This is a genomic window from Streptomyces sp. NPDC002730, from assembly GCF_042888805.1.
Classification (GTDB): domain Bacteria; phylum Actinomycetota; class Actinomycetes; order Streptomycetales; family Streptomycetaceae; genus Streptomyces.
This window is the reverse complement of record NZ_JBIAQG010000015.1, coordinates 226892-283031: the sequence shown is the minus strand read 5'-3', so window position 1 is coordinate 283031 and position 56140 is coordinate 226892. Positions and strand designations below refer to the sequence as shown.

The 56140-nt window shown below is 70.0% G+C and carries 52 protein-coding genes (2 of these 52 cut by a window edge); 20 read left to right on the top strand and 32 right to left on the bottom strand.

The annotated features are described in order from the left end of the window. The 5 genes from ACFYXH_RS34160 to ACFYXH_RS34140 form a co-directional block, all read right to left on the bottom strand. Positions 1–681, bottom strand: the 5' portion of a protein-coding gene (locus tag ACFYXH_RS34160; RefSeq protein WP_389571425.1) for a sensor histidine kinase. Its footprint begins 540 nt before the window's first position; the window shows 681 of its 1221 coding nt (coding positions 1–681); its start codon is at positions 679–681; the stop codon falls past the left edge of the window. After that, positions 678–2414, bottom strand: coding sequence for a cation acetate symporter (locus tag ACFYXH_RS34155; RefSeq protein WP_389571422.1), 1737 nt, complete (start codon positions 2412–2414; stop codon positions 678–680). Before ACFYXH_RS34155 ends, ACFYXH_RS34160 begins: the two co-directional genes overlap by 4 nt. Positions 2415–2437: 23 nt before the next feature. Continuing rightward, positions 2438–2818, bottom strand: coding sequence for a hypothetical protein (locus ACFYXH_RS34150; RefSeq protein ID WP_389571419.1), 381 nt, complete (start codon positions 2816–2818; stop codon positions 2438–2440). A gap of 109 nt (positions 2819–2927) precedes the next feature. Then, entirely contained in the window at positions 2928–3176 is a 249-nt protein-coding gene (locus ACFYXH_RS34145) for a hypothetical protein (protein ID WP_389571417.1), read from the bottom strand. 198 nt (positions 3177–3374) lie between these two features. Beyond that, complete coding sequence (locus ACFYXH_RS34140; RefSeq protein WP_389571414.1) at positions 3375–4211, bottom strand: LytR/AlgR family response regulator transcription factor; 837 nt, start codon at positions 4209–4211, stop codon at positions 3375–3377. Between the two features lie 298 nt (positions 4212–4509). On the opposite strand from ACFYXH_RS34140, the gene ACFYXH_RS34135 reads away from it, so the two are divergent. Continuing rightward, the gene (locus tag ACFYXH_RS34135; protein WP_389571411.1) at positions 4510–5184 is read left to right on the top strand and encodes an anti-sigma factor family protein; all 675 of its coding nucleotides are present in this window, start codon (positions 4510–4512) and stop codon (positions 5182–5184) included. 71 nt (positions 5185–5255) lie between these two features. Here the strand turns inward: ACFYXH_RS34135 and ACFYXH_RS34130 are convergent, their stop codons facing one another. The 7 genes from ACFYXH_RS34130 to ACFYXH_RS34100 form a co-directional block, all read right to left on the bottom strand. Further along, positions 5256–6116, bottom strand: coding sequence for an Fpg/Nei family DNA glycosylase (locus tag ACFYXH_RS34130; protein WP_389571408.1), 861 nt, complete (start codon positions 6114–6116; stop codon positions 5256–5258). Positions 6117–6153: 37 nt separating this feature from the next. Next, the gene (locus ACFYXH_RS34125) at positions 6154–7005 is read right to left on the bottom strand and encodes an amidohydrolase family protein (RefSeq protein ID WP_389571405.1); all 852 of its coding nucleotides are present in this window, start codon (positions 7003–7005) and stop codon (positions 6154–6156) included. A 3-nt stretch (positions 7006–7008) separates the two neighbouring features. Then, on the bottom strand, positions 7009–7320 hold the full coding sequence (locus tag ACFYXH_RS34120; RefSeq protein ID WP_389571402.1) for an L-rhamnose mutarotase: 312 nt from the start codon (positions 7318–7320) through the stop codon (positions 7009–7011). Beyond that, a complete protein-coding gene (locus ACFYXH_RS34115; RefSeq protein ID WP_389571399.1) occupies positions 7317–8294 on the bottom strand; it encodes an aldo/keto reductase in 978 nt (325 codons plus the stop codon). The genes ACFYXH_RS34120 and ACFYXH_RS34115 overlap by 4 nt, the downstream gene beginning before the upstream one ends. A gap of 234 nt (positions 8295–8528) precedes the next feature. Further along, positions 8529–9908 (bottom strand): wax ester/triacylglycerol synthase family O-acyltransferase, encoded by a 1380-nt coding sequence (locus tag ACFYXH_RS34110; RefSeq protein ID WP_389571396.1) that lies wholly within the window; start codon positions 9906–9908, stop codon positions 8529–8531. A gap of 102 nt (positions 9909–10010) precedes the next feature. Further along, entirely contained in the window at positions 10011–12086 is a 2076-nt protein-coding gene (locus tag ACFYXH_RS34105) for a SpoIIE family protein phosphatase (protein ID WP_389571393.1), read from the bottom strand. Positions 12087–12139: 53 nt separating this feature from the next. After that, positions 12140–13483 (bottom strand): DUF6777 domain-containing protein, encoded by a 1344-nt coding sequence (locus ACFYXH_RS34100; protein ID WP_389571390.1) that lies wholly within the window; start codon positions 13481–13483, stop codon positions 12140–12142. Positions 13484–13626: 143 nt separating this feature from the next. Here ACFYXH_RS34100 and ACFYXH_RS34095 point away from each other — a divergent pair, with 143 nt between their 5' ends. Genes ACFYXH_RS34095 through ACFYXH_RS34085 form a run of 3 tightly spaced genes read left to right on the top strand, consistent with a single transcriptional unit; the run spans position 13627 to position 16390 of the window. Further along, positions 13627–14445 (top strand): YndJ family protein, encoded by an 819-nt coding sequence (locus tag ACFYXH_RS34095; RefSeq protein ID WP_389571387.1) that lies wholly within the window; start codon positions 13627–13629, stop codon positions 14443–14445. Further along, positions 14442–14972 (top strand): DUF1990 family protein, encoded by a 531-nt coding sequence (locus tag ACFYXH_RS34090; protein WP_389571384.1) that lies wholly within the window; start codon positions 14442–14444, stop codon positions 14970–14972. The genes ACFYXH_RS34095 and ACFYXH_RS34090 overlap by 4 nt, the downstream gene beginning before the upstream one ends. 11 nt (positions 14973–14983) lie before the next feature. Then, entirely contained in the window at positions 14984–16390 is a 1407-nt protein-coding gene (locus ACFYXH_RS34085; RefSeq protein WP_389571381.1) for a lipase maturation factor family protein, read from the top strand. Here the strand turns inward: ACFYXH_RS34085 and ACFYXH_RS34080 are convergent. After that, positions 16368–18722 carry an alpha-L-fucosidase gene (locus tag ACFYXH_RS34080; RefSeq protein WP_389571377.1) on the bottom strand — a complete coding sequence of 785 codons (2355 nt, stop codon included), beginning with the start codon at positions 18720–18722 and terminating at the stop codon, positions 16368–16370. The genes ACFYXH_RS34085 and ACFYXH_RS34080 overlap by 23 nt on opposite strands. A gap of 254 nt (positions 18723–18976) precedes the next feature. Beyond that, entirely contained in the window at positions 18977–19150 is a 174-nt protein-coding gene (locus tag ACFYXH_RS34075) for a hypothetical protein (protein WP_385307609.1), read from the bottom strand. Between the two features lie 251 nt (positions 19151–19401). Here ACFYXH_RS34075 and ACFYXH_RS34070 point away from each other — a divergent pair, with 251 nt between their 5' ends. Then, positions 19402–20238, top strand: a complete 837-nt coding sequence (locus tag ACFYXH_RS34070; RefSeq protein WP_389571373.1) for an SDR family oxidoreductase — start codon at positions 19402–19404, stop codon at positions 20236–20238. Here ACFYXH_RS34070 and ACFYXH_RS34065 read toward each other — a convergent pair. The 4 genes from ACFYXH_RS34065 to ACFYXH_RS34050 all read right to left on the bottom strand — a co-directional run bounded on the left by ACFYXH_RS34065 (position 20210) and on the right by ACFYXH_RS34050 (position 23365). After that, on the bottom strand, positions 20210–21664 hold the full coding sequence (locus ACFYXH_RS34065) for an SDR family NAD(P)-dependent oxidoreductase (protein ID WP_389571370.1): 1455 nt from the start codon (positions 21662–21664) through the stop codon (positions 20210–20212). The genes ACFYXH_RS34070 and ACFYXH_RS34065 overlap by 29 nt on opposite strands. A gap of 190 nt (positions 21665–21854) precedes the next feature. Further along, positions 21855–22583: an SRPBCC domain-containing protein gene (locus tag ACFYXH_RS34060; RefSeq protein ID WP_389571367.1), complete on the bottom strand. Its 729-nt coding sequence runs from the start codon at positions 22581–22583 to the stop codon at positions 21855–21857. Between the two features lie 15 nt (positions 22584–22598). Beyond that, a complete protein-coding gene (locus ACFYXH_RS34055) occupies positions 22599–22748 on the bottom strand; it encodes a hypothetical protein (protein ID WP_389571364.1) in 150 nt (49 codons plus the stop codon). Next, on the bottom strand, positions 22745–23365 hold the full coding sequence (locus ACFYXH_RS34050; RefSeq protein WP_389571361.1) for an ArsR/SmtB family transcription factor: 621 nt from the start codon (positions 23363–23365) through the stop codon (positions 22745–22747). The genes ACFYXH_RS34055 and ACFYXH_RS34050 overlap by 4 nt, the downstream gene beginning before the upstream one ends. A 539-nt stretch (positions 23366–23904) precedes the next feature. Between ACFYXH_RS34050 and ACFYXH_RS34045 the strand changes: the two genes are divergently transcribed. The 8 genes from ACFYXH_RS34045 (at position 23905) to ACFYXH_RS34010 (ending at position 33412) form a co-directional block, all read left to right on the top strand. Further along, entirely contained in the window at positions 23905–26058 is a 2154-nt protein-coding gene (locus tag ACFYXH_RS34045) for a hypothetical protein (RefSeq protein WP_389571357.1), read from the top strand. A gap of 141 nt (positions 26059–26199) precedes the next feature. Further along, positions 26200–27699 carry a GT4 family glycosyltransferase PelF gene (gene pelF, locus ACFYXH_RS34040; RefSeq protein ID WP_389571355.1) on the top strand — a complete coding sequence of 500 codons (1500 nt, stop codon included), beginning with the start codon at positions 26200–26202 and terminating at the stop codon, positions 27697–27699. After that, positions 27696–29057: a hypothetical protein gene (locus tag ACFYXH_RS34035; RefSeq protein WP_389571352.1), complete on the top strand. Its 1362-nt coding sequence runs from the start codon at positions 27696–27698 to the stop codon at positions 29055–29057. The genes pelF and ACFYXH_RS34035 overlap by 4 nt, the downstream gene beginning before the upstream one ends. A 51-nt stretch (positions 29058–29108) precedes the next feature. Further along, positions 29109–30110, top strand: a complete 1002-nt coding sequence (locus tag ACFYXH_RS34030; RefSeq protein ID WP_389571350.1) for an SDR family NAD(P)-dependent oxidoreductase — start codon at positions 29109–29111, stop codon at positions 30108–30110. 69 nt (positions 30111–30179) lie between these two features. Then, a complete protein-coding gene (locus tag ACFYXH_RS34025; RefSeq protein WP_327327385.1) occupies positions 30180–30893 on the top strand; it encodes a sugar phosphate nucleotidyltransferase in 714 nt (237 codons plus the stop codon). An 8-nt stretch (positions 30894–30901) separates the two neighbouring features. Continuing rightward, complete coding sequence (locus ACFYXH_RS34020; protein WP_389571346.1) at positions 30902–31798, top strand: NAD-dependent epimerase/dehydratase family protein; 897 nt, start codon at positions 30902–30904, stop codon at positions 31796–31798. A gap of 148 nt (positions 31799–31946) precedes the next feature. Beyond that, entirely contained in the window at positions 31947–32606 is a 660-nt protein-coding gene (locus ACFYXH_RS34015; protein WP_389571343.1) for a spherulation-specific family 4 protein, read from the top strand. Then, complete coding sequence (locus ACFYXH_RS34010; RefSeq protein WP_389571340.1) at positions 32603–33412, top strand: endo alpha-1,4 polygalactosaminidase; 810 nt, start codon at positions 32603–32605, stop codon at positions 33410–33412. The genes ACFYXH_RS34015 and ACFYXH_RS34010 overlap by 4 nt, the downstream gene beginning before the upstream one ends. A gap of 29 nt (positions 33413–33441) precedes the next feature. Here the strand turns inward: ACFYXH_RS34010 and ACFYXH_RS34005 are convergent, their stop codons facing one another. The 4 genes from ACFYXH_RS34005 to ACFYXH_RS33990 all read right to left on the bottom strand — a co-directional run bounded on the left by ACFYXH_RS34005 (position 33442) and on the right by ACFYXH_RS33990 (position 37330). Continuing rightward, positions 33442–33858, bottom strand: a complete 417-nt coding sequence (locus ACFYXH_RS34005; protein ID WP_389571338.1) for an ATP-binding protein — start codon at positions 33856–33858, stop codon at positions 33442–33444. 174 nt (positions 33859–34032) lie between these two features. Continuing rightward, positions 34033–35250 (bottom strand): glucose-1-phosphate adenylyltransferase, encoded by a 1218-nt coding sequence (glgC, locus tag ACFYXH_RS34000; RefSeq protein WP_389571335.1) that lies wholly within the window; start codon positions 35248–35250, stop codon positions 34033–34035. Between the two features lie 37 nt (positions 35251–35287). Further along, positions 35288–36451: a glycogen synthase gene (gene glgA, locus ACFYXH_RS33995; protein ID WP_389571333.1), complete on the bottom strand. Its 1164-nt coding sequence runs from the start codon at positions 36449–36451 to the stop codon at positions 35288–35290. A gap of 159 nt (positions 36452–36610) precedes the next feature. Further along, entirely contained in the window at positions 36611–37330 is a 720-nt protein-coding gene (locus ACFYXH_RS33990) for a (2Fe-2S)-binding protein (RefSeq protein WP_389571330.1), read from the bottom strand. Between the two features lie 284 nt (positions 37331–37614). On the opposite strand from ACFYXH_RS33990, the gene ACFYXH_RS33985 reads away from it, so the two are divergent. Continuing rightward, complete coding sequence (locus tag ACFYXH_RS33985) at positions 37615–38673, top strand: DMT family transporter (RefSeq protein ID WP_389571327.1); 1059 nt, start codon at positions 37615–37617, stop codon at positions 38671–38673. On the opposite strand, the gene ACFYXH_RS33980 is transcribed toward ACFYXH_RS33985, so the two are convergent. Further along, a complete protein-coding gene (locus ACFYXH_RS33980) occupies positions 38575–39819 on the bottom strand; it encodes a transglycosylase family protein (RefSeq protein WP_389571324.1) in 1245 nt (414 codons plus the stop codon). The genes ACFYXH_RS33985 and ACFYXH_RS33980 overlap by 99 nt on opposite strands. 78 nt (positions 39820–39897) lie before the next feature. Next, complete coding sequence (locus tag ACFYXH_RS33975; RefSeq protein ID WP_389571321.1) at positions 39898–41172, bottom strand: ROK family protein; 1275 nt, start codon at positions 41170–41172, stop codon at positions 39898–39900. Positions 41173–41314: 142 nt separating this feature from the next. Here ACFYXH_RS33975 and ACFYXH_RS33970 point away from each other — a divergent pair, with 142 nt between their 5' ends. The 4 genes from ACFYXH_RS33970 to ACFYXH_RS33955 are packed head-to-tail and all read left to right on the top strand — an operon-like array spanning position 41315 to position 45884. Continuing rightward, complete coding sequence (locus ACFYXH_RS33970) at positions 41315–42628, top strand: ABC transporter substrate-binding protein (RefSeq protein ID WP_389571318.1); 1314 nt, start codon at positions 41315–41317, stop codon at positions 42626–42628. Between the two features lie 10 nt (positions 42629–42638). Then, a complete protein-coding gene (locus ACFYXH_RS33965; protein WP_389571316.1) occupies positions 42639–43643 on the top strand; it encodes a carbohydrate ABC transporter permease in 1005 nt (334 codons plus the stop codon). After that, positions 43636–44499 carry a carbohydrate ABC transporter permease gene (locus ACFYXH_RS33960; protein ID WP_362683294.1) on the top strand — a complete coding sequence of 288 codons (864 nt, stop codon included), beginning with the start codon at positions 43636–43638 and terminating at the stop codon, positions 44497–44499. The genes ACFYXH_RS33965 and ACFYXH_RS33960 overlap by 8 nt, the downstream gene beginning before the upstream one ends. A gap of 32 nt (positions 44500–44531) precedes the next feature. After that, complete coding sequence (locus ACFYXH_RS33955) at positions 44532–45884, top strand: GH1 family beta-glucosidase (RefSeq protein WP_389571312.1); 1353 nt, start codon at positions 44532–44534, stop codon at positions 45882–45884. A 200-nt stretch (positions 45885–46084) separates the two neighbouring features. Here the strand turns inward: ACFYXH_RS33955 and ACFYXH_RS33950 are convergent, their stop codons facing one another. From ACFYXH_RS33950 to ACFYXH_RS33935, 4 genes are all read right to left on the bottom strand, one after another. Continuing rightward, positions 46085–47374 (bottom strand): MFS transporter, encoded by a 1290-nt coding sequence (locus ACFYXH_RS33950; protein ID WP_389571309.1) that lies wholly within the window; start codon positions 47372–47374, stop codon positions 46085–46087. A gap of 352 nt (positions 47375–47726) precedes the next feature. Next, positions 47727–48164 carry a hotdog domain-containing protein gene (locus ACFYXH_RS33945; protein WP_327327370.1) on the bottom strand — a complete coding sequence of 146 codons (438 nt, stop codon included), beginning with the start codon at positions 48162–48164 and terminating at the stop codon, positions 47727–47729. 89 nt (positions 48165–48253) lie between these two features. Next, a complete protein-coding gene (locus ACFYXH_RS33940) occupies positions 48254–49285 on the bottom strand; it encodes a methyltransferase (RefSeq protein ID WP_389571304.1) in 1032 nt (343 codons plus the stop codon). 48 nt (positions 49286–49333) lie between these two features. Beyond that, on the bottom strand, positions 49334–50365 hold the full coding sequence (locus ACFYXH_RS33935; RefSeq protein WP_389571301.1) for a methyltransferase: 1032 nt from the start codon (positions 50363–50365) through the stop codon (positions 49334–49336). Positions 50366–50625: 260 nt separating this feature from the next. Between ACFYXH_RS33935 and ACFYXH_RS33930 the strand changes: the two genes are divergently transcribed. Continuing rightward, the gene (locus ACFYXH_RS33930; RefSeq protein WP_389571297.1) at positions 50626–51591 is read left to right on the top strand and encodes a proline iminopeptidase-family hydrolase; all 966 of its coding nucleotides are present in this window, start codon (positions 50626–50628) and stop codon (positions 51589–51591) included. A 10-nt stretch (positions 51592–51601) separates the two neighbouring features. Further along, positions 51602–52465, top strand: a complete 864-nt coding sequence (locus ACFYXH_RS33925; protein WP_389571294.1) for a TIGR03619 family F420-dependent LLM class oxidoreductase — start codon at positions 51602–51604, stop codon at positions 52463–52465. A 167-nt stretch (positions 52466–52632) separates the two neighbouring features. On the opposite strand, the gene ACFYXH_RS33920 is transcribed toward ACFYXH_RS33925, so the two are convergent. The 4 genes from ACFYXH_RS33920 to ACFYXH_RS33905 form a co-directional block, all read right to left on the bottom strand. Further along, the gene (locus ACFYXH_RS33920; protein WP_389571291.1) at positions 52633–54207 is read right to left on the bottom strand and encodes a GMC family oxidoreductase; all 1575 of its coding nucleotides are present in this window, start codon (positions 54205–54207) and stop codon (positions 52633–52635) included. A 46-nt stretch (positions 54208–54253) separates the two neighbouring features. Continuing rightward, positions 54254–55477, bottom strand: coding sequence for a beta-ketoacyl-[acyl-carrier-protein] synthase family protein (locus tag ACFYXH_RS33915; protein ID WP_389571288.1), 1224 nt, complete (start codon positions 55475–55477; stop codon positions 54254–54256). Continuing rightward, the gene (locus ACFYXH_RS33910) at positions 55474–55722 is read right to left on the bottom strand and encodes a phosphopantetheine-binding protein (RefSeq protein WP_389571284.1); all 249 of its coding nucleotides are present in this window, start codon (positions 55720–55722) and stop codon (positions 55474–55476) included. Before ACFYXH_RS33910 ends, ACFYXH_RS33915 begins: the two co-directional genes overlap by 4 nt. Before the next feature lie 91 nt (positions 55723–55813). Continuing rightward, positions 55814–56140 carry the final stretch of a beta-ketoacyl-ACP synthase III gene (locus tag ACFYXH_RS33905; RefSeq protein WP_389571280.1) on the bottom strand. It continues 675 nt past the right edge of the window, so the window shows 327 of its 1002 coding nt (coding positions 676–1002); its start codon lies beyond the right edge, outside the window — the gene reads right to left on this strand; the stop codon is at positions 55814–55816.

The window sequence follows — 56140 nt, the reverse complement described above, 5'->3', positions numbered from 1 at the left end:
GCGGGCGCGCTCGGGGTCGGTGCGGACGAACGAGGCGATCGCGGCGAGTGAGTTGAAGATGAAGTGCGGCGATATCTGGGCACGCAGGGCACGGATCTCTGCCTCGATCAGCCGGGTACGGGAGCGGTCGAGCTCGGCCAGTTCCAGCTGTACGGAGACCCAGCGGGCCACCTCCGTCGCGGCCCGCACCAGGACGGCCGACTCCCGCGATCCGTAGGCGACGAGCGCGCCGAGCACTCCTTCCTCGCCGGTCAATGGGGCGATCACGGCCCAGCGCAGCGGGCACTCCAGGTCCTCGCACTCGGTGTGCACACTCTGGCTGCGCCCGGAGTCCAGCATGTCGGCGACACGCACCATCACCCGCTGTTCATGGTGGTCGGCGCCGCGGCCGTCCCAGGCGAGCACGGATTCGCGGTCGGTGAGGCAGAGTGCCTCGGTGCCGAGCAGTGAGCGCAGCCTGCGGGCGGCCTTGCGCGCGGTGTCCTCGGTGAGGCCGGCGCGCAGCGGGGGCGCGGCGAGCGAGGCGGTGTGCAGAGTCTGGAAGGTGGCCCGTTCGACGGGCGTGCCGAGGTCGAGGTCGGGTTTGCCGCCCCGTTGTGCGGTCAGGCGGCCGATCGCGATGCCGGCCGCGAGCAGTACCGCCCCCGCCGCGGCGAGTGCGGCCATGCCGATCCCGGTCATCGTTCGGCTCCTTCGGGCTGCGGCCTGCCGGCGAGGTCTTCCGGCAGATGCAGCCGCGCGAGGATGGCGGCGGCGCCGGGCGGTATGTGACGCGGGGTGGCCAGTGACACCAGCACCATGGTCAGGAAGCCGAGAGGCACCGACCACACGGCGGGCCAGGCCATCAAGGTGTGCGGCCAGCCCGCCGGCGCGAGGCCCGCGCGGGTGGCCATCACGGCGGTCAGCGCGGCGCCGCCACCGATCACCAGTCCGGCGGCGGCACCGGGTGGAGTGAGCCCGCGCCACCAGATGCCGAGCACCAGCAGCGGGCAGAACGAGGACGCCGAGACGGCGAAGGCCAGCCCCACCGCGTCGGCGACCGGCACATTGGTGGCCACGACGCTCGCTCCGAGCGGCACCGCCATGGCGAGGAGGGTGGCGAGGCGGAAGCTCCGTACGCCACGTGCGGGCAGCACATCCTGCGTGATCACACCGGCGACGGACATGGTCAGTCCGGAGGCGGTGGACAGGAATGCCGCGAAGGCGCCGCCCGCGAGCAGCGCGCCGAGCAGATCCCCCGCGATGCCGCCGATGATCCGTTCGGGCAGCACCAGCACGGCGGCATCCGCGTCACCGGTGAGGGCGAGTTCGGGTGCGTAGATCCGCCCGAGGGCTCCGTAGACCGGCGGCAGCAGATAGAACGCGCCGATCAGCCCGAGGACGACCAGGGTCGTACGACGCGCGGCGCGTCCGTTGGGGCTGGTGTAGAAGCGGACGGCGACATGCGGGAGTCCCATCGTGCCGAGGAAGGTGGCGAGGATGAGGCCGTACGTCGCATAGAGGTGGTAGCCGTCGCGGCCGCCGGACAGCGGCTGGGACCAGCTGGCCGGGTCGGCCCCGGAGGTGGCCCGCGCGGGCACTTCGGAACCCTGCGGGAAGCGCAGCGTGGTGCCCGCCTCGATGCGGTGGGTGCCTCTGCCGAGGGTGATCTGCCGCTCCTCCTCGTACGGTGTGCCGTCGATACCGCCGGAGACGGCGAGGGTGAGCGGTCCCTCGAGATCGATCCGGACGGTGTCGTCGACGCGTACGACGGTGTGTTCGCGGAAGAGCGTGGGCGCGTCGAAGCGGGCGCGGGGCGCGTCGTCGCCGAGCCAGGCAGCAACGAGAAAGAGCGCGGGCACCAGCAGCGCGGTGAGCTTGAGCCAGTACTGGAGGGCCTGGACGAAGGTGATGCTGCGCATGCCGCCCGCGGCGACGGCCCCGGTGACGACGAAGGCGACGACAAGGCCGCCGACCCAGTTCGGCGCGCCGGTGAGGATCTCCAGGGTCAGTCCCGCGCCCTGGAGTTGGGGCAGCAGATAGAGCCAGCCGATGCCGACGACGAAGAGGCTGGCGAGCCGGCGTACGGCGGCGGACTCGAGCCGGACCTCTGCGAAGTCGGAGAGGGTGTACGCCCCCGAGCGGCGCAGCGGTGCGGCGACCAGCACCAGCAGAACGAGATAGCCGGCGGTGTACCCGACCGGGTACCAGAGCATGTCGGGGCCCTGGAGGAGCACCAGGCCCGCGATGCCGAGGAAGGAGGCGGCGGAGAGGTACTCGCCGCTGATGGCGGCGGCGTTGAGGCCGGGCTTCACCGTGCGGGACGCGACGTAGAAGTCGGAGGTGGTGCGGGATATTCGCAGGCCGAGCGCGCCGATGAGCACGGTGGCGAGCACCACGGCGGTGACGGCGGTCACCGCGTAGGTCTGGTTCACGTCGAGTCCTCCGGGAGCACCCGTCAGCGCCCTTCCACGAGCCTGGTGAAGTCCTGTTCGTTGCGTTCGGCCCGGCGTACGTACCAGCGCGCGGTCAGCCACATCACGGGGTAGACCGCCACGCCGAGCGCCGCCCAGACAAAGGGCTCCGGCGAGGAGAGGGTGCCGCCGAACGCGGCAGGGAGCGCGAAGAGCAGGGGCAGGGAGCCGACAAGCAGCGCGAGCGTCCCCAGCGCGCAGAGCGCGGCCCGCAGCTGGCTGCGCATCAAGGAGCGTACGTACGTGGCGCCGAGAGTGGTCTGCTCGGTGATCTCGGACCGGGCGGGGGCGTGTCCGGGCGGTCGTTTGGCGCTGCGTGGCACGCCGGTGACGACCTCGCGGCGGGGTTGTTGCTCTGCAGACATCGTCGTCCGCTCCAGCGTCTCTCGGCGAACCTCGGGGGCTGTGGAGTCTACGCAGGAGCGATTACCGACGGTAGACGCCGGTCTCTCAGTGGCCCGTCCGCTGGGCGGCTCAGTCGCTGAGGGCGATCTCGAGCTCGACGTACGATTCCTCGGCCCTGCGGAAGGCGACTTCGAGGGCGGCTTCGGCGCGGGGGCCGACGCGTCCTTGGGCCGATTCCTGGATCTCGTAGAGCACATCCGCCCAGCGGCCGGCCGCGCTCTTCAGCGTCGCAAGGAGTGCCTCGAGGTCACGAGCGCTGGACACCCGGGTCGCCGGCAGGCTCCTGAGCTCCTCGAGCAGTGCTTCGATATCGGACATCAGGCCCCTTCTCCGCTTGCCCGATCAAGGTTAGGCGGCGGACAGAGGCGGCTGCCGCCGAATCCGGGGGCGGCTCTGTCAGCGGATGACGCCCGTCGCCGTACGGCCGTGCCGGGACGACGAGCAGCTCTACAGGACCGTCGAACGGTCGGTCGCGCGCGGTCGGGTCCGGGGCGCGGCGGTCGGGTCGGTCGCGGATCAGCCCCTGGCGTGCCGCATCAGCAGATCGCGCAGCTGACGCGCGTGGCGGCGGCTGACGGCGAGTTCGGCGGCGCCCACGCGGACAGTGGTCGCCCCGGCGTCGAGGCGCAGTTCGTCGATGCGGGCGAGTGCGACGAGGTGGCTGCGGTGTATCCGTACGAAACCGCGGGAGGCCCAGCGCTCCTCCAGAGTGGAGAGCGGGATGCGCACCAGGTGGCTGCCGTCCTTGGTGTGCAGGCGTGCGTAGTCACCCTGGGCCTCTACGTAGGCGATGTCGTCGATCGGTACGAAGCGAGTGACGCCGCCCAGCTCGACCGGGATCTGTTCCGCGCCGGCGACCATGCCCGGCAGGTCGTTCTGTGCCACGGCGGGTGGGGTGTTCGGTATGTGGGCGGGTACGGCAGGGTGGCCCACCGGGCCGGGCTGCCGCGCCTCGCGCGCCGAGACGACCAGGTCACGGACGCGCCGTACCGCTTCGGCCAGCCGCTCCCTGCGCACCGGCTTGAGCACATAGTCGACGGCCTTGAGGTCGAAGGCCTGTACGGCGAAGCCCTCGTGCGCGGTGACGAAGACAATCAGCGGCGGCCTGGCGAAGCCGGCCAGCAGTCTGGCGACGTCGAGTCCGGTGAGCCCTGCCATGTGGATGTCGAGAAAGACGACATCGATGCCGTCATCACCGTCCGGGCCCGCGTCCAGGGCGCGGCCGATGCGTCGCAGCGCCTCGGTGGCGTCCGTGGCCCCTTCCGCGCTCCTGATGCGTGCGTCGGAGCGGAGGAGGTAGAGCAGTTCTTCCAGTGCCGGTTTCTCGTCGTCGACAGCCAGTACGCGCAGCATGCTGCGGAGTGTATGCGGGGCTCGAATCCGGGACTACGGGCTGTCGTCGCCATGGCGGTCGAGCAGGTCCTGTTCCGAGAACATCGCCGGCAGCGCGGGTGCGTCGGCGATGCCGAGGAACCCTGGCCTGAGGGGAGTTGGGCGATCGAGCCCTGTCCCACTCCCGCACGGGTCTCCCGAACCCACAGGGGCAGTTGCGCTCATCGTGCACAAAGTTGAGCAGAGCGGCGGCCTGATGCGTACTCCTGGGCGACAGACCGCGTCAGACGCAGCACCGCAAGTGACGAATCGAGGACCCATGAGCATGCAGCAGCGGCACCGGGACGTGGCCGCCTATGCGCTGGGCGTCCTGGAGCCCGCGGACGCTTTCCGTTTCGAGGAGCATCTGTCCGAATGCGTCACCTGCACGGTACAGCTCTCCGACTTCGCCTCCCTTGCCGCGTCGCTTTCCGAACTGGGCGGTCCCGGCCGGGTCGAGCCGCTGCCCTCCGGGCAGCTGCTCGAGCGGCTCACCGACGAGGTCACGATGGTGCGGCGGCGGAGCTCCGGGCGCAGGCTGCGGCTGGTCGCTGCGGCCGCCGCGCTGATCGTCGGGGCGCCCGCTGCGGTGGTGGCACTCCAGGACCAGGCCGGCGGGCCAGCTGCGGGGCAGCGGGTGGTGGCCAAGGACGCCAGGACCGGAGTCACCGCGTCCGCCGCGATCGAGAAGCGGGCGTGGGGCACCGCCGTCGCGCTGCGGCTTGCGGGCCTGACCGGACCGACCAAATGCCGGCTGGTCGCCATCGGCAAGGACGGCATTGAACATCCTGTCCTCAGCTGGTCGGTTCCGGCGGGCGGTTACGGGAATCCGGACTCGCCGGGGCATGAGGAGCCGCTGGACATCGAGGGAGGTACGGACGTGCCGAGCGGCGAGATCGGCCGCTGGGAGGTCCGTACCCTCGACGGACAGCCTGTCGTCACGCTCAAGGGATAGCTCCCGGAACACCCGGACCTCCCGGAACTCCTAATCCCCGGCTGAAAAGGGCGCTTTCCGGCCGGGCGGTGCTACTTCAGCAGCCGCGAGAGTCTGCGGTCGGCAAGCGGCTTGCCGCCGGTCTGGCAGGTGGCGCAGTACTGCAGCGAGGAGTCGCTGAAGGAGACCTCGCGGATGGTGTCGCCGCAGACGGGGCACGGCTGTCCGGTACGCCCATGGACCCGCAGGCCGCTCTTCTTCTCGGCCTTGAGCCGGCCCGCCGCTACTCCGCGCGAGCGCTCGACGGCTTCGCGCAGCGTGGAGCGCAGCGCCTCGTACAGCACGGTGGTCGCGTTCTCGTCGAGGTTCTGCACGGGCTTGAACGGCGACATCCTGGCGACGTGCAGGATCTCGTCGCTGTACGCGTTGCCGATGCCGGCGATGAGGCTCTGGTCGCGCAGAGCGCCCTTGATCTGCCGTCGTTCCCCGGCGAGCAGCGCGGCGAAGGCGTCGCGGTCGAAGTCGTCGGCGAGCGGGTCGGGGCCGAGGCGGGCGATGCCGGGCACCTCGGCCGGGTCGTGTACGAGATGGACGGCGAGGCGTTTGGTGGTGCCGGCCTCGGTGAGGTCGAAGCCGCCGCCGGCGGCGAGGACGGTGCGCAGGGCGAGCGGGCCCTTGCCCGGGCGTGGCGGCGCGGCCGGGAACTCGTCCTTCCACTGGAGCCAGCCCGCCCGGGCGAGATGGGTGACGAGATGGAGTCCGCCCGCGCTGATGTCGAGCCATTTCCCGTGCCGGTCCACGGCGGTGACGGTGGCGCCTTCGACGGCGGTGAGCGGCGGGTCGTACGTCTTGAGGACGCTGATCGCCAGCGGCAGGACGCGGGCGATCTCCTGTCCCACCAGGTGGCTGTCGAGGAACTCTCTCAGCGCTTCGACTTCGGGCAGTTCAGGCATGCATCCAGGGTGCCGCAGGGGCACGGCGGCCGCAGGTTCACTGCGCCCGCAGACCGTAGACGCGGCTCGCCGTTGTCTCGAACACCGCGCGGCGTTCTCCGTCACCCAGCCGGTGCGTGAGCGCGCGGGCCGCGGCGACCACCTCTCCGTAGTCGGCGGCCAGCCGGCACACCGGCCAGTCGGATCCGAACATCAGCCGGCCGGGGCCGAAGGCGTCGAGGACCGTGTCGGCGTACGGACTCAGATCCGGCGTGGTCCAGCTGGACCACGCCGCTTCGGTCACCAGGCCGGAGAGTTTGCAGACGGTGTTCGGCCGGGCCGCGAGTGCGCGCACATCGCTCGACCAGGGCTCCAGTTCCTTCGAGGCGATGGGTGGCTTGCCCAGATGGTCGAGTACAAAGGTGAGCGCGGGCAGCCGGGCCGCCGCCTCGGACGCCGCGGGCAGCTGCTTCGGCAGCACCACAAGGTCGTAGACGAGTCCGGCACAGGCGACGGCGGCGAGACCACGCAGTACGTCGGGGCGGAGCAGCCACTCGGGGTCGCTCTCGCCCTGGACCTGGTGGCGGATGCCGACCAGCCGGTCACCGCCCGGGAGTTCACGCAGGGCCGCCAGGGTGTCGGCGACATCGGGCGCGGTGAGGTCGGTCCAGCCGACGACGCCCGCGACGAGGTCGCTGCCGTCGGCGAGGGCGAGGAACTCCGGGGTCTCATCGGCGACGGTGACCGTCTGGACAAGGACGGTGGCGCGTACGCCTGCGGCGCGCGCCTCGGGTGCGAGGTCGTCGAGGGTGAAGTTGCGGCGGATGGGGGCCAGGTCGGGACCGGTGATCCAGTCCTGGTCACGTACGGAGAGGTCCCAGACATGGTGGTGGGCGTCGATGATCGCCATGGCTCACAGCTCCCAGACGACGGGCAGTCCGGCCGCGGCGCCGTCCGCGGAGTAGTCGTGTACGACATCGAGGAGTTCGGCCATCCGCGCCTGCCAGGCGATATTGACGGGGAGCTCTTCCAGTTCGGCCAGCAGCCGGGCGTAGTCGGCGCAGTCGAGGAGGTGGAAGAGGTCGGTGCCGCTGCGCCAGATCGTCCAGGAGGTGACTCCGGCGGCACGGATCGCGGCGGTCAGCTCCTCGGGGACCTCACGGTGCGCCGCCTCGTACTCGGCGACGCGGTCGGCGCGGACCGTGGTGTGCAGGGCGACTCTCATCGGGCATCCCCGTCCTTCGGCAGCAGTCCTTCGGCCCGCAGTTCGTCCCAGAGCTCGGTCGGGACGGAGTGGCCGAGCAGCTCGGCGGCGTCCCTTACTTCGTCGGCGGACCGGGCGCCGACCAGTACACCGGCGACGGCCGGATGGCCGAAGGGGTAGTGGAGCGCGGCGGCGCGCAGCGGTACGCCGTGCCGTTCGGCGACGGCCTTGAGCCGCAGGGCCCGCTGCAGGATGCCGTCGGGCGCGGCCGTGTAGTCGTACCGGGCGCCGGGGCGCGGATCGGCGAGCAGCCCGGAGTTGAAGACCCCGCCGACGACGACGCTCTTGCCGCGGGCGGCTGCTTCGGGCAGCAGTTCTTCCAGCGCGCTCTGATCGAGCAGGCTGTAGCGGCCGGCGCACAGGACGGCGTCGACGTCGGTGTCGCGGAGGAAGCGGGTGAGCATCGCGGTCTGGTTCATCCCGGCGCCGATCGCGCCGACGACGCCTTCGGCGCGCAGCTGTTCCAGTGCCGGATAGCCGTGGCGGAAGGCGGCTTCCTCGTGGTCGTCCGGGTCGTGCAGATAGACGATGTCGATCCGGTCGAGGCCGAGCCTGACGAGGCTCTCCTCGATGCTGCGGCGCACGCCGTCGGCGCTGAAGTCCCATACGCGGCGGTGATCGGCGGTCACGGCGAAGCCGTGCGCGAGGTCGTCGCCGCGGGTCTCGCAGGCTTCGAGCAGCCGCCCGACCTTGGTGGAGAGGGTGTACGCGTCGCGGGGCCGGGTGCGCAGTGCCTTGCCGAGCCTGCGTTCGGAGAGGCCGAGCCCGTAGTGCGGCGCGGTGTCGAAGCTGCGGATTCCCGTGTCCCATGCGGCGTCGATCGCGGCCGCGGCCGCCTCCGGTTCGACAGGGGTGTACAGATTGCCGACTCCGGCCGCACCGAAGGACAGTTCAGTGATGTCGACCGCGCTGCGTCCGAGCGTGCTCCATCGCATCCCGCTGCTGCCCCTTCGCTGGCATTCATCGATCACGACGAATATTCATCGGATCACTTAAGGGCGTCAACACCCTTGAAGCAGCTGGATGTGGGGCTGGGCGTCCGACCTGTCCGATCTATCGGATCCATCAGGACCGGTGAGACTCGAGCCCAGTGAGGATCGGGCTCGGTGAGGATCGGGCTCGGTGAGGATCGGGACTGGTGAGATCCAGGCCCGGCGAGACTTCCGCGTCTACCCGGCGACGGTGACGCTGAGCAGTTCTGCGAGCTCCTCACTCAGACTCTCCGTGAGCCGGTCCAGATCGGGCACGGCCTTTCCGTCGGCGACCAGGCCCACATGCACATGACCGCCGTAGGTCGACATGGCGATCGCCAGGGACTGTCCGCGGGCCAGCGGCGCCATCGGGTAGACCTCGCGCAGCGGGCAGCCGCCGAGCGAAAGGGCCGAGCGCGGCAGCGGCACGTTGGTGACCAGGACGTCGAAGAGCATCCGGGCCGCGCCTCCGGCCAGTGGCGCACCGAACCGGTGGGCCAGCGGCGGCAGTTGATCGGCGACTACGGCCAGCGCACCGGCGCCGCGCGAAGGGCCCGCCGCCTTGTTGCGGTCCATGGCGGTGCGAACGGCGTCGAGCCGCGAGCGCGGGTCGGGGTCGGACACGGGGAGCGGAAGCAGATACGCGGAGAACTTGTTGCCCGAGCCGGACGGGCTACCGGGCCTGCGCCGGGAGACCGGCACCAGGGCGCGCGGATCGGCGGCGGGCAGCCGCTCGTCCCGGTCTCCCATCCAGCGCCGCAGTGCGCCCGCCACGGTGGCGAGAAGTACGTCGTTGGCCGTGCCGCCCACCGCCCTGCGTACTTGCTGCACATCCGCCAGGTCGAGCACGGCGGTGCCGAGCCGTCGTGTGCCGCTGGAGCCTGCGGAAAGCGCGGGCACACCCCGGGGGTCGAGCCTGCTGGCCCGTACGACGGAGGCTCCGACGCCGACGGCGCGGCCCAGCTCCTCGATACGGGCCCGGGCGAAACCGGCCACCTGCCAGGGACCCACGGTCCACGGCCGGGGCGGTACGGTGCGCGTCCGCCGTACGCCGACGGTGCGCGCGTCGGCGATCTGGTCGAAGATGCCTGCCCCGATGGCGACCGCGCGCATACCGTCGGCCAGCGCGTGGTGGAGCTTGACCAGTACCGCGAACGGTCCTTCGTCGCCGCCGTCGGCGCCCGTGAGGAGATACATCTCCCAGGGCGGCAGGCCGCGCTCGAGGGGCCGCTCCATCAGCTCGGCGGCGATGGCGGTGGCCTCGGCGGCGAAGTCACCGTCGGAGAGGCGGACGTGGTGCACATGCCGTCGTACGTCGAAGTCCTTGGCCATGGCCCAGGCGGCGCCGCCGACGGGAAGCAGCACGTCACGCACCCGCATCCGCAGCCGGGGGATCGCCGCGGCACGACCGGCGAGCAGGTCGAGGAGGCGGTCGCCGCCCCGTGCGCCCGGCCCGGCGGCCGCCGTGGCCACGGCAGCGGGAGCGAAGAATGCCAGGGCGCCGAGATGCATCGGATGACCGGCGGACTCAAGGTGCCAGAACGCCAGGTCGAGAGGTGCGAGGAGCTCGCTGCTCAATGGTTCCTCATGTCCTAGAAGGCCAGGTGTGCGAAGTCAATCGCCTGCGGTCGGTTACGGTCAAGTACGATCAGTTCACGGACAGTTAACAACTGGTAATAATCAAGATTTCGGCCTCTCCGGAATCATGAACTCGCACCACACGCATTTGCCGCTTCCTCGCGATTCCACGCCCCACGCCTCAGCCAGCCGGTCCACCAGCATCAGACCGCGCCCGGACACACCCGACTCCCCCGCGTCGCGCCGGCGCGGCAGCGCACTGGAGCGGTCCTCGACCTCCACCCGCAGCCGCCGCTCCACCCCGGACAGCACGCGGATGGTGACGATCGCCCCGCCGTCGGTGTGCATCAGCGCATTGGTGATCATCTCGTCGGCGGCCAGCTCGATCTCGTCCGACCGCTCGCGCGCCCCCCAGGCCCCGGTAGCCGCCCGGATCATGTGCCGGGCCGAGCGCAGCGCCTCGGGGTCGTTCTGCGCGACATGCTGCTGCAGCCGGCCCCCGGCCTGCGGGGTGTACGCGCCCTTGCGGCGGAGCAGCAGGATCGCCACATCGTCGTCGCCGCTCCGCTCGTCGACCACATCGCACAGCTGGTCGCCCAGCAGCTGCAGATCGCGCGGGCCGCCGCGCACCAGCGCGGTCAGCATCTGCATTCCGTCGTCGAGGTCGGCGCCGGGCACCTCGACCAGCCCGTCAGTGTAGAAGAGCAGGGTCTGTCCAGGGTCCAACTCGACAGTGGTGACCGGGTATTCGAGACGGCCGAACTCCGCGGAGAGCCCCAGCGGCAGCCCGCCCTCCACCGGCAGCCGACGGGTGCCGCCGTCGTTGTCCCGGACCAACGGGTCCACATGCCCCGCGCGCACCACCTGCATCACACCGGTCGACAGATCGACCTCCGCGTACATACAGGTCGCGAACCGCTCGGTGTCGAGTTCATGGAGGAAGACGGAGGCGCGCGCCATCACGGTGGCCGGAGTGTGCCCCTCGGCGGCGTACGCCCGCAGCACGATGCGCAGCTGCCCCATCACCGCGGCCGCGTGTGTGTCATGGCCCTGCACGTCGCCGATGACCGCGCCGACCCGCCCGCCGGGCAGCGCAATGACGTCGTACCAGTCGCCGCCGATGTCCCGGCCCAGCCGCGCGGAGCGGTAGCGCACGGCGATCTGCGCCCCGGGCACGGCGGGGATCCGGCGCGGCAGCATGGCCTGCTGCAACCCCTGGGCGAGATCGTGCTCCTGGTCGTAGAGCACGGCGCGCTGCAGGCTCTGCGCGATGCTGCTGCCGAGCGCGACCAGCACATTGCGCTCCTCGGAGCTGAAGCCGGTCCTGTCGCCGTAGAGGAGGCCGAGGGCTCCGATGGGGCGTCCCTGCGCGATCAGCGGCAGATAGACGGCGGAGTTGATGCCGAGCCCCTCGATATGCGGCCACAGCCGCGGATAGGAGTCGGCGAAGTCCCGTTTGGACTCGATGAAGCGGGGCGTGAGCGTACGTACGACCTCGCTCATCGGGTACTCGTCGTCGACCCGTGTATAGCGGGTGCCTGGCACGAAGGAGCCCTCGGGACCGTCGGCGACCAGATGGATCCGCCCGCCCGACTCCAGCAGCCCCATGACCAGGCTGGTCGCGCCGAAGTGCTCCAGACCGTGCGAGTCCCTGAGTACGTCGATGACTTCCTGCACGGTCCTGGCATGAGCGAGGGCGGCCGTGGTGCTCTCGACGACGCTGGTCTGCCGACGGCGCTCCGCATCCACTTCGAGGCGGGCGGAAGAGTCGGCGAGCTCTTCGGTGGCGTCGCGGACGATGCCGATGATCCGCAGCGGCCGGCCCGCGCCGTCGCGCCGGATGAAGCCCTGGGCGTGGGTCCAGCGCAGGCTGCCGTCACGGCAGCGGATGCGGAAGTACGCGCCGTAGTGCTGACTGCCGCTCTTGAGCGCCCGCGACACCAGGGCGTCGAGCCGACTGGCCTCGTCCGTCGGCACCCGGAGCTTCAGGCTCCCCGGGTGGCCGTCGAACTCGCCGGGGCGCAGGTCGAACACTTCGTGTCCGGCCGGGTCCAGGTTCATCAGCCCGCTGGCCAGGTCCCAATCGAAGCTGCCCATGCGGTTGAGGTTCAAGCTCAGTTCCGGTTGGGCCGGCCAGTCGTCGGGAAGCGACAGGGCACCCGCTGCCCGATCAACCATGGGGCCACTCTGCCATCATTTGTCGGATTCTTCGACCGGTTCGGACGATCAGCTCAGCCCTGGAACGTGTCCGGCTCCGTCGACTCCGCGGAGGAGGTGAGGAGCGCCGGCGGGGCGGGCGGGAGCTCGTCCGTCACGGGCACATCCGGGGCTACATCCGGGTCGACGGCGGGGTCAATGGCCGGGTCAATGGCCGGGTCGAGGAACGGGTCGAGGAACGGGTCGATGGACGGGTCCACCGGCGGCTGCCCGGGCCCCGTCAGGGTCGGCGTGGGGCAGCCGGGCTCGAGCGGACTGGATACCGACTCCTCCCCCGGCTCGAGGGTGGCCGGTGCCGGGCAGTCCGGGGTCGAAGGGTCGCCGCTGCCCTGCGTGTCATCGCCCGGCCCGGCCGGGTCGCCCGGCTGGGCTTGGCCACTCGGTTCCACCGGCGCGCTCGGCCCGGCCGGGTTGACCGGCTGGGCCTGGTCACTCGGTGCCGCCGGCGCGCTCGGGCCGGTCGGGTTGACCGGCTGAGCCTGGCCACTCGGTGCCGCCGGATCACTGGGCCCGGTCAGTTGGGTGGACTGCGGGTTCGCGAAGACATCGTCCGGATGTACGGGCGGGAGCACAGCGGGCTTCCTGTCCTCTTCGCCGTCGGTCCCCACCCTCCGCTCGATCCACGAGTTGTTGCGGACGCTGACGATCACAAGGTTGTTGATCACCGTGGCGGTCGGCTTGATGACGATGACCTGCTCGGGCCGGTAGCCCGCCCAGGCCCGGCCCTTGTGCACGAGGGCTCCCTTGACGGCGACCGGTGGCTTCAGCGGGTTTCCGCCGACGCACCGGACGCGCGGCGCGCCGTACTGGTCCACCAGAACGGCCGTGCCCGCCTGCAGCACGGACTGATAGGCGGTGGTGGAGCCGTCACGGAACCCATGGCCGGTCACCCGGGTGTCGGCGCGCAGGATGACGGAGGTCAGGCCGCGCAGGAAGTTCGGGACGTCCGCCTGAGCGACCCCCATGCCCTGCGCGAACGCACGCGTCTTGACCCGGTCGCGGCTGAGGAGGGTGATCTGCTGCCCCACGTCGCAACTGCCGATGGCCTCGGTGCCGCCGTAGAGACCGGGCGTCGAACCCAGGAACGTGCTCATCGCCGGGCCGGTGCCGGCCTGGCTGCCCGGCACGCTCGACCGGGGCGGCGGAGGCGGCAGAGGCGGCGTCATATTTCTGGCTGTCGATGCCGTGTACGGGTCCGGACCCTGGGCTGCGACCGGCTGGAGGAGGACCTCCCGCGAGTCGGCACCCGAGCCCGCGCCCGAAGAAGCCGCATCGCCGACGCCGCCGCAACCGGCAACGAGAAGCGCGACGGACAGCGCGGCGACGGCCGCGTACCAACGACGAATTGGTGAACGCACTAAAGTCTCCCGCCTCTTCACCCTGAGATGTCCCTCAAGTTCTGCCGGATTCCCGCCACCCCCGCGACTTGAACGCGTTCAAGTAAGGGCATAGTCTCGGCCGCAAGAAACTGAACACGTTCAAGTCCAGGGTGGGGTACGTGATGTCCGTACTGGTCAACCTGATCGTGATGCTCGGGATGCTGGTGGTGGTGCCCGCTGGAGTCCGCCTCATCGACGGCGCCGAGCTCACGTCCATTCGGCGGACATGGCTCCTGTTCGCTGTTCCGGGAGGGGTCGCTCTGTGGCTGCCGCGCTCGACTGCAGCCACGGCACTCGCGGCCGTGTACGCGCTCGGCACACTGGCCCTCGCTCTGCACGCACCGCGACGGCTGATCCGTACGCGCTCGCTCGCACCCGCCGAGATCGCGGTGCTCACCGCGCTGGTGACACCAGCAGTTGCCGGCCTGGCACTGGTCGCCGAGCGCTCGGGACACTCGCTCTTCGGCTTCAGCCTGCCGATCCTGGCGCTGACCGTGCCTCACTTCCACTTCGCCGGGTTCGCCGCCGCGCTGGTCGCGGGCCTGGTCTGCCGGGCTGCAGCGGGGCCGGCCGGACGCTTCGCGGCACTGAGTGTGCCGCTGGGCACCCTGCTGGTCCTCGGCGGCTACTTCCTCGACGACTGGGCCGAGCTGCTGGGGGCACTCGTGCTGACCGCCGGTATGTGGGCCGTGGCTCTGCTGACCTGGCGGGATGTCCGGACCGGCGGTCGGGACCGTTTCACCCGCACCCTGCTGGCCGTCTCGGCCGCCGTACTGGTGGCGACGATGCTGCTCGCCCTGAGCTGGGCGCTCGGCGAGGCCACCGGACTGCCCCACCCCACTCTGACCTGGATGGCCGCCACCCACGGCCTCGGCAACGCCCTGGGCTTCGCACTCTGCTCGGTGCTGGCCTGGCGACGACTCAAGGAGACACCCGTATGAAAAGCGTCCGCAGGCAGACCGGCCGCACGCTCAACTACCCGGAGACCGGCGCCACCCGGCTCGGCCCGCTGCCCGACGGCTACCACCACCTCCACCACACCACCCGGATCGGCCGGGGCCGCGCCGCCTTCGAGGCCGCCGGCACAGCGGTCACCACCTGGCGGATGCACCGCGGGTCAAGCGCCCAGGTGCGCACCAACGCGGTACAGGCGGAGCCGGGTGCCCGCCTCGAGGTCTTGGCCGGTGTCGGACAGCTGCGGTTCACCGCGCCGTGCGAGGTGATCTGGACGGCGTACGAAAGGAACCGGACGGGCTTCGCGTACGGGACGCTGACCGGGCACCCGGAGTGCGGCGAGGAGTCGTTCATCGTCGACATCCGGGACGACGGCTCGGTGTGGTTCACGGTGACGGCGTTCAGCCGTCCGGCGACCTGGTACACCCGGCTCGCGGGTCCGCTGGTGCCTGTACTGCAGAAGGCTTACGCCAGGCGGCTCAGTCACACACTGCGGCGGATCGCCGCTCCCTGATACTGGAGGTAATGGAGTGGTTCAGCGACAGTGACTACTGGCTGAGCCGGCTGGTCTTCCAGCGGGCTCTGGCCGGCGTGTATCTGATCGCCTTTCTCACTGCCGCCCTGCAGTTCCGGGCGCTGATCGGCGAGCGGGGCATGCTGCCGGTGCCCGAGTACGTACGAGGGATACCGTTGCGCCGCGCGCCGAGCCTCTTCCAACTGCACTACTCCGACCGTTTCTTCGCCTTCTGCGCCTGGGCCGGCTGTCTGCTCTCCGCGGCCCTGGTCGCGGGCGCCGCCGACCGGATCCCGCTGGGGGCCGCGATGGTGTGGTGGGCGCTGCTGTGGGTGCTGTATCTGTCCATCGTCAATGTCGGACAGACCTGGTACAGCTTCGGCTGGGAGTCACTGCTGCTCGAGACGGGCTTCCTCGCCGTCTTCCTCGGCAACGACCGCACAGCCCCGCCCGTGCTGGTGCTGTGGCTGCTTCGCTGGGTGCTGTTCCGAGTGGAATTCGGCGCGGGGCTGATCAAAATCCGCGGCGACGAGTGCTGGCGCAACCTCACCTGCCTCTACTACCACCACGAGACCCAGCCGATGCCGGGGCCGCTGAGCTGGTTCTTCCACCATCTGCCGAAACCCTTCCACCGGGTCGAGGTGGCCGCCAACCATGTGACCCAGCTCGTGGTCCCCATCCTGCTGTTCACGCCGCAGCCGGTCGCGAGCGTCGCGGCGGGCCTGATTGTGCTGACCCAGCTGTGGCTGGTGCTCTCCGGCAACTTCGCCTGGCTGAACTGGATAACGATCACTCTCGCGCTGTCCGCCGTGGACGGTTCGTTGCTCGCGGATCCGCCCGCGCTGGCCGCGCCGCCGCTCTGGTACGAGATCGTCGTGATCGCCGTAACCGCCCTGCTCCTTGGCCTCAGTTACCGCCCGGCGCGCAATCTGCTCTCCAAGCGACAGTCGATGAACCGCTCCTACGACCCGCTCCATCTGGTCAACGCCTACGGCGCGTTCGGCACGGTCGGCCGGGTGCGCCATGAGGTGGTGATCGAAGGTACCGACGAGACGGTGCTCCACCAGGGCACGGTGTGGCGGGAGTACGGCTTCAAGGGCAAGCCGGGTGACGTACGCCGGATGCCGCGCCAGTTCGCCCCGTACCATCTGCGGCTCGACTGGCTGATGTGGTTCGCAGCGCTCTCCCCCGCCTATGCGCGCTCCTGGTTCGGGCCCTTCGTGGAACGGCTGCTGGACGGCGACCGGGACACGCTGCGGCTGCTGAGGAACAATCCGTTCCCGGACGCCCCGCCCGCGTACGTCCGCGCCAGGGTGTACCGCTACCGGTACACGACCTGGCGCGAACTGCGGGCCACCGGCGCCTGGTGGCACCGGAGCTATGTACGCGAGTACCTCAGACCGACCAGGCTATTTTGAACACCCAGGCGTGCTTGCCGGCCCGGCGGGCCGCGGCGGGCACGTCGATCACCAACTTTCCGCCGGTCGTACGCCAGCTCAGCGGCCGGCCGTGGCCGAGCATCGTCACCTTGTCGCCGGGCCGGACAGGCACCGGCGCCTCGACGGTGAGCGTGCCGCCCGGCGCGGCGAGCGAGTGGATGTAGAAGGCCTTGTTCGGGCGGACGGTGAAGCGCAGATCCTCGCCGAGCTGCGGCATCCGCGCCCAGTACGTACTGCCGTAGATCGCCTCGCCGTTGACGTTCAGCCACTCTCCTGTTTCCCGCAGCCTGCGCTCCATGATCTCGGGAATGGTCCCGTCGGCGCGCGGGCCGATGTCGAGGAGGAAGTTGCCGTTCTTGGAGACGATGTCGACGAGGGAGTGCACCACTTCCTCCGCCGTCATATAGCGGTCGTCGGGCGTGGCCGCGTTGTAGCCGTAGCTGAAGGGGTCGAGACCGCGGCTGGACTCCCACTTGTCGGTGACGATCGAGTCGTATGTCGTGTACTCGGGGGTCGTGAAGTCGTGCGGGCCGATGCCCGAACGGTTGTTGACACTCACCTCGACCGGCCTGGCCCGGTTCTTGGCGTGGTTGAAGTACTCGGCCAGGACCCGATGGCTGTCATTGGCGCCGCCGATGTCGCACCACAGCAGCTCGGGGTCGTAGCCGTGGATCAGCTCCAGCATCTGCGGGGCCTGCAGATCCTTGATGTAGTCGCCGGAGCGGTGGCCGGTGTACGGCACGGGCTCCAGCGTGTACGGATTGCGCGGTGCATGGCCCTTCCAGGGGCTCTCCGGGTTGAACCACTCGGGCATCGAGAAGTACAGCCCGCGGTGGAGCTCGGGGGTGTAGCGGCGCGAGGCGTCGAAGAGCTCCTTGATGAGGTCCCGTTTCGGGCCCATCTTCACCGAGTTGCGGTCGCTGACCTTGGTGTCCCAGAGCGCGAATCCCTCATGGTGCTTGGAGGTCAGTACGTGGTACTGCGCGCCGGCGTCACGGAACAGCTCGACCCAGAAGCGCGGATTGAAGCGTTCGGCCGTGAAGCGCGGGATGAAGTCGTCGTAGGCGAAGGACTCTCCGTACGTCTGACGGTGATGGGCGTACGTCGGGTTGTTCGGGTCCTGCATATGGCTCCAGTACCACTCGGCGTACTGCTTGCCGACCGGCGCCCACGCGGGCACGGAGTAGACGCCCCAGTGGATGAAGATCCCGAACTTCACGTCCTGGAACCAGTACGGCGCCCGATGGGTGTTCAGCGAGGCGTCGGTGGGCTGGTAGTCGGGCACTCCGAGGGTGAGCGCGCGGCGCGCGGCGGCCGCCTGCCGGCCGCGGCCGCGTGCCACGACCGTACCGTCCTGGCTGGTGCCCGGCGGGGTGCCGGGGCTGCGGCGGATGCCGATGCGGACCCTGGCCTGCTCGCCGGGGGCGAGGCGGGCGACCGGGGCAGGAGCGACGGTACGGGCTCCGGGCACGTCCACGGAGAGGGTGAGGTGGTCCGATGCGAGGATGCCAATGGTGCCCGCGTTGATCACGGTGGCCTCGACGCTCTGGGCGCCCGAGTCGAGCAGGGAGGTCGTGGAGTGCGCCCCCCGCAGCGTCAACGCCCGTCCCTGGGCGGCCGGTTGAAGGGTGAGAGCGAAGATGTGCAGTGCGCTCTTGTTCGGCTCGGCAGGGTTGGTGACGGGCAGGGTGAGCGCCACCGCGTCCTTTGTGGAGTCCATGGCGAGTTCGGCGGTGGCGATGACGACCTGGTGCGGATCCTTCTGTCCGGCCGGGTTGTAGCGGTACGGGGCGGTGAGCGCGCCGCTGCCCGAGTACCAGTCGGGGCCACCGAGCGCCGCGGTCTGCGTGGTGCCGTCCGCGTAGTGCACGGTCGCCTTGCCGGACGCAGCTCCGTAACTTCCGGCGACGAGGAACAGACCGGAGAGATACCGGCCCTTGGGGAGGTCGATGCGCTGCCCGAGGGCGACGATGTTGTTCTTGGTGCCCGCAGTGGCGGCGGGGAGGAGATAGGCGATGCCGTCGATCTCCAGTTGTCCGGCGGGGAGTTCCTCGCCGGGGAAGGTGTAGCCGGAGCCGTCGAAGTTGCCACCGCGGGCGTCCGCGGTGTCGATGCCGTCGTTGTCGAACCAGCGGTCGAGCGGTACGGGCACGGCGGCGGGGACGGTGCCCCAGTCACCGCCCGAGTCACCGTGCTGCTCGGGTGCTGCCGCTCGCGGGCTCGCATCGGCCGTGGCCGGGTGTACAAGGGCGGCGCCGACTGCCGCCCCCGCCGTCATTCCAAGTACATGGCGTCTGGGAAGTTCGGTCATGAGGTCCGATGATTGAAGCGTGACGGAGGCCTGTCAATGCTCTTCACCGAGCAGAGGGCAACTTTCTCGCCGCAACCATCGGATGAATCACCGTGACCTGCGGGAAGGGCTGACGCGACAGTCGGGGCCTCAGCGGATCTCCAGCGCCACTCACTCCGCCTCAACCTGACGTTCGTACGCGCCGATGTTCGTACGCGCTGACCGTTCGTACCCCCTGCCGATGTGGCCAGGGGGTACGCGGCGAAGCGATCCGCTCAGTCGATGCCGGGCAGGATATGCGGCTCCGCGAGGTCTTCCTCGTAGCCGGCCAGCCGGATCGGTGCTGATCGGGCCCAGACTTCAAGGCTGCCGAGTTCTTCGGGCCGACCGGCCCGCTCGCCGCCTCGTTCGGGCGGTCGCTTTTCATGCTTCGTCACTTCTGTTGTCACCGCGCACTCCTCTGTGTCGCGTAACTGGGACAAGGGCAGTTCGGTCGCGGTGGCGCCGTCACTCGGGCGGGACCGCGGCCTGGTTGCAGACTTGTCCCAGGACGGCCAAGGGGTTTTCGTGGATCCCTTGGTGGCGTCCGTTCACCCCAGAGTAACCAAATGAGCGCGAGCCCGCTCGATGGGGCCTGTACATCGACTCAATTCCGGCCAACGATCTGTCCCTGTCCGGGGCTTCATGGGATCGTACGCAGATGACTTCCGGGCGCGCACCACGCAGCCTCGAGGGCAGGACAGCCCTGGTGACCGGGGCTTCCCGGGGAATCGGCTTCGCCATCGCCGATGCGCTGGCGGAGGCGGGAGCCGATGTCGTGGTCACCGCACGCGATCCGGACGGTGTGCGCACGGCCGTGGCGGAGCTGCGCGGCGCGGGTGCGCAGGCGGTCGGCTGCGCCGGCAGCGTCGCCGATCCGGCCCATCTGGATCAGTGCACGCAGCTCGCGGTACGGGAGTTCGGACGCCTCGACATTCTGGTCAACAACGCTGCCACCAACGCTCCTTACGGTCCGCTGATGAAGGCCGATCCGGACGAGTGGCGGCAGACGTTCACGGTGAATGTGGAGGCGGCGCTGCGACTGGTGCAGCTCGCCTGGCGGGCCTGGATGCGCGAGCACGGCGGGGCCGTGGTCAACATCTGCACCGAGGGCACGCATGGGGTCGGCCCGCAGGTCGGCGCGTACGGCACGAGCAAGGCGGCGCTGCTGCACCTCACACGTCAGCTCGCCGGCGAACTGGCCCCGGCCGTACGGGTGAACGCCGTCTCACCGGGGCTTGTACGCACCGAGATGGCGCGCTTCGTCTGGGAGGGCGCCGAGCGGCGGATCGCCGAAGGCCTGCCGCTCGGCCGGATCGGCGAGCCCGGCGATGTGGCGCGGGCGGTGCTCTGGCTCGTCTCCGACGCGGCCGAATGGGTGACGGGGGCCGATCTGCTGGTCGACGGCGGTACGAGAGTGCGCGCGGCGGCGGGCTCCGGCTCGTACGCCGTCCACGAGCAGCTGCGGGCTACCAGTTCGCCGGAGCGTAGTCCTTGAGGAAGCAGCCGTAGAGCTCCTCGCCGTCCTCGCCGCGCACGATCGGGTCGTAGACGCGAGCGGCGCCGTCGACCAGGTCGAGCGGGGCGTGGAAGCCCTCGTCGGCGAGGCGCATCTTGTCGGGGTGCGGGCGCTCGTCGGTGATCCAGCCGGTGTCGACGGCGGTCATCAGGATGCCGTCGGACTCGAACATCTCCTGGGCGCTGGTGCGGGTGAGCATGTTCAGCGCGGCCTTGGCCATGTTGGTGTGCGGGTGGCCCGCGCCCTTGTAGCCCCGGCTGAAGACGCCCTCCATGGCGGAGACGTTCACCACGTAGGTGCGCTTGGCCTCAGCGGCTGCCATCGCCGGGCGGAGCCGGCTGATCAGGATGAACGGCGCGGTGGAGTTGCAGAGTTGGACCTCGAGCAGCTCGACCGGCTCGACCTCCGAGACCGTCTGGACCCAGCTGTTGGTGTCGTGCAGATCGGGAACCAGACCGCCGGCGTCGATGGCGGTGCCCGCCTCGATCCTGGCGAGCGAGGCGGAGCCGGTGACCAGTGCCAGTTCGGTGACGTCCTGGGCGGTCAGGGCCTCGCCGCGGCCGACGGGCAGCGCGGCCTGGGCGCCGCTGCCGAAGGCGCCGATGACGTGGGAGCTGGGCAGCTCGCCCGCGGGCAGCGGCGCGGACTCGGCGGCGAGGAGTTCGCTGTACGCCTGCGGGGAGCGGCGTACCGTCTGCGCGGCGTTGTTGATCAGGATGTCCAGCGGGCCCTCGGCGGCCACCGAGTCGGCGAGCGCGACGACCTGCGCCGGGTCACGGAGATCGATGCCGACGATCTTGAGGCGGTGGATCCACTCGTCGCTGTCCGGCATCGCCTTGAAGCGGCGGACGGCATCGCTGGGGAAGCGGGTGGTGATGGTGGTGTGGGCGCCGTCGCGGAGCAGCCGCAGCGCGATGTACATGCCGATCTTGGCCCGGCCGCCGGTGAGGAGGGCGCGCCTGCCGCTGAGGTCGGTGCGGGCGTCGCGGCGGGCGCGGTTCTCGGCCGCGCACTTCTGGCACAGCTGGTGGTAGAAGGCGTCGACCTCGACGTAGCGGGTCTTGCAGATGTAGCAGGACCGGGGGCGCTGGAGTATGCCCGCGATCTCGCCGGTGACCGACGAGGACGGCAGCAGGCCCTCCGTCTCGTCGTCGATCCGTTCGGCGGAGCCGGTCGCGGTGGCCTCGGTGACGGCCTTGTCGTGGGCGGTCTTGGCGGCGCGGCGGTCCTGGCGGCGGCGCTGCTTCACGGTCCGGTAGATGCCGGCCGTGGCCCGGCGTACCGTGATCGCGTCCGGGTGGTCGACATCCAGCTTGTCGAGCTCGTCGAGCACGCTCAGGCAGACGGCCAACCGCTCCGGGTCGATGCCCGGACCGAACACCGGGCTGTCCTCTGTCACCGTCATCGCTTTTGCCGTTCCTCGATCACTCGTTCGCCGTAGCGCCCACTCAGCAGTTTCAAAAGCGCAACTTTACTGAGTGATGAGGTGTGGGCAAAATGCCGGGATCCGCACCGGTCCCGGCACGGCGAGGGGCCCGGCCGGGATCCGCACGGATCCGCACCGGCCGGGCCCTTCTCCTCCGGTTCTCCCCCGGTCACGCAAAGAGGCCGGTGAGCCAGGTCTGCCAGGCGTCCTCGTTCTTCTTGGCGTCAGCGCCACTGGCGAAGTCGTGCACGCTGACGCCGACCGGCGCTCCGAAGTGGTTCCGCCCGAAGACGCGGTACATGGCCTCGTCCGTGCGCAGCCCGATGAAGTACGGGTTGCGGAAGTCGACGACCGCGTCGACCGGACCGGCGCCGGGCACCTCGACCCGTACCATGGCGCCCTGGGCCGCGTCGTCCGGCAGTCCGAGCCCGCGGCTGACGATCTCGAGTCCGCCCGGGGCGTTGGAGGCGGCGGGAGCATTGAGGGTCGCGAAGGTGGCGGTGCGGCCGGTGAAGTGCTTGAGGTACTGCTGCAGGGTGTGCAGATAGAAGTCGGTGTGCTTGTTGGCACCGTCGTACTGGTTGTCCCAGTCGTCGACGAAGATGCCGCTGTGCACATAGCGCACCCAGGAGCCGCCGCCCTCGCGCTCTTCAATGACATGCTCGAGCTGGTTGAAGGACTGCTGCGGCGCGTCCTCCGGGCTCTCGGTGCGGCCGGTCAGATGCCGTGGCGGGTCCCATGCGGTGACGGTGCCGCCGAACGGCGCGGCGCCGCCCTCCCTCGGCTCGTACTCCATGGGCCACAGCCAGCCGCCCGTGCCGGTGGTGATCGCGTCCCACACCTGCTCGGGACTGGCGTCGACCTCGAACTCGCGGACGATCTCGAATTCCTTGGACATGATGACTCCTGATATTCAGGCGCTCCTGGGCGCGTGGATCACGTGGTGGACGCCCGAGCCGAACGTCGTGGACCGGACGACCTCGAGCGGGGTCTTGGCGAGCCCCTCCTGGAACAGGGGTTTGCCGCTGCCGACGACAACGGGGTCGATGAGCGGCTTCCTCATGACGACTCCTCGATGGCTCTGGTGGCAGGGGGATCGGGCTTGACGGTGGGGTGGAGCGCGACGACGATCCGGTGCTCGCGGCCGCCCTCGGCGTTCTCGTCGTGGTATTTGGCGATCAGGGCGCCGACGCCGTGTGTCAGTTCCTCGACGAACGCGGCCCGGTCGGCGGCCGATGCGAAGCGGACCTCGCCGTCCAGCGCATAGGTGGCGAGCCGCTTGCGGGCCTTGGTGGCCCCGGTGATCAGCGCGCCGACATCACGTACGAGACGCGCGGCGACGGCGAGCATCCAGCGCGCCGAGAGCTGGTCGCGGAAGCGGGCCGGGTCCGGCTGGACCGCGGCCAGGGCGAGCGGCGAGATCACATACGAGGCCGCCGTGGCCCGCATCAGCCGCTCGGTGACATTGCCCTTCCTGCGCTCGCCGGCCAGCTCGACCAGGCCGTGCCGCTCCAGCGCCTTGAGGTGGTAGTTCACCTTCTGGCGGGGCAGTCCGACACGGCCCGCGAGCATGGCCGCCGACGCGGGCCCGGTGGCGAGCTCGGCGAGCAGCCGGGAACGCATGGGGTCCAGCGAGACGGCGGCAGCCGCCGAGTCCTCGATCACGGTCACGTCCAACATGGCTCCACCCTCTCACCGACAAATAAATTTGTCCAGACAGAATCGCTTGTCGGCTGACGGGATTGTGGAATCCACGCGCCCGCTCTCAGGTGCGACCGCTGGTGCCGTGCGGCGCGTGTGGGCGCACCGGGAAAGCCGGCGACCGGCCGCGCCCGCAGAGCGCGGCCACGGCGCAACGTTGGCTGAATCCAGCGAGTCGCGCCCCAGATTCTTCAGTGGTCCAGACCCTTGAAGGTCACCCGGCGCCCGGCAACCGCTTTCGGACGTTCCGACCTGGATGCCCGGTCGCGTCCCGGGTGCGGGCCGCCCTTTCGCAGAGGCGCGAAAGGCAGTAATTCCCCGACCATCCCGGCGGCCGCTTCGCAGCCACTTTGCGCCAGGTTTCACAATGCCCACACAGATCCCCCAAAAGGCACCTCACTATGTGATCCGACAGAGAGCGGGACACGCGGGGCGTCGCCGGGACACGTCGACCACCGCAGGGGGGCAAGGGCATACCGGGCCATGTCCGGCATGCCCTTCAGGGGAGGAACACATACATGGGGCGCACCGTCCGCACGGCTGCCTTGTCCACTACGAGCGCACTTCTGCTGGCGCTCGCCGCGCCTGCCACCGGGGCCGTCGCGGCACCGGTGCCGCGTATCGATCTGAAGGTGCTGGTGGTGGACGACGGGGGTCCCGCCACCGCAGCCATCGCCGCCGAACTCGACGGCTCAGGAACGCCGTACACCCTGCTCGATCTTTCCGGGACGAACCGGCCGGTGATCGACGCGGGCTTCCTCGCCGACACGGTGGACGGGCGTCCACGCGCCAAGTACCAGGCCGTGGTGCTGCCCAGCGACAGTCCCGCCGGAGTGGGCGCCGCCGAGCTGGCGGCGCTGGCCTCGTACGAGCAGAGTTTCGCGATCCCGCAGGTCGACGCGTACACCTACGCCCGTCCCGAGGTCGGTCTGGACTACCCGGTCAACGGCGGGTACAGCGGCTCGCTGGACGGTGCGCGGGCCGAGGTGACGGCCGCCGGCAAGGCCGGTCCCTTCGGTTATCTCGACGGGCCCGTGCCCTTCGAGGACAACTCCCCTTCCGTGGGCGAGAGTTACGCACATGTCGCCAGGCCCGCAGCGGGCGCGGACTTCACCAGCTACGTCGAGGCACCGCTGCCCGGCTCGCAGCAGCGCGGTTCGATCGTCGGCGAGTACCGCCACGACGGCCGCCGCGAACTCGTCGTCACTTTCGTCTACAACCAGTACCAGCAGCAGTTCCGGCTGCTGGCCCGCGGCATCGTGAACTGGCTGACGCAGGGCGTCATGATCGGCGCGGCCCGCAACTACTTCGCCGTCCATGTCGACGATGTCTTCGCCGCCGACGACCGCTGGGACAGCGTGCTCAACTGCACGCCGGGCGACGTGGACTGCTCCCCGGGCCAGGGCGGCGAGCCGGACCCGATCAGGATGACGGCCGCGGACGCGCAGTACGCGGCCCAGTGGTCCGCCACCAAGGGCTTCACACTGGACATGGTCTTCAACGGCGGCGGCAGCGAGCTGTTCAAGGAGGAGAACGCCGGCAGCGACCCGCTCGCACAGCAGCTCACCGCCGACAGAAACGCCTACCGCTGGGTGAACCACACCTACAACCACCCCTTCCTCGGCTGCGTCCAGAACGTCACCGTCGTCCCCTGGGTGTGCGCCAAGAACGCCGACGGCAGTACGCAGTACGTCAGCCAGGCTGAGATATCCGCGCAGATCGGCGACAACCGGGCCTGGGGCCAGCGCGCCGGACTCCCGCTGCAGACGGACGAGTTGATCACCGGTGAGCACTCCGGAATGAAGATCCTGCCGCAGCAGCCGGACGACAGCCCGAACCTCGCGCCCGCACTCGTCGCCAACTCCGTCGGCTGGCTCGGCTCCGACAACTCCCGCGACCCCGCCCAGCGCCAGGTCGGCCCCGCCCGCACGGTGCCCCGCTACCCGATGAACGTCTTCTACAACGCGGGCCACACCCGCGAGCAGATCGACGAGTACAACTGGATCTACACCAGGGCCTCCGACGGCGGCAGCGGCATCTGTGAGACCGCGGCCAACTCCACCTGCCTGGAGGAGCCGCTCGACACGGGCACCGGATACGCGTCCTACGTGGTCCCGCTGGAGGCCCGCATCGGCCTCGGCCACGTTCTCGCCAACGACCCGCGTCCGCACTACATCCACCAGTCCAACCTGGCCGAGGACCGTATCGCCTACCCGGTGCTGAACCGCATCCTCGACGACTACGCGGCGCTGTACGCCGACAACACCCCACTGGTCAATCTGCGCCACCGCGACATCGGCGCGGAGCTGCGCGACCGTGCCGCCTGGAACACCGCCGTCAAAGCGGGCCAGGTGACCGCGTACCGCATCGGCGACGCCGTCACGGTGCAGGCTCCCAGTGGGGTACGGGTCACCGCCACGATGCCGGCCGGCACCCGGCAGAACCTGTTCCTGGGCACCACCGGCTTCGGCAGCCCGTACGCCGGTTCGGTCTCCGGCTGGGTCACGCCCGGGCTGCTCCAGGACCGGGTGAGCCTCTCCCTGCCCGCCGCCGCGACGCCGGCTGCCCGTACCGCGAAGACGCCGAAGGCCACGCCGGTCCCGCCGGCCGCACCACGGCTGCCGCTTCCGTCGGGCGTGCGCCAGCGCGTTCCGTACGGCGTGACGGGCTGACAACCGCAGCACCAGCAAAAGACGAACTTCTTGCGGTCCCGGGGCCCAGCCCTGCCCCGGGCACCGCGGCATCCACGCGCCCCCGCCTGCCCGACGGGCGAGGCGCCCCTTCCCTTCTCGCACCCAGGGGAGCAGTTCCACATGGCCGAGCCACTTCGCGCGCCGCGGTCCGGCGCGCATCTGGTCACCCTCCTCACCGAAGGCACCTATCCGCACAGCCACGGCGGCGTGAGCGTGTGGTGCGACCAACTCGTCGGCGGAATGCCCGACTTCGACTTCCAGGTCATCGCGGTGACCGGCACCGGGCGGGAGACCCTCGCCTGGGAGCTGCCCGCACATGTCTCGCCGCCCGTTTCCGTCCCCATGTGGGGGCCCGACCCGACCGGGGCCGCGCCGCGCGGCAGAAGGCTGCGGCTGCTGATGGCCGCCTACGAGAAGTTCCTGACCTCGCTCCTCGACCCGGCGGCCGAGGCGCACTTCGGACCCGCTCTGTACGAACTGGCCCGCTCGGCCCGTGACGGTGTGCTCGCACCCGCACTGCGCACCGACCAGGCCGTGCGCACCCTGGTGGGCGTCTGGAACCGGCCCGACCTGCCGGTGTACGCATCCCGGCCGACACTGCACGACGCGCTGACCGCCACCGACCTGCTGGAGCACGCACTGCGGCCACTGGCGGCAACACCACCGCAGCACGGCGTCGCCCACGCGGTCAGCGGCGGCATCGCGGTCCTGCCGGGTCTGGCGGGCAGGCAGCTGTACGGCGTACCGCTGCTGCTCACCGAGCACGGTGTCTATCTGCGCGAGCGCTATCTCGGCTACCGCACCGGCCCCTACCGCTGGCCGGTGAAGGCGTTGCTGCTCGGCTTCTTCCGGCTGCTCGCCGAGGAGACGTACCGCGTGGCCGCGCTGGTCACACCCGGCAACCGCTACAACCGCCTCTGGGAGGAGCGCGGCGGCGCCGATCCGCAGCTCATCCGAACCGTCTACAACGGCGTCGACCCTGCGGCCTTCCCGCCCGCCGGACCCGAACCGGACGCGCCCACGCTCAGCTGGGCCGGCCGCGTCGACCCGATCAAGGATCTTCAGACGCTGATCCGGGCCTTCGCGCTCGTACGGAAGGAGATACCCGAGGCGCGGCTGCGGCTCTTCGGCGGCACACCGCGCGGCGGCGAGGCGTACCGGGAGCGCTGCGAGGCGCTCGCCGCCGAGCTCGGACACGGCGATGCTGTCACCTTCGAAGGACGAGTGGAGGACATACGCGACGCCTACGCGGCGGGCAATGTCGTGATGCTCTCCAGCATCAGCGAGGGCTTTCCGTTCACGCTGATCGAGGCCATGTCCTGCGGGCGCGCCACCGTCTCCACCGACGTCGGCGGAGTGCGCGAGGCCGTCGGCGACAGCGGTCTTGTCGTACCGCCACGGGAGCCGGAGGCGATGGCCCGCGCGGCACTGGAGCTGCTGCGCGATCCGCAGCGCCGCGGCGAGATGGGCGAGGCGGCGCGGCTGCGGGTGATCGAGCAGTTCACGCTCCGGCAGACCGTCGACACCTTCCGCTCCATCTATCTCGAACTCGCCCTGGGCACCGCCGAATCGGCGACCGGATCCACGGCGTCCCAGCAGACCGTCGGGGTACTCGCATGAGCGGCCCGCTGCGCCTGGTGCCGGGCGAAGGCGACACCCTGCCGGCCGTACCCAGGCCGCGCAGCAGGACCCGCGCCCGGCCCAGCTGGGCGGCGGACCCGATCGACGAGCTGGCCGAGCGCCTGGTCGAGCAGGTCGCGGTCGCCGTCCACCCGTACGAGGTGGCCGCGCTGCTCGAATCGGACGGCCTGACGGGGGATCAGATCAGCGAACGCTACGCGCGTCCGGATCTGTTCACGCTCGCCGAGGACCTCTACGCACGGGTGCCGCGCCACTACCCGGAGCCGCCGCCCGCACCCGACCCCTGGCGGCCCGACCATCTGCGCTGTGCGCTGCGCGGTCTGGTCTTCGCACTGCCCGGGCTGGCGTATGTACTCGGCGCCGGGCTGTGGCACGGCACGGCGGACGTCTCCGGGCTGATCGCCGCCGCGCTGGCGGCCTGGGCCTGGAACCAGGCGCTCAGCCACCGCGCGTATCTGCGGCTCGCGGCCGAGGGGCGGGCAGCCGCCGGGCGCACCCTGCGTATCGGCGGCCCGGCCGGAGCTCTGGGGGCCGCCGTCACGGGTCTGCTCGTCTCGGGCCCCGGTACCGGCGCGGCGTTCGCCGCCGGACAGTCCTGCTATCTCGCCGCGGCGAGCGTTCTGCTCGTCCTCGGCCGCGAACGCGTACTGCTGCTCACCCTGCTGCCCGTCGCGGCAGGCGCGGCGGCGGCCTCGGTGTGGCGGCTCCCGGTGCCGCTCGCGCTGGGGCTGCTGCTCGCGACGGTGACACTCGCGGTCGCGGCCGGCGGGCATGCGATCCATGGGACGCTGCGGTCCGCGCCCACCGCCGCCGGAGCCAGGCCCAAGCTGCTGCGTTCGCTGCCGTACGGACTGTTCGGGCTGGCCGCAGGAGTGCTCGCGGCGCTGGCCGGGGCCGGCGATCCACGCTCGGTCGTCGTCCTCACGCTCAGCATGGGCTTCGCCGAGTGGCTGCTGTACCGCTATCGCTCGCTCGCCGTCGCCGCACTGCGCGAGAGCACCACCTCACGCGGCTTCACCCTGCGCGCCTGCCGGGCCCTGGCGCTCTGCCTCGGCGCGTATCTGGTGGTGCTCGCGCTCGGCGCGCTGGTCGCCGGGACCGGGATCGCGCCGCTGCTCGTCCTGGGCGCCGTGCTCTGGACAGCGCTGCTGCTCCAGGCGTTCTCGGTGGCCTGGATGCCTGCCGCCGTCTGTCTCGTCGCCGCGGCCGCCGAGGCCGTGGCGCTGCCCGCGGGGCTGCCATCGGGCCCTGTCCAACTGATCTGTCGTACCGCAGCGGCGGCCGTTCTGGTCGCCGGGGCCTGTCGGCTGTTCGGCCGGCCCACCGCACACCGCTGACCGTGTTCTGACACCACCGCACCCGACCACCGAAACAGAGGAGCAGCTTTCGTGACAACCAACGCACTTGTCGCCGTCACCGGAGCCGAGGGCTTCATCGGATCGCATCTGACCGAGACGCTCGTCGCCGCCGGCTTCCGGGTCCGCGCCATGGCCCAGTACAACTCCTTCTCCTCCTACGGATGGCTGGAGACTCTCTCTCCCGACACCCTCGACCAGGTCGAGATCGTCCTTGGGGACGTCCGCGACCCCGGCTCCGTGCATCAGCTCGCCGAGGGCGCCGAGGCCGTCTACCACCTCGCCGCACTGATCGCGATCCCGTACTCGTACCGGGCCCCGCACAGCTACGTGGACACCAATGTCACGGGCACTCTCAATGTGCTGGAGGTGGTGCGCAAGCTGGGGATCCCCCGTCTGGTGCACACCTCCACCAGCGAGACGTACGGCACCGCGCAGACCGTCCCGATCACCGAGGACCATCCCATCAACACCCAGTCCCCGTACGCGGCTTCGAAGGCCGGCGGCGACCGGCTCGCCGACAGCTACCACGCCAGCTTCGACACTCCCGTGGTCACCCTGCGCCCGTTCAACACCTTCGGGCCGCGCCAGTCGATGCGGGCGGTCATCCCGACCGTCATCGGCCAGGTCGCGGCGGGCGAACGGGTCATCACGCTCGGGGATCTCCGCCCCACACGGGACTTCCTCTACGTGAAGGACACCGCACGTGCCTTTCTCGCCGTCGGCACCGCGCCGGCCGAGGACGTCGTCGGCCAGACCTTCAACGCAGGGACCGGCAGTGAGATCTCGATCGGCGAACTCACCCGGCTCATCGGCAAGTTGATGGACGCCGATCTCGACGTACGCGAGGACGAAGAGCGCATCCGGCCGGCGGGCTCCGAGGTGATGCGGCTGGTCGCCGACGCCGCCCGGCTGCGCGCGGCCACCGGCTGGCAGCCCGAGCTCGACCTGACGGACGGGCTCGCGCACACCATCGGCTTCTTCCGCGACCCGGCGAACCTCGCCCGCTACAAGACCGGCATCTACAACGTCTGACCGCGGTCGACCACCGCGTCCGCAAGCGCCACCCAACAGAACACCGACAGTACTGACAGGGGAGTCTTCATGCACGCAGTGATCCTCGCCGGAGGCAAGGGCGTCCGCCTCCGCCCGTACACCACCGCGTTACCGAAGCCGCTGGTGCCCATCGGTGACCAACACGCGATCCTCGAGATAGTGCTGCGCCAGCTCGCCGCCGCCGGCTTCACCAGCTGCACCATCGCCATCGGCCACCTCGGACACATCATCCGCGCGTACGTCGGCAACGGCTCCCAATGGGGCCTGCGCGTGGGCTACTCCACCGAGGACAGCCCGCTCGGCACCATGGGCCCGCTGCTCACGATGATGGACCGGCTGCCCGACGAGTTCCTCGTCATGAACGGCGACATCCTCACCGACCTCGACTACGGGGACGTCATCAGGCAGCACCGGGAGTCCGACGCACCGCTCACCGTCGCCACCTACGCCCGCAAGGTCGCCATCGACTTCGGGGTGCTCACCACGGAGTCGGGCAAGGTCGTCGGCTTCGCCGAGAAGCCGAGCATGGACTACCGCGTCTCCATGGGCGTGTACGGGCTCAACCGGGAAACCCTCGCCGGCTACACGCCCGGTCTGCCGCTCGGCTTCGACGAGCTCGTACTGGACCTGCTCAAGGCCCAGAACCCGCCGCACGCCTACGACTTCGACGGCTACTGGCTCGACATCGGCCGCCCCGACGACTACGACCGGGCGAACGCGGAGTTCACCACCCACCGCGGTCTCCTCCTCAAGGGAGCGTGAGAGGTTCCGTGCGCATCCTCCTCCTGGGCTCCACCGGATTCCTGGGCGGGCACACCGCCGAGCAGCTGCGCGCCCTGCCGGGCGTGCGGCTGCTCGTCGGCGGGCGGTCCGCGGCGGCCGATGTGCCCTTCGACCTCACCGCCGGTCCCGGCGTCCTCGCGGACGCGCTGCACGCGGCCTCGCCCTCCGTCGTCGTCAACTGCGCGGGCGCGGTGGCCGGCAGCGCCGTACACCTCACCGACATCAACGCGCGCGGTCCGGCCGCGCTCTGCGAGGCGCTGCGGGACGCTGCACCGGGCGCCCGGCTCGTCCATCTCGGCTCCGCCGCGGAGTACGGGCCGACCGCACCCGGCTCGCCCGTCGCCGAGTCGGCCGCCACCAGGCCGCTGAGCCCGTACGGAGCCACCAAGCTGGCCGGTACGGTCGCCGTCAACTCCTCCGGACTCGACGCGGTCGTGCTCCGGGTCTTCAACCCGGTCGGTCCCGGCGCGCCCGCCGCGGGGCTGCCCGGACGGCTCGCCGGCGAGCTACGGCGGGCCGGTGACGAGGGCGCCGTCCAGGTCGGCGACCTGTCCGCGCACCGTGACTTCATCGACGCACGGGACGTCGCGGACGCGGCCGTCCGCGCGGCGACGGCTGCCGGGCCACTGCCGCCCGTACTCAACATCGGCAGCGGCCGCGCGACCGCGGTGCGCGAACTGGCGGACTCACTGGTGCGGGTGGCCGGCTTCCGCGGCCGCCTCGAGCAGACGGGCGACGGCTCGGCGCGTTCGCCGGCCGTGTCCTGGCAGTGCGCGGACATCGCGGCGGCGCGTGCCGCGCTGGACTGGCGACCGGAACGCACCTTGGACGACTCCCTCACCGCCCTGTGGGAGTCATCGGCCCCGGCCGGGGCAGCCCGATGACCGGGGCGACGGGGCCGGTCGTGTGCTTCGACGGCTGGGCCGCAGAGACGCGCGCACCGGCGGCAAGCATCCGGCCCGCGCCCGGCAACCACCGGCCGCGCCCCGGCGATCCGGTCTCCGCCGGCACGGCATCGGAGGGCCGTCACGCATGACACTCCTCGTGCCGATGTACGTCCACCCCGCCGTCAACCCCGACGCCTGGAACGTCCTCGTCGCCTCCGCACCACTCCTCTACGGCGTGGTGCTCAATATCGATGACGGACCCGGCAACGCCCCCGACCCGGCGTTCGCCGCCGCCGTCCGCGCGCTGCGGGCGGCCGGTGTACGGGTGCTGGGATACGCGGACACCGACTACGGGCGCCGCCCGGCCCGGGCGGTCGTGCACGACTTCGAGCGCTACCGCGACTGGTACGCCACAGACGGATTCTTCCTCGACCAGGTCGCTCCCGACGCGGCCGGGCTGCGCCACTACCGGCGGCTGACCCGTGCCGCCCGGGCTCGCGGCGGGCAGACCGTCGCGCTCAACCCGGGCGTCCATCCTGCCGCCGGCTACGCGGCGCTCGCCGATCTGCTGGTCACCTTCGAGGGCGGCTGGGACTCCTACCGGGCGGCTCCGGCCGCCCCGTCCTGGACCGCCGGTCATCCGCCCGCCCGCTTCTGTCACCTGGTGCACGGGGTGCCGGCCGGGCTCTGCGGGCTCGCCGCCCGTACCGCGGAACTCCGCCGTGCCGCGGTGCACTGCGCCGTACCCGGCCACGGGCCCAACCCGTGGTCGGCCCTGCCGCCCGTTCTCCGGAAGGCCTCATGAAATGCACGACCCGGCTGCGGACCGTGATCCTCGGCCTCGTCCTTCTGCTGCTGGCAGCCTGCTCGGCCCCGCCTCCGGACCCCACCCCGGATCACCCCACTGCTGGACCGCGCTGGCTGCCGCGGCCCGGTACCGCCTGGCAGTGGCAGCTCGACGGCCCGATCGACGACCGGGTCGACGTACCGGTCTACGACATCGACGGCTTCGAGAACGACGCGGCGACCGTCCGCCGGCTCCACCGGGCCGGCCGCAAGGTCATCTGCTACATCAACGCCGGCGCGTGGGAGTCCTTCCGCCCCGACCACAAGAACTTCTCCGCTGCCGTCCTGGGCGGCCAGAACGGCTGGGAGGGCGAACGCTGGCTGGACATCCGCCGTCTCGACACCCTCCGCCCGCTGATGGCCGAGCGCATGGACATCTGCCGGTCACGCGGCTTCGACGCGGTCGAGCCCGATCTGCTGGACGCCTATCTCAACGAGACCGGCTTTCCGCTGACCGCCGCGCACCAGCTCGCGTACAACCGCATGATCGCGCGTCTCGCGCACGAGCGCGGCCTGTCGGTGGGGCTGAAGAACGATCTGCCTCAAGTGCCCCAGCTGGTGGGCGATTTCGACTTCGCCGTGAACGAGGAATGCGCGCAGTACGGCGACTGCGCGGCGCTGACACCGTTTGTAAAGGCCGGCAAGGCGGTCTTCCATGTCGAGTACGCGCTCCCGGTCGACAAGTTCTGCAAGCGTGCTCGCCAGCTGGGGCTCAGTTCCATGCGCAAGAAGCTCGATCTGGGGGTGTGGCGCCAGCCGTGCTGAGGGCACGGCTCGAGGAGAGTCGCTCTCCTTCAGCTCGAGGCGAGCACGGCCTGTACCGTCTTGCCGCCGCCGGGTCCGCCGCGCACGGCGAAGTGCTGCGCGAGCTGACGCACCAACGCGATGCCCCGCCCGCCCTCGTCCGTCTCCTGCGCTGAACACCACCGCGGCGGTATGGGACTGCTGTCCTCCACTTCGACGGTGACCAGTCCGGTGTCGATGTGCAGCCGGAGTCGGCAGCCGCTGCGGCCGTGCCGGGTGGCATTGGTGACGAGCTCCGAGACGACCAGGGTCACGTCTTCCACCTGGTCCCCGGACACCTCCTCGCCGCGTCCGCTGGTGAGGAAGGCGGTCGTCAGATGCCGCGCCCAGCGGGCCGATGTCTCTGCCTGCGGCAGGGTGTACGTCGCGCATGCGGCTCGCCGACGGGCTTGCCTGTGCGCACGCATGGAATCACTCCGTTCTTCACTAGGCAGTCTTCAATCGGCAGCCGGTTCAGGCCAAGAAAACCGACCGAGGCAGCCGTCGGAGGCGTCCACGCAACGACAGGCCCCTCACCCCTGTGATTCCCGGGTGGCACGATCGGCAATCAGCCGCGGGGCCTGTCTTTGGGCCGGCAAGCCTCACAGCACGCGCCGGCCCTTCCCCAGCGCGATGACTCCGTTCTTCGAGACGGTGTAAAGCTCCTGGTCGCGCTCTGGGTTGACGCCGATCGTCGCGCCCGGCGGGACATCCACGTTCTTGTCCAGGATCGAGCCACGCACCACCGCACCCCGACCGATGCGAACGTTGTCGTGGAGGACCGAGCCCTGCACCACCGCCCCCTCTCCGACGACGACGCCGGGCGAGAGCACGGACCGGGTGACCTGGCCGCGGACGACACAGCCGGGGCTGATGATCGACTCGCTCGCGATGCCCGCGCCGATGAGGCGGGCGGGCGGCAGCTGGCCGGAGTGGGTGTAGAGGGGCCAGCGCCGGTTGTCGAGGTCGAAGACCGGGCGGTCCGGAATCAGATCCATATGGGCTTCGTAGTACGTGTCGATGGTGCCCACATCACGCCAGTAACCGTGCTCCCGCGTACTCTCACCGGGCACATGGTTCTCATCGAAGTCGTAGAGCTGTGCCACACCGCGCTCGGTGAGCATCGGCAGTATCGAGCCGCCCATGTCATGGACCGAGCGCTCGTCCTCGGCGTCCCGGTGGAGAGCGTCCACGAGCACCTTGGTGGAGAAGAGGTAGTTGCCCATGGAGGCGAATACCCGCTCGGGGTCGCCCGGCAGCCCCGGCGGGTCGGCGGGCTTCTCCAGGAACCGCTCGACCCGGGCACCGTCGGAGGCGGGTGTGATGATCCCGAAGGAGGACGCTTCGGCGCGCGGCACCTTGATCCCGGCGACGGTGACGCCGGCGCCGCTCTCGATGTGCCGCTGCAGCATCTGCCGCGGGTCCATCCGGTAGACGTGATCGGCGCCGAACACCGCGATGTAGTCGGGCTGTTCGTCGTTGACGAGGTTGAGTGACTGCAGGATCGCGTCCGCACTGCCGAGATACCAGCGCCGGCCGAGCCGCTGCTGGGCCGGTACGGGCGTGACATAGTTGCCGAGCAGACTCGACATCCGCCAGGTGGTGGTCACATGGCGGTCCAGCGAGTGCGACTTGTACTGGGTCAGTACGCAGATGCGCAGGATGTCGCCGTTGACGAGGCTGGAGAGGACGAAATCGACGAGCCGGTACATGCCGCCGAAGGTCACCGCCGGTTTTGCCCGGTCGGCGGTGAGTGGCATCAGCCGCTTGCCCTCCCCGCCGGCCAGTACGATTCCGAGCACCGAAGGTCCACCGCGCATCGCGCCCCCTCTATGCGTGCCATGCCCGCCATGGCCGCTATGGCTGTTTGAGCAACTCCTCGTACACCTCGTACGTGCGCCGGGCCACCTGGTCCCAGCCGAACTCACGTACCGCGCGATCCCGTCCGGCCGCGCCCATCCTCGCTGCCTCCCCGGCGTCGTCGAGAACCCGGTTCACCGACTGGGTGAGACCCGACTCGAAGGCTTCGGGGTGAGCGGCGTCGTAGGGCACGAGCAGTCCCGTGCGTCCGTCGTCCACGACCTCGGGGATGCCGCCGACCGCCGACGCGACGACGGCCGTTCCGCAGGCCATGGCCTCCAGATTGACGATGCCCAGCGGCTCGTACACCGAGGGGCAGACGAACACCGCGGCATGGCTGAGGAGTTGGATGACCTGCGGGCGCGGCAGCATTTCGGGAATCCAGTGCACCCCGTCGCGTACGCGGTCCAGCTCCTCGACCAGCTCCCGGAACTCACGTCCGATCTCCGGGGTGTCGGGGGCGCCGGCCGCCAGCACCAGCTGGGCATCCGGGTCGAAGGAGCGGGCGGCGCGCAGCAGATGCGGGACGCCCTTCTGCCGGGTGATACGGCCGACGAAGAGGACGAACGGGCGGTGCGGGTCGAGGCCGATCCGCTCGAGTGCGGTCGTCTCGTGATCGGGGCGGTACATACGGGTGTCGATGCCGTTGTGGACGACATGCACCCGGTCCGGATCGAGGGCGGGATAGCAGGCGAGGATGTCGGCGCGCATACCGCGGGAGACGGCGATCACCGCGTCCGCGGCCTCGATCGCCGTACGCTCGGCCCAGCTGGAGAGGGCGTAGCCGCCGCCCAGCTGCTCGGCCTTCCAGGGGCGCAGCGGCTCCAGCGAGTGCGCGGTCATCACATGCGGTACGCCGTGGAGCAGCTTGGCGAGATGACCGGCGAGATTGGCGTACCAGGTGTGGGAGTGGACCAGTTCGCGGCCCTGGAGCTCGGCGGCCATCGCGAGGTCGACGGAGAAGGTGCGCAGTGCGTCGTTCGCGCCGTCGAGTCCGGCGAGCGGCTGGTGGCGCAGGACCCCTTCGGCCGCGCCCTCGCCCCAGCAGTGCACCTCGATGTCGGCGAGGGCTCGTAACTCCCGGGCCAGGAACTCCACATGGACCCCGGCGCCCCCGTAGACGTCCGGCGGAAACTCGCGCGTGAGCAGTCCCACCTTCACGAAGACTCACCTCGCGAAGGCGTTTGGTTCAGCCCCAGTGGCCCGCTTTTCGGCCGGGGGGCCGACCCGCGGCGGAGCCGCAAACGGGGACTGCGTCCCCCGGGAAGAAACAGCACCCCACGATGGTCACTCACATACGGCGTCCGCGGAAGACCGCGGTCAGGACCGCTGCGCGGAGCGCCGCGGCGGACGGTCGAAGACGCAGTCACCGCACAGCCCGCCCCCCGGGCAGCGGTAGTAGAGACAGCAGCTGCGGCGCCGCAGCGCGGGACCGTGGACCGTGCCGGACAGATCGGGGTGGGCGAAGAGTCCGGCGGCGAGCGCCGATGCCCGTTCGCCCACTTCCGGCCGGCCGCTGCGCCGCGCCCAGGCGTGGAGTTCGCGTACGGCCCCGGCGAGTGCGGAGCCCGCGTTGCCCCACAGCAGTTGCCGGGAGATCCGTACGTCGCCGTGGAGCGCATCCGCCAGGGGGACCAGGTGGCCGTACTGCACCACCTCGCGGACCGTTTCCGCGGTCGCCGGCAGCGGATGTGCGACGGTCAGCCGCAGATCGTCGGGCGCGCTGCTGTCCGGGTCCCAGTGCAGCCGCGCGGGGTCGAGGTCGGGCAGCTGTCCGTGCAACGCGGCGGAGCCCAGCGCGACCGACCAGAGCCGGGCCGCGAGTCCCAGGTGGGCGATGGAGGCGGCGACCCTGCGCTCGGGGGCGCGAAGGCGGGCTGCGACCGTGTCGATACGGACCGTGAGCGGCGCTGTGTCGCCCGCGTACAGCCGCGCCAGCGGGAGCTGCCGCTCGCTCGGCGTGCCGGTCCGCAGGGCGAAGAAGCCACCGACGGAGCCCACCTCCTCCAGATCCACGCCCACGCTCCCGCTCTCTGTCATCACCCGTACGAGGTGTTCTGCCCCTGGCATGCGGACTGCCCGCACCAGGTCACCGTAGTCACGGCTCGCGATGCCCGGCCGAGGCGGGGACACTGGACGGAGAACGCCGTATGCGTCCATATGGGTGAGTACGTCTTGGAATCGAGCCGGTCGGTCTCCCCCTCGCCGACGTGCGCCCCCGCCGAGAGGGGGATTTGACCAACGCGCGTACTACTTCGGCAGTAGGTCCAAGTGCCTGCTCAAGGACGACGACGTGAACGCTGAAGCGGGAGATCGTGGTCTCTATGAGTTCCCTCGCGCTGGCCGTGGTGCTGTCACTGGTCTCCGCGGTCGCTTATGCGGCCGGGGCGATCACGCAGGAGCATGTCGCTGCCTCCACCTCGGCCCGGCCGTACGCACCGCTGCACCACGCCGCGTGGTGGGGCGCCGTCGCTCTCAACGGGCTCGGCGCCGTGCTGCATGTGATGGCGCTGGCGTACGGGCCGCTGAGCCTGGTCCAGCCGCTCGGCGCGCTGACAATCGTCTTCGCGCTGCCGATGGCGGCTCTGTTCGTACGGCGCAGGGCGGGGGCCGCCGCCTGGCGCGGCGCGATCATGGCGACCGCCGGGCTGGCCGGGCTGCTGGCGCTGACCGGCACGTCCGCCTCCCACTCGTTGGACGGCGGGCAGCGCGGGTTGCTGGCCGCCGCGACCTTCGGCGGTGTGGCGCTGCTCTTCCTGGCCGCCCAGACCGTGAACCGGCCGATCATCCGCAGTGTGCTGCTCGCCGCCGCCGCGGGTGTGGCCTTCGGTATCGCCTCGGTGTTCACCAAAACCGTCGCGGTGGACTGGACGTGGTCCGCGCCGCTCGACCAGTGGCCGAGCCTGCTGGTGATCGCCGCCCTGGCCTGCGGTGGTCTGCTGCTCTCCCAGTCCTCCTACCACGGCGCGGGACTCGCTGCCCCGCTGGCCACGGTCACGGTCGTCAATCCGGTGGTGGCGGCCGCTGTCGGCATCACGATGTTCGGTGAGACCTTCCGGTACGGCGTGCCGGGCACCGTGTTCGCGCTCGGCTTCGGTGCCGTGGCGGCGGGCGGGCTGATGCTGCTGACGACGGAGCGGATCAAGGCGACGCGCGCGGAGGCGGAATCACCAGCGGAGGCGGACGTGCGGATGCGCCCCTCGCAACAGCCGGTCCGCCGATCGGAACCGCGGATGCGCCACGTGGAACCCCGAGGGCGCCACGTACCTCCGCACGGGCGCCCGTCAGACGGAGACGCCGCCCGATCTGAGATAGGCGACGGGATCGATGTCGGACCCGTATCCGGGACCCGTACGCACCTCGAAATGGAGATGCGGCCCTGAGCTGTTGCCGGTGGACCCCGAGCGTGCGATCCGCTGACCGCTGCTGACCTGCTGGCCGGAGCGCACGGTGAGCGCCGACAGATGCGCGTACTGGCTGTACTTGCCGTCCGCGTGGCGGATCACGACCTGATAGCCGTACGCGCCGCCCCAGCCGGCCGAGACGACGCGGCCGGAGGCGACGGCCTTCACCGAGGTGCCGGTGGGGACCGGGAAGTCCAGGCCGGTGTGGTAGCCACTGGCCCACGAGGAGCCGGGCTTGCCGTAGGGGGTGCCGGGGCTCGCTTGCACGGGGGCGCTGAAGCCGCTCCGGTGCGCGGGCTTGGCCGCGTCCACCTGCTTGGGCGCCTGCTTCTTGGGAGCCTGCTGCTTGGGCCGCTCCTGCTTCGGTGCCTGCTTGGGCTGGGCCTGCTTCGGTGCCTGCTGCTTGGGCTGGGCCTTCGGCTTCTGCTTGGCCGGCGCAGCGGACGGGACGGGCCTCGGGTCGGGCTTGGGAGCCTCGACGCGCAGGATCAGCTTCTGGCCCGGGTGGATGAGGTCGGGGTCGGGGCCGACGACGGTGCGGTTCTGTGCGTACAGTTGATGCCAGCCGCCCCTGACCTGCTCGGAGTCCGCGATCTTGGAGAGTGAGTCGCCGCGGGCGACCGTGTAGCCCTCGCGATGTGTGGGCACGGTGGTCGGCGTGGCCTTCTTCGGCGCTGCCTTGCGTTCGTATCTGTGCTCACTCTGCGGCGCTAATCGCCTCGCCGGTGCGATGTCGGGGGCGTCACCGCCACGGGTGAGCCCGGCGCGGGCGGAGCAGACGGGCCAGGCCCCGGGCCCCTGCCCCTTGAGGACCCTCTCGGCGACGGCTATCTGCTGGTCCTTGCCGGCGAGATCCGCACGCGGGGCGAACTCCCTGCCCCCGTACGCCTCCCAGGTGGACTGGGTGAACTGCAGCCCGCCGTAGTAGCCGTTGCCGGTGTTGATCTTCCAGTTGTTGGTGGACTCGCAGGACGCGACCTTCTCCCAGACGTCCACCGAGGCGGCATGGGTCGTGCCCGCGCCGATGAGCGGCAGAGCCATGCCCGCACCGCCCGCCGTGACAGTGAGAGAAGCACGGTTGATGCGGCTCGGCTGGTATCGACGGTGCCGACCGGTTGCGGCCATCTTGGGACTCCCCCACTGATATGCAGGTCACATCACAAGCGGCCAAACTAGGTGCACGGCAGGCGCCATGACAAGGGGTCAGCTCCCGCGCACTGTGGCCCGGGTGACGGCCGGCGGCCGACTGCCGCCGCGCGCCAGGAAGTCGGCGAGCGGCAGTGTCGCAGCGCCGACGGTGACCGCGTCCGGACCGAGCTGTCCCAGTTCGATGGTGGTGCGGGCGCCCGCGTGGCGCAGGGCGTACTCCCCCGCGTACCGGCGCACTTCGGGGAGGAGATGCGGGCCGAGCAGCAGTCCGGCCCAGCCGCCGAGCAGGATGCGTTCGGGCCGGAAGAGGTTGATCAGGTCGGCGACGGCCGCACCCAGGTACTCGGCGGTGTCGTCGAGCAGTGAAAGTGCCACCGGCTCGGGCTCGGGGCCGTCCGGGCCGGGGAAGGCCGCGGCGAGCAGCGCGGCCAGCGCGGTCTCGTCGTCGACGTCGGCCGCCGGCGGTCCGCCCGCCTCCTGCCAGCGCTCGCGCAGCGCTTCCGCGCCCGCGTACGCCTCCAGACAGCCGAGAGAGCCGCAGCGGCACCGTCGTCCCCGGATCCGTACGGTCGTATGGCCCCATTCGAGCGCACTGCTGGTGGCGTTCTCGTCGGGCGTAGCGGCGTGCACGACACAGGCGCCGACTCCGGAGCCGATGAGCGCGACGGCGGCCTCGCGGGCGCCGCGGCCGCCGCCGAACCACATTTCGGCCTGGCCGAGCGTCTTGGCGCCGTTGTCGATGAACAGCGGTACTTCTGGGGGCAGTTCGACGGCGGCGCGGAGGAGCTTCTCGAAGGGCACGGCGCTCCAGCCGATGGTCTGGCCGTGTACGACCGCGCCGTCGGGGGTGTCCTGTTCGATGATTCCGGGGACGCCGATCCCGATGCCGAGAAGACCCGTCGCGTCTGCGTCCGCGTCCCGCAGGACGTCGGAGACGCCGGTGCGGACATGGGCGACGATGCGCTCGACGTCGTAGCCGTGCTGGGCCAGCGGGCGTTCGGTGCGGGCGAGTTCGGTGAGCGAGAGGTCGAAGAGTTCGACGCGTACGCGGGTCTCACCGATGTCGATGCCGATCACCAGTCCGCCGCCGGGGGTGACGCGCAGCAGGGTGCGCGGCCGGCCGCCGTCGGAGTCGACCACTCCGGCCTCCTCCAGCACTCCCTCGGCGACGAGCTCCGAGACGACGTTGCTGATGGATCCTGAACTCAGCCCGGTAGCGGGGCCGAGCTCCTGGCGGCTCAACGGGCCGTCGAAATACAACCGTTGCAGTACCCGGGCGCGGTTGCCGCGCCGCAGGTCGCGCACTGTCCGTCTGTTGCGCTCCGCCATGGTGCTCCTTCCCTGGACGCAACATACCCCGGCCGCAGACCTTGACGCGAACTTCCCTCACCTCTTAAATCACGGCATGAATTAAGCCAGGGAGACCGTTCGGGAACCGAACGCAGCCACCCCCGGGAAGGGGCCACCTCTCATGCGCACGATCAGAGCCGCAGCAGCCGTCACCGTCGTCACCGCACTCGCCGCCGTCGCAGGCTGCGGCGGAGGCACCTCCGCCGACGGAGGCGGCAGCAACGAATCGCCCAAGACGCTCACGTACTGGGCCTCCAATCAGGGCCCCGACGTCGAAGCCGACAAGAAGATCCTCACACCCGAACTCAAGAAGTTCGAGCAGCAGACGGGCATCAAGGTCAAGCTCGAGGTGGTCCCCTGGTCCGATCTCCTCAACCGGATCCTCGCCGCCACCACGTCCGGCCAGGGCCCCGACGTCCTCAACATAGGCAACACCTGGTCGGCCTCCCTCCAGGCGACCGGCGCGCTGCTGCCCTGGGACCGGAAGAACTTCGACGCGATCGGCGGACGTGACCGCTTCGTCGGTTCGGCGGTCGCCTCGGCCGGGGCGGAGGGCAAGGACCCCGCGGCCGTACCGCTGTACTCGCTCGCGTACGCGCTCTACTACAACAAGAAGATGTTCGCCGAGGCGGGCATCTCGCAGCCGCCGGCCACCTGGGACCAGCTCGTCGCGGACGGCAAGAAGCTCTCGAAGAACGGGAAGTGGGCGCTGGGCGCCGAGGGCGGAAACCTCGCGAACAACATCCACCAGGTCTTTGTGCTCGGAAAGCAGCACGGCGCGGACTTCTTCGACTCCTCGGCCAAGCCCACCTTCACCTCGGACGGCGCAGTCGCCGCAGTGAAGCAGTATGTCGACTTCATGGCCAAGGACAAGATCATCGCTCCCGGCAACGCGGAGTACGCCCAGAACCAGTCCCTCCAGGACTTCGCACGCGGCAAGACGGCCATGGTGCTGTGGCAGGCCGCCGCCTCGACGTTCGCCGCTCAGGGCATGAAGCCCGCGGACTGGGGCGTGGCGCCCGTACCGGTCCCGGCCGGCGCTCCCGGCACCGGCCGGAACACCAACTCCATGGTCGCGGGCATCAATATGGCGGTCTTCAAGAACACGAAGAACATCGACGGCGCCAAGAAGTTCGTGAAGTTCATGACGAGCGACGCCGAGCAGAAGCTGCTCAACAAGACGTACGGATCCATTCCGCCGGTCAAGGCCGCGCAGCAGGACCCGGCGTTCTCCGCGCCCGATCTGAAGGTCCTGCGCGACACGCTGACCGCCAGCGCCGCCCCTCTGCCCCAGGTGCCGACCGAGTCGCAGTTCGAGACGGCTGTCGGCACCGCCGTCAAGGAGCTGTGGGCGGACGCCGCGGCCGGACTGCCGGTGACGACCGAGTCCGTCAAGGCACGCCTGGCCAAGGCCCAGCAGCAGATGCAGCAGTGAGGGCTTCCCTATGACCATCGTGGCTCCCGGCCGGACGGACCGGGCCGACAGCGGTGCGAGCTCGGGCAAGGGGGACGCGCGCAGACGACTTCCGCGTATCCCGGACCGTATCCGCCACGGCGGCCTGCCCTATCTCCTACTCCTGCCGGCCGTCGTGCTCGAACTGCTCGTCCATCTCATTCCGATGGTCATGGGCATCGTGATGAGCTTCCGCCGGCTCACGCAGTTCTACATCCGCAACTGGGGCGAGGCTCCCTGGGCGGCGCTCGACAACTACAAGGTCGCCGTCGACTTCGACGCGCCGATCGGCCAGGCCCTGCTCCACTCCTTCTACGTCACCTGCCTGTTCACCGTCTTCGCCGTCGGACTGTCCTGGCTGTTCGGCGTCGGTGCGGCGATCATGATGCAGGAGAACTTCCGCGGCCGCGGCTTCCTGCGGGCCGTCTTCCTCACCCCGTACGCCCTGCCGGTGTACGCCGCCGTCATCACCTGGGCCTTCATGTTCCAGCGCGACAACGGCCTGATCAACCACGTGCTGCACGACCAACTCGGCCTCACCGACCAGCCGTCCTTCTGGCTGATCGGCGACAACAGCTTCATCGCGCTGGTCGTGGTCGCGGTCTGGAAGTCCTGGCCGTTCGCCTTCCTCATCGTCATGGCGGGGCTGCAGAACATCCCCCGCGAGCTGTACGAGGCGGCGGCGATCGACGGCGCAGGCGTCTGGCAGCAGATCCGCAAGATCACGCTGCCGTCGCTGCGCCCGGTCAACCAGGTACTGGTGCTCGTGCTGTTCCTGTGGACCTTCAACGACTTCAACACGCCGTATGTGCTGTTCGGCAGGGCCGCTCCGGAGGCCGCCGACCTGATCTCGGTCCATATCTACCAGTCGTCGTTCGTCGCCTGGAACTTCGGCTCCGGATCCGCGATGTCCGTCCTGCTGCTGCTGTTCCTGCTGCTGGTGACGGCCGTCTATCTGCTGCTCACCTCCCGTGGAAGGAGGGGCGCCGATGCCTAGGCCGCCCAGGTCTCCGAGCGCGCCGCCGCAGTCGTTCCTCTGGACGCGCCGCGTCGTGCTGACGTTCCTCACGGCGTTCGCACTGCTTCCCGTCTATGTGATGGTCAGCAGCTCGGTCAAGCCGCTGCAGGACGTGTCGGGGAAGTTCCAGTGGATTCCGTCGGGGCTCACGATCCGGCCGTACTTCGACATCTGGAACACCGTTCCGCTCGCCCGCTACTTCCTCAACTCACTGATCGTGGCTGGTGCGGCGACCGTCCTGTCGGTGGTGATCGCGGTGTTCGCCGCGTACGCCGTGAGCCGCTACCGATTCCGCGGCCGACGGGTCTTCACCATCACCGTGCTGTCCACCCAGATGTTCCCCGGCATCCTCTTCCTGCTCCCGCTGTTCCTGATCTTCGTCAATATCGGGAACAGCACCGGCATCGCCCTGTACGGCTCACGCGGCGGGCTGATCCTCACCTATCTGACGTTCTCGCTCCCCTTCTCCATCTGGATGCTGATCGGCTACTTCGACTCGATCCCGCGGGATCTGGACGAGGCCGCGATGGTGGACGGCTGCGGACCGCTCGGCGCGCTCTTCCGGGTCGTGGTGCCGGCCGCTGTCCCCGGCATCGTCGCCGTGGCCGTCTACGCGTTCATGACGGCCTGGGGCGAAGTCCTGTTCGCCTCCGTGATGACGAACGACGTCACCCGCACGCTCTCCGTCGGGCTCAAGGGCTACGCCACCCAGAACGACGTCTACTGGAACCAGGTCATGGCCGCTTCCCTCGTCGTCAGCGTGCCCGTCGTCGCCGGGTTCCTGCTGCTCCAGCGCTATCTCGTCGCCGGCCTCACCGCGGGCGCCGTCAAGTGATCCGTCCCCCGACCCCAGCAGAAAGGCAGTCCGTGAACGACCTCAACGCCCTTCCGGCCGACTTCACTTGGGGCGCAGCCACCGCCGCGTACCAGATCGAGGGGGCCGTGGCCGAGGACGGCCGCTCCCCGTCGATCTGGGACACCTTCGCCCACACGCCGGGAGCGGTCGCGGGCGGCGACACCGGCGATGTGGCCTGCGACCACTACCACCGCTGGCCGGAAGACATCGGGCTGATGAAGCAACTCGGCATCGGTGCCTACCGGTTCTCGATCGCCTGGCCGCGGATCGTGCCCGGCGGAGACGGGCCGGTGAACAGGGCGGGCCTCGCCTTCTACGACCGGCTGGTCGACGGTCTCCTCGACGCGGGCATCACGCCGTTCGCGACGCTCTACCACTGGGACCTGCCGCAGACGCTCCAGGACCGGGGCGGCTGGCCGGCCCGCGAGACCGCGGAGCACTTCGCGGCGTACGCCTCCGCCGTCGCCGAACGGCTCGGCGACCGGGTCAAGGACTGGGCGACGCTCAACGAGCCACTCTGCTCGGCGTGGATCGGCCATCTGGAGGGCCGGATGGCGCCGGGCCTGACCGATCTCAGGGCCGCGGTGCACGCCTCGTACCATCTGCACCTCGGCCACGGTCTGGCCGTCCAGGCGATCCGCGCGGCCTCGTCCGACGCGCGCGTCGGCATCGTCAACAACCTCAGCCCGATCGAGCCGGCGACCGATCGCGCGGAGGACCACGCCGCCGCCGTCCGGGCGGACGGCCACACCAACCGCTGGTGGCTCGACCCGATCCACGGCCGCGGCTATCCGCAGGACATGCTCGAGCTGTACGGCGTCGAACTTCCGGAGCACGCAGGCGACTTGAAGACCATCGCGGCGCCGCTGGACTGGCTGGGGCTGAACTACTACTTCCGCCAGATCGTCACCGCCGACCCGACCGGCCCCGTGCCGTACGCCAAACAGATCTATCTGCCGGGCGCCCGGCACACCGCCATGGACTGGGAGGTCCATGCCGACGGCCTGGAACAACTCCTCCTCCGCCTGACCGAGGAATACGGCACGCAGCGCATCTACGTCACCGAGAACGGCTCGGCCTATCCGGACGTCGTACGGGACGGCACCGTGGACGACCCCGAGCGCGTCCAGTACCTGGAGGAGCACCTGGCGGCCTGCGGACGGGCCGCGCGCCAGGGCGCGCCGGTCGCCGGCTACTTCGCCTGGTCGCTGCTGGACAACTTCGAGTGGGCGTACGGCTACGACAAGCGGTTCGGCCTTGTCCACGTCGACTACGCGACGCAGCGCCGCACCATCAAGGGCAGCGGGCACCGGTACGCGGACATCATCCGGGCGGCGTCGAGGAGGGCGCGCAGGGCGGCGTGATCGGGGGCCTGCGCACTCGTCATGCGCAGGCCTCGGGTTCGAATCCCGAAGGCGACTCGAAGGTAAACCGCAGGTCAGGCATCTGACCTGCGGTTTCTTTGTTCTGGGTATCGGCAGCTTCATCGCTCAAACGCGTGGGGCGACAGAGTGCGAAGGGGCGGGTCGTGACCCGGCGGTCGAGGTCCGCTCCTGCTGCGCCGTCAGGGCACGCTCCGGATCCGTTGCACCAGGACAGCGCCGAGCAGCGTGAGGGCGGCGGTGAACGCGAAGAGCGCCGGGTAGCCTCCGAGGTGAGTGACCAGCACGGCGGCGATGGCCGGTGCCAGCACGTGCGGGATGGAGTTCGCGATGTTGATGACACCGAGATCCCGTCCGCGGTCGCCCGCGGTGGGCAGCACTTGGGTGATCAGCGCCTGGTCCACCGAGACGTAGACGCCGTAACCGAGGCCCATCAGGCTCGCGGCCACCAGCGCGGTCGGCCATGTCGGCCAGATCGCCAGCAAAGCCGAGCCGAGCGCGATCACCACACCGGACGCCGTGACCAGCGACTTGCGTCGGCCGAGCCGGTCGGACACCACACCGCCGATGAACGCAGTGAGCACGATGCCGACGGTGTAGAGGACGACGAGAGTCAGCAGCCCCTGTTCGGCCTCGCGCCCGGGAAACCGCTGTTCGTAGTGCACCTCGTCGCGCAGGAAGTAGAGCAGGTACAGCGTTCCTGTGGCGTTGCCGAGCTGTACGAGCAGTCGCGTCAGCCACGCAAGGGCGAAGTCGCGGTGGCGACGAGGGCTGATCCAGAACCCGGCCAGGAATCGCGACAAGCCCACGGCGGGCACCGCGGAGCCCGGCAGCCGGGCGTCCTTGACCGACGACACGAACGGCACGGCGAACAGGACCACGACGGCGGCGATTAGGGGGTAACCGCTGTGGGGTCCGCTCACCGCGACGGTCACCAGGACCGTACCGAGCACGACGGCCAGGGGCTGAGTGGCTCCCACCCACGCGCTCACGACGGCGCGCTGCGCGACCGGGACATGGTCGGGCACCTCGGCGACCAGGCCTGCGAGCATCGCGCTGAGCGACAGCTGCACCAGGCACCAGCCGAGCGCGACGCCTGTCACCGTGGTCTGCGGAGCCAGGATCCCCAGGCCCAGCGCTGTGCCCAGCGCGCCGCCGGCCAGCCAGGGCCTGCGGCGGCCGAAACGCGAGGTGGTGCGGTCCGACAGGGCGCCCGCGATCGGGGTGGCGACCAGTGCGATCACCGCGCCGAGCCCGGTGACCAGACCGAGTGCCGACTCCTTGTGGCCCGGGTCGATCGTCTCCAGCTGCTGGGCGAGCAGTACCTGTATCGGGGTGTACAACGCGGTCCACATGCCCAGACTGACGAGCGCGATGCCGCCCACGAACCTTCGGCCGACCCGCGTGACCGGTTCGGCGAGCGTGTCCGGCAGCGGGGTGGTGGCAGGCGCGGACCGGGCTTCAGGGATCATCGTGGCCTTTCGGTCGGGTGGCGTATGCCCGGTCCTATGGGCCGGCACGGCCGATCACCACGTGACCGGGCGTCTCGAGTCGCCCAGGACCCTGCTGGAAGCGTTCGAACGGGCGATACGGCGCGAAGCACGGCCCCCTGCCGTAGACCTGGCCGGCAGCGGTGCCGTTGGTGTGCCTTGTGAATACGGACAGTTTGGTCCGGGTGGCTGACCGGACGCTGACACGGCGTTGACACCGTCCCGATGACGCATCGTGGACATGCCTACGGCCCCGGGCCGACAAGCCCGGGGCCGTAGTGCGACATCTCCACCGCTGATCAGCCCTCGTACCAGGGCGCCTCGCGGCCGACGATCAGAGCAGGGTCTCTGCAACCTCGTGGAAGGCAGGGCTCCATGACGTGGGGCGCAGCGTCTTGGGGTCGAGCCGGATGTGCACCCGCTGCCCCTCGGCATGCACCACGCCGCCGTCCGCGGACAGTACCCGGAATCCGTACACCGCGCTGGAGTCGGAGAGTTTGTCTATCCAGAGGTGGATGCCGATCTCACCGGTGCCGCGAATGGGTGCCCGATAACTGATCGAGAACTCCGCCACAGCCAGGAACACGTCGGGGTGGGTGTACTTCCCGTCGGTGAACGCGAATCCCTTGCGTGCCCAGAATGTGGTCAACGCCCGTTCCACCAGCACCATGTAGCGGGCGTTGTGCACGAAGCCCATCGAATCGAGCTCGTCGAAGTGCGTGTAGCCGGGTTCGACGATGCCGCGCTCCACGGTCGTCTCGTGCTGGGTCATGCCTGCCTCCGAGGTGTGCTGGGACGAGCCGAATTCTGGACGGTAACAGTGGGGATCATCCTCGGCAGGGAGAATCAGCCACTTCCATGTCAGACCGGAGCGACCTCCACGATGGACAGTGCTCCCGGCGTGGAGATGACCTTGAGCGACTTGAGGTCAGCGGCGGCGAGCAGCTCCTCCAGTTCCTGCTCGGTGCGTTCTCGTCCCTCGAACACGGTCAGCATCAGCACGTCGGAGATGGTGACGGACGGCGAGATGTCCACGTGCGGGCGCACCGCGTCGACGATCAGGAGGCGCGACCGCTCTGTCATGGCGCCGCGTACGGTTCGCAGAATGCGCAGGCTGTCGGCGTCACTCTTGTCGTGGACGATGCGCTTGAGGACATAGAAGTCCGCACCGGGCGGTACGGCCTCGAAGAAGTCCCCCACGGCGGTCTTCCAGCGCCCCTCGATTGCGGCGTCGTCCAACTTGTGCCGCTGGAGGACAGATTCACGTTCGAAAAGGACGCCGTGCAGACCGGGGTTCTTGGTGAGCAGGGTGCGCAGGAAGCCGCCCAGACCGCCGGCGAGATCGATGACCGTTCCCGTCTCAGGAAAGTCGTAGCTGGCGACGATGCCGCTCTGCTCCGTCATGGACATGGTGTCCATCGCATCGCTGAAGAGCCGCTCGCGCTCCCCTTCGCCCTGAATGTAGTCGAAGAGGGGGGCGCCGAAGATGTCGTCGAAGACGGTGCTGCCTTCGCGGACGGTGTCCTCGAGGCGACCGGCTGACTGCCAGTACATCTCATCCGTGAACAGCAGGGCCGTGGAGCGTACGGAGTAGGGGGTGTCGGTGCGCAGGACGTGCGCGGCGGGAGTGAGGTGGAAGGCCGAGGACTGGTCTTCCCTGAAGATGCCGCGGGTTGCCAGGAAGCGCAGTACGCGGTGGAGGAAGGGGCCGTGTACGCCGGTGAGTTCGGCGAGTTGCTGGGCTGTTTTGGGGCCGTCGGTGAGGTGGTCGGCGATGTCGTTACGCAGGGCCACGCGCAGTGCGGCGGGGTAGAGGTAGCCGAGCGAGTCGCCGAGGACCTGCCTGACTGCCGCTGCGATCTCCGTGGCCTGGGTCGGTTGCGCATCGCTCAAGGGTTCGCCTCCCTGTGTCTTGTTCACGAGCAGTTGGCTGGCGACCGCTCAGGCCGTCACGGCTTCGATGATTGACACCGTCCCCGGAGTGGGGACGACCCGGACCAGCCGGAGGCCGGCGGCACCGAGGAGTTCCTTGAACTCCGGCTCGGTGCGCTCCTTGCCGTCGAAGATCGTCATCATCGCCACGTCGTACAGCTTGGCCGGGTGCGGATCGTTGCCAGGCGGCACCACGGCGTCGATGACCAGGAGGCGGGCCTGGTCGGACATGGCCTTCCGGACGGCCTGAAGAATCCGGAGGCTGTCGTCGTCGCTCCAGTCGTGCAGAACGCGCTTGAGGACGTAGATGTCGCCGCCGGTGGGCGCGACGTCGAAGAAGTTCCCCTCGGCCGTCTCCCAACGGCCCTCGATCGCCTCGTCGTCGAGCTGATGCTGCTGGAGCACCGCGTCCTGTTCGTACAGCACGCCCTGCAAACCAGGGTTGTTGGCGAGCACCGTGCGCAGGAAGCCGCCGGGGCCGCCGCCGATGTCGACGATCTTCCCGGTCTCCGGGAAGTCGTAACTCCCCGCGATGCCGCCCTGCTCGATGGTCGACAGATCGGCGATCCCGGTGTGGAAGGTCCCTGCGCTCTCCTCGTTCTGGTCGAGATAGTCGAAGAGGGGGGCGCCGAAGATGTCGTTGAAGACGGTGCTGCCTTCGCGGACGGTGTCCTCGAGGCGACCGGTCGACTGCCAGTACATCTCATCGGTCAGCAGCAGGGCCGTGGAGCGTACGGAGTAGGGGGTGTCGGTGCGCAGGACGTGCGCGGCGGGAGTGAGGTGGAAGGCCGAGGACTGGTCTTCCCTGAAGATGCCGCGGGTTGCCAGGAAGCGCAGTACGCGGTGGAGGAAGGGGCCGTGTACGCCGGTGAGTTCGGCGAGTTGCTGGGCTGTTTTGGGGCCGTCGGTGAGGTGGTCGGCGATGTCGTTACGCAGGGCCACGCGCAGTGCGGCGGGGTAGAGGTAGCCGAGCGAGTCGCCGAGGACCTGCCTGACTGCCGCTGCGATCTCCGTGGCCTGGGTCGGTTGCGCATCGCTCAAGGGTCTGCCTCCATACGGCATCGCACTGTGGTCGCGTGACCCGGCGCGCGAGGGCTGCCTGTCACCGGTCACGGATCAGCCTGGCCCTGCGGGCTGACCGGTGGCTGACCGATTGCTGACCGCGCCGGGCTCCCGCCCCGGTCCGGCCGAGCGGTCAGCCGGGCGTCAGCGAGCTGTCAGTAGGCGCGGCGACGATGCGCCACGTATGCCCACTCGCCGATGGTGCGGGGCCCGGAGTATCCGAGGACGTGGAGGCAGCCTTGACGGCACTGGACGGCGCAACCGTGACCGAGGGCATGGTGGAGTGGCAGGGGCACAAGACGTGGTACCGCGTGGTGAGTTTGCCCGACCGTGGCTCCGGCCGGGGTTCCGAGCAGGCTCCGCTGGTGATCTGCCACGGCGGCCCGGGGCTGACCCACGACTACCTCACCTCGGTCGCCGAGCTTGTGAGCACGGGGCGGACCTGCGTGCTGTACGACCAGGTCGGCAACGGGCGCTCCGAGCACCACGGGGACGCCCCTGCCCAGTTCTGGACGCCCGAGTTGTTCGTGGACGAACTTCAGCTACTGATCGGTCACTTGGGCATTGCAGACGACTTTCACGTACTGGGACACTCATGGGGTGGGATGCTGGCGCTTGAGCTGGCCGTCCGGCGGCCGCCGGGGCTGAGGTCGATCGTCGTCGCCGACGGATTCGCGTCGTCGTGGACCTACCGCGAGGAAGTCGCCCGGCTACTGAGTGAACTTCCCCCGGACGTACGGGAGCCGATCGAGCGCCACGAGGCGGCGGGAACCACCGGCTCGCCGGAGTATCAGGCGGCGGTACGAGCCTTCTACGGACGTCATGTGTGCCGCGCCCGTCCCGTGCCCGGTGAACTCCGTCGCACCCTTGAGTACGTGGGAACCAATCCCACGGTGTACGAAGCCATGATGGGGCCCAGTGAATTCACCATGACCGGAACACTGCGGAGCTGGGACATCCGCGACCGACTCGACCGGGTGCAGGTTCCCGTGCTGCTCGTATCCGGACGGCACGACGAAGTGACGCCCCGCGCCGTCGAGGAGATCCAACGCGGCGTGCCCCAGGCCGAGTGGGTCCTCTTCGAGGAGTCGAGCCACATGCCGCATCTCGAGGAACCCGTCCGTTTTCGCACGGTGGTCGAAACGTTCCTCGCACGGCAGAGCGGCCCAACGGCTGGAACGGCAACGATCGTCGGGCATGGTTAGCATGACCGTCATGGCATCAACCACCCCCACCGTCGGCCTGTTCGGGATGAATATGAACGCCGCGGCGGATCCGGCGGTCTCGGCCCGCATCGCCCAGCAGGCCGAACGGCTCGGCTACGACTCGCTGTGGGCGGCCGACCATGTCGTCCTGCCCCGCCCTCGTACCGAGGAGTCGCCGCTGGACCCGGACACCCCACTGCTCGATCCCGTGGTGGCCCTGACGCATCTGGCGGCCCACACGGAGCGGATCAGGCTGGGCACCGGCTGCGTCGTCCTTCCGCAGCGCAACCCCGTGGTACTGGCCAAGCAGCTGGCCAGCCTGGACGTGATCAGCGCGGGCCGCCTGATCTTCGGGGCCGCCGTCGGCTATCTGGAGCCCGAAATGAGCGCGGTGGGCGTCCCTATGGCCGGCCGCGGCGCACGGGCGGATGAGTACCTCCAGGCCATCAACGCGCTGTGGTACATGGACAAGCCCGTCTTTCACGGCTCGCATGCCGACTTCGAGTGCGTCGACGCCCGCCCGCGGCCCCTGCAGCGCCGGGTGCCGCTGGCGATCGGCGGACACAGTGCCGCGGCACATCGGCGCGCGGTCGCCCACGGCGACGAGTGGTTCGGCTATCTCGTCGGCGTACGCTCCACCGCGGAACAGGTGCGCACGCTCAAGGAGCTCTCCGACCGCGCCGGACGGCAGGACAGACCGCTCAAGATCTCCGTGGCCCCGGCCCGGCCGCTGGACGTCGCCACGGTGAGCAGGTACGCCGAACTCGGAGTGGATCGGCTCGTCGTCGTACCGCCCATGGATCTGACGGTGCCGGAGCTCGAAGAGTTCGTGGAGCGGCACGCGCCCCGCAAGCTCGGGGCGGCTCCGGCCTAAGGCGCGTTGCGGAAGGCTGGGTGCGGGCGGGCCGACGCCGGAGCGGGGGCGGTTCTGGTCATGTGGCGAGGGCGAGGTTGTGCATGTGGGCGACGGCCTGGACCGCGTGGTGAAGGCCGTCCCCGTGCTGAGGGAAATGCCCAGACCACAGCCTTCTGCAACACGCTTTAGGCGGCGTGGGCGGCCCAGGCCGTCCCGTGGTCGGCTGCGATGAACCGGGAGACCTGCTCCCCGACCATCAGCGCAGGCGCATGGACGTTGCCCGTCGTGATCGCCGGGAACACGGAGGCGTCGGCGACCCGCAGTCCGTCGATGCCGTACACCCGCAGCCGCGGATCGACGACGGCATCGGCGTCCACGCCCATCTTGCAGGTGCCTGACTGGTGGTGATAGGTCGTCACCGTGCGCCGCAGATATTCGCGCAGTTCCGGGTCGCCGACGACTTCGCCCACGTCGGGGCCCGGGTACAGCTCACGGGCGCCCCACTCCTCACGCAGGACCGACGAGCGTCCGATGTCCCGGCACAACACCGTGGCGGCCACCAGGCTGTCCACGTCCGCTCCCGTACGCAGTGTGCCGGGGTCGATGAGCAGCTCGTCCTCCGGTTGCGCGCCGGTCAGCCGGATCGACCCCCGGGAAGTGGGCCGGACGATCCCGGCCTGCAGGGTGAAGCCACTGGGAGGCCCTGTCATCCCCGGCTGGTACATGGGGACCGGGAAGTGCAGCGGCTGGAGGTCCGGCACTGGCAGTCCCGGCCGACTGCGCCAGAACAGATGCGTCTGGGCGGGGCCGAGGTCCGGCGAAGGTCGGCCGACGGGGCGCTCGGTGCTGAAGATGACGGGTGCCAGGACATGGTCGTGCAGGTTGCGTCCGACGCCCGGAAGATGGGCGACCACATCGATTCCCACGGAGCGCAGCTGGGCGGCGGCGCCGATGCCGGACAGCATCAGCAGCCGGGGCGACTCGATCGCGCCTGCGCTGATCACCACCTCCGCGCGGGCGGTGGCCTTCTCGACGATCCCCTCCCGCAGCCACTCCACGCCGACACATCGGCTGCCTTCGAGGAGTACGCGCCGCACGCGGGCCCCGGTAACCACGGTAAGGCCGGGCAGGTGGGCGACGGGGTCGAGATAAGCCGCGGCCGCGCTGCACCGGCGGCCGTCGGCAATGGTGAACTGGACCTTCGAAATCCCCTCAGGGCTACCTGAGTTGTAGTCCGGCTGACAGGGGATACCGGTCTCCGACGCCGCCTGGATCAGCGCGTCGTGGATCGGATCGGCGTGGTACTTGGTGAGCACCGGCAGCGGCCCGCCCGAGCCGTGCAGTTCGTCCGCCCCGGTGTCGTAGTCCTCGATGGTCCGGAAGACCGGCAACACGTCCCGCCAGGACCAGCCGTCATTGCCGAGATAGGCCCAGTGGTCGTAGTCCAGCGCCGCGCCCCGGGCGTAGATCAACGCGTTGAGCGCACTCGACCCGCCCAGTACCCGGCCGCGCGGCCAGTGCAGTCTGCGGCCGGCCGCGTGCTCCTGCGGCGTGGTGCGGTACGCCCAGTCCTGCTCGCTGAACCACAGTTCACCGAACCGCAGCGGGTCGTCGATGGCCGGGTTGGTGGCCTGGCCACCGGCTTCCAGAAGCAGGACGTTCGCGCCCTGGTCCATCAGCCGTCGCGCTACGACGCAACCGGCTGAACCGGCGCCCACGACGATGATGTCGAAGGGACCGTTGCTGAGCGATTCGGCCACGGGCCGACCTCCGTTGACGGGTCGTCGGGTTTGGGTGAAGGAGCTTTTATGCCGAGGTGAAGACCAGGACCGCGTTCTGGCCGCCGAAGCCGAACGAGTTGCTCACTGCCACATCGATGTGCTGGGCTCGGGGGCCCTTCGCGACGATGTCCAGCTCGATTTCCGGGTCCAGGTTCTCCAGGTTCGCCGTCGGTGGCACGGTCTCGTTCTCCAGGGTGAGCACGGTCAGCGCCGCCTCGATCGCGCCCGCTGCACCGAGGGAGTGACCGACCGCGCCCTTGGCGGACGTCACCGTCGCACGCGTGCCCAGCACCTGCTGCAGAACTTTGGACTCGGCCGCGTCGTTCAGCGGCGTCGAGGTGCCGTGCGCGTTGACGTGGTCGACGTCGCCCGGGGACACGTCGGCCGAGGCCAGCGCCGCCTCCAAGGCCTGTCGGGCGCCGGCGCCCTGCGGGTCCGGGGCCGTCATGTGGTGGGCGTCGGCGGAGGCTCCGTACCCCGCGATCCTGCCGCGGACGCGCGCCCCACGGGCCCGTGCGTCCGTCTCCCGTTCCAGGATCAGTACGCCGCTTCCTTCGCCGATGACGAAGCCGTCACGATCCACGTCGAACGGGCGGGACGCGGCGGCCGGTTCGTCCAGCCGTCGGGACAGAGCCCCCATCTGCGCGAACCCGGTGACAATCAGCGGACTCACACCCGCTTCGCTGCCGCCCGTGATCACCACATCGCAGCGGTCGTCGTGCAGCAGCTGTGTCGCGACTCCGATCGCGGTCGCGCCCGAGGCGCAGGCCGTCGCGGTGACGAAATTGGGTCCGCGGGCGCCGAACTCCATAGCGAGATGACCCGCGACCATGTTCGGCACCAGCAGGGGGATCAGCAGCGCGGAGACCGAGCCCGGCCCTTCGGAGAGCAGGGTCCGGTGCTGCTGCTCCCAGGTCGAGACGCCGCCGAGCCCGCAGCCCATGACGACGCCGACGCGCGCGCCGTCCCACGTCTTGGGGTCGAGTCCGGAGTCGGCAACGGCCTCACGCGCGGCAACGATGGCCAGTTGGACGAACCTGTCGTGCACGAGGGTACTGCGGCGCCCGACGAGCTTGGCCGCACTGAACCCCGGGACCGTGTACGAGATATCGACCGGCAGGCCTTCGAGGGCGGGATCGCGTTTGGCCGTCGGCAGGGCTTCGCACACGCCTCGCCAGCTCGCTTCGGTGCCGATGCCCGCGGCGGTGACCAGGCCGAGCCCCGTGACGGCGACGGGAGCAACGGTCATGACGACTTCGCCGCGGCCGCCTGCTCCTCGATCACCTCGGCCGCCCGCCCGATGGTGTCGCGGGGCGACGCGGCGTCGTCGCTGATCTTTACGCCCAGTTCCTTCTCCACCACCAGCAGCAGCTCCACGAGGAAGAGCGAGTCCATCTCCAGGTCCTCGAAAGTCACGTCCGGTTTGATCTCCGATCGCTCGACCTGGAAACGGTTGACCAGAATGTCGGCGAGGGTGTCGTACATGGCTGTCATCACGGATTCCCTTTCTCCGGTGGTGCTGTCCTGTGGTGGTGCGCACGGGCCAGGGCGGTGGCACCGCCCCTGGTGTCACGCCGGGCCGGTGTCACGACAGGCCGGTCTCCGGCCACGTCAGTACGGACGAGCCCCAGGTGAGACCGCCGCCGAAGGCGGTGAGCAGGATCTGGTCACCGGGGCGCAGCATCCCGGTGGTATGCGCGTGGTGGAGGGCCAGCGGGATGGACGCGGCCGCGGTGTTGCCGACCTCGGCTATGTTGCTGACGGCGCGCTCGCGCGGGATGTCGAGTTCGTCGGCGAGCCGGTTGAGGATCCTCGCGTTGGCCTGGTGGGCGACCAGCCAGTCGACGTCGGTACGGCGCCAGCCGGCCCGGTCGAGCGCCGTGGTCGAGGATTTCGCCATGCGCTGTACCGC

Bases quoted from the DNA above. Each gene is read 5' to 3' on its own strand.
- ACFYXH_RS34060 (WP_389571367.1), bottom strand. From the start codon at position 22,583: ATGTCCAAGGAATTCGAGATCGTCCGCGAGTTCGAGGTCGACGCCAGT.
- ACFYXH_RS34095 (WP_389571387.1), top strand. From the start codon at position 13,627: ATGTCCGTACTGGTCAACCTGATCGTGATGCTCGGGATGCTGGTGGTG.
- ACFYXH_RS34105 (WP_389571393.1), bottom strand. From the start codon at position 12,086: ATGGTTGATCGGGCAGCGGGTGCCCTGTCGCTTCCCGACGACTGGCCG.
- ACFYXH_RS34050 (WP_389571361.1), bottom strand. From the start codon at position 23,365: ATGTTGGACGTGACCGTGATCGAGGACTCGGCGGCTGCCGCCGTCTCG.
- ACFYXH_RS33985 (WP_389571327.1), top strand. From the start codon at position 37,615: ATGAGTTCCCTCGCGCTGGCCGTGGTGCTGTCACTGGTCTCCGCGGTC.
- ACFYXH_RS33980 (WP_389571324.1), bottom strand. From the start codon at position 39,819: ATGGCCGCAACCGGTCGGCACCGTCGATACCAGCCGAGCCGCATCAAC.
- ACFYXH_RS34085 (WP_389571381.1), top strand. From the start codon at position 14,984: ATGGAGTGGTTCAGCGACAGTGACTACTGGCTGAGCCGGCTGGTCTTC.
- ACFYXH_RS33945 (WP_327327370.1), bottom strand. From the start codon at position 48,164: ATGACCCAGCACGAGACGACCGTGGAGCGCGGCATCGTCGAACCCGGC.
- ACFYXH_RS34045 (WP_389571357.1), top strand. From the start codon at position 23,905: ATGGGGCGCACCGTCCGCACGGCTGCCTTGTCCACTACGAGCGCACTT.
- ACFYXH_RS34125 (WP_389571405.1), bottom strand. From the start codon at position 7,005: ATGGCGATCATCGACGCCCACCACCATGTCTGGGACCTCTCCGTACGT.
- ACFYXH_RS34130 (WP_389571408.1), bottom strand. From the start codon at position 6,116: ATGCCTGAACTGCCCGAAGTCGAAGCGCTGAGAGAGTTCCTCGACAGC.
- ACFYXH_RS33975 (WP_389571321.1), bottom strand. From the start codon at position 41,172: ATGGCGGAGCGCAACAGACGGACAGTGCGCGACCTGCGGCGCGGCAAC.
- ACFYXH_RS34010 (WP_389571340.1), top strand. From the start codon at position 32,603: ATGAAATGCACGACCCGGCTGCGGACCGTGATCCTCGGCCTCGTCCTT.
- ACFYXH_RS34015 (WP_389571343.1), top strand. From the start codon at position 31,947: ATGACACTCCTCGTGCCGATGTACGTCCACCCCGCCGTCAACCCCGAC.
- ACFYXH_RS34025 (WP_327327385.1), top strand. From the start codon at position 30,180: ATGCACGCAGTGATCCTCGCCGGAGGCAAGGGCGTCCGCCTCCGCCCG.
- ACFYXH_RS33960 (WP_362683294.1), top strand. From the start codon at position 43,636: ATGCCTAGGCCGCCCAGGTCTCCGAGCGCGCCGCCGCAGTCGTTCCTC.
- ACFYXH_RS34115 (WP_389571399.1), bottom strand. From the start codon at position 8,294: ATGCGATGGAGCACGCTCGGACGCAGCGCGGTCGACATCACTGAACTG.
- ACFYXH_RS34135 (WP_389571411.1), top strand. From the start codon at position 4,510: ATGAGCATGCAGCAGCGGCACCGGGACGTGGCCGCCTATGCGCTGGGC.
- ACFYXH_RS33910 (WP_389571284.1), bottom strand. From the start codon at position 55,722: ATGACAGCCATGTACGACACCCTCGCCGACATTCTGGTCAACCGTTTC.
- ACFYXH_RS33925 (WP_389571294.1), top strand. From the start codon at position 51,602: ATGGCATCAACCACCCCCACCGTCGGCCTGTTCGGGATGAATATGAAC.
- ACFYXH_RS33915 (WP_389571288.1), bottom strand. From the start codon at position 55,477: ATGACCGTTGCTCCCGTCGCCGTCACGGGGCTCGGCCTGGTCACCGCC.
- ACFYXH_RS33990 (WP_389571330.1), bottom strand. From the start codon at position 37,330: ATGACAGAGAGCGGGAGCGTGGGCGTGGATCTGGAGGAGGTGGGCTCC.
- ACFYXH_RS34140 (WP_389571414.1), bottom strand. From the start codon at position 4,211: ATGCTGCGCGTACTGGCTGTCGACGACGAGAAACCGGCACTGGAAGAA.
- ACFYXH_RS33970 (WP_389571318.1), top strand. From the start codon at position 41,315: ATGCGCACGATCAGAGCCGCAGCAGCCGTCACCGTCGTCACCGCACTC.
- pelF (WP_389571355.1), top strand. From the start codon at position 26,200: ATGGCCGAGCCACTTCGCGCGCCGCGGTCCGGCGCGCATCTGGTCACC.
- ACFYXH_RS34120 (WP_389571402.1), bottom strand. From the start codon at position 7,320: ATGAGAGTCGCCCTGCACACCACGGTCCGCGCCGACCGCGTCGCCGAG.
- ACFYXH_RS34005 (WP_389571338.1), bottom strand. From the start codon at position 33,858: ATGCGTGCGCACAGGCAAGCCCGTCGGCGAGCCGCATGCGCGACGTAC.
- ACFYXH_RS34080 (WP_389571377.1), bottom strand. From the start codon at position 18,722: ATGACCGAACTTCCCAGACGCCATGTACTTGGAATGACGGCGGGGGCG.
- ACFYXH_RS33965 (WP_389571316.1), top strand. From the start codon at position 42,639: ATGACCATCGTGGCTCCCGGCCGGACGGACCGGGCCGACAGCGGTGCG.
- glgC (WP_389571335.1), bottom strand. From the start codon at position 35,250: ATGCGCGGTGGACCTTCGGTGCTCGGAATCGTACTGGCCGGCGGGGAG.
- ACFYXH_RS34090 (WP_389571384.1), top strand. From the start codon at position 14,442: ATGAAAAGCGTCCGCAGGCAGACCGGCCGCACGCTCAACTACCCGGAG.
- ACFYXH_RS33950 (WP_389571309.1), bottom strand. From the start codon at position 47,374: ATGATCCCTGAAGCCCGGTCCGCGCCTGCCACCACCCCGCTGCCGGAC.
- ACFYXH_RS34150 (WP_389571419.1), bottom strand. From the start codon at position 2,818: ATGTCTGCAGAGCAACAACCCCGCCGCGAGGTCGTCACCGGCGTGCCA.
- ACFYXH_RS34065 (WP_389571370.1), bottom strand. From the start codon at position 21,664: ATGACGGTGACAGAGGACAGCCCGGTGTTCGGTCCGGGCATCGACCCG.
- ACFYXH_RS34035 (WP_389571352.1), top strand. From the start codon at position 27,696: ATGAGCGGCCCGCTGCGCCTGGTGCCGGGCGAAGGCGACACCCTGCCG.
- ACFYXH_RS34055 (WP_389571364.1), bottom strand. From the start codon at position 22,748: ATGAGGAAGCCGCTCATCGACCCCGTTGTCGTCGGCAGCGGCAAACCC.
- ACFYXH_RS34145 (WP_389571417.1), bottom strand. From the start codon at position 3,176: ATGTCCGATATCGAAGCACTGCTCGAGGAGCTCAGGAGCCTGCCGGCG.
- ACFYXH_RS34070 (WP_389571373.1), top strand. From the start codon at position 19,402: ATGACTTCCGGGCGCGCACCACGCAGCCTCGAGGGCAGGACAGCCCTG.